Source organism: Micromonospora sp. WMMA2032 (genome assembly GCF_002688545.1).
Taxonomy (GTDB): Bacteria; Actinomycetota; Actinomycetes; order Mycobacteriales; family Micromonosporaceae; genus Micromonospora; species Micromonospora sediminicola.
In genome coordinates, this window is sequence record NZ_CP024052.1 from 6,113,444 (window position 1) to 6,170,688 (window position 57,245).

At 74.8% G+C, this 57,245-nt stretch carries 53 protein-coding genes and 2 pseudogenes (2 of these 55 running past the window's edge); 40 read left to right on the forward strand and 15 right to left on the reverse strand.

The window, feature by feature from the left end; translation table 11 throughout:
- From CO540_RS28430 to CO540_RS28460, 7 genes are all read left to right on the forward strand, one after another.
- Nucleotides 1-594 carry the 3' portion of a potassium/proton antiporter gene (locus tag CO540_RS28430; protein ID WP_099164295.1) on the forward strand. 912 nt of this gene lie to the left of the window's left edge, so only the last 594 of its 1,506 coding nucleotides appear in the window; the start codon falls outside the window, past its left edge; its stop codon occupies nt 592-594.
- A gap of 223 nt (nt 595-817) precedes the next feature.
- Nucleotides 818-1,237 (forward strand): TraR/DksA C4-type zinc finger protein, encoded by a 420-nt coding sequence (locus tag CO540_RS28435; protein WP_098748056.1) that lies wholly within the window; start codon nt 818-820, stop codon nt 1,235-1,237.
- A gap of 67 nt (nt 1,238-1,304) precedes the next feature.
- Nucleotides 1,305-1,910, forward strand: a complete 606-nt coding sequence (lspA, locus tag CO540_RS28440) for a signal peptidase II (RefSeq protein ID WP_099165003.1) — start codon at nt 1,305-1,307, stop codon at nt 1,908-1,910.
- Entirely contained in the window at nt 1,907-2,851 is a 945-nt protein-coding gene (locus CO540_RS28445; RefSeq protein WP_099164296.1) for an RluA family pseudouridine synthase, read from the forward strand. The genes lspA and CO540_RS28445 overlap by 4 nt, the downstream gene beginning before the upstream one ends.
- A 2-nt stretch (nt 2,852-2,853) precedes the next feature.
- Nucleotides 2,854-3,708, forward strand: a complete 855-nt coding sequence (locus tag CO540_RS28450; RefSeq protein WP_099164297.1) for a hypothetical protein — start codon at nt 2,854-2,856, stop codon at nt 3,706-3,708.
- Nucleotides 3,709-3,848: 140 nt separating this feature from the next.
- A complete protein-coding gene (locus CO540_RS28455; protein WP_099164298.1) occupies nt 3,849-5,375 on the forward strand; it encodes an ATPase in 1,527 nt (508 codons plus the stop codon).
- Nucleotides 5,376-5,423: 48 nt separating this feature from the next.
- Nucleotides 5,424-6,383 (forward strand): DUF2567 domain-containing protein, encoded by a 960-nt coding sequence (locus CO540_RS28460; protein WP_371682251.1) that lies wholly within the window; start codon nt 5,424-5,426, stop codon nt 6,381-6,383.
- Here CO540_RS28460 and CO540_RS28465 read toward each other — a convergent pair.
- Complete coding sequence (locus CO540_RS28465) at nt 6,349-7,053, reverse strand: LON peptidase substrate-binding domain-containing protein (RefSeq protein ID WP_099164299.1); 705 nt, start codon at nt 7,051-7,053, stop codon at nt 6,349-6,351. The two genes, CO540_RS28460 and CO540_RS28465, sit on opposite strands and share 35 nt — an antisense overlap.
- Nucleotides 7,054-7,161: 108 nt before the next feature.
- Here CO540_RS28465 and hisD point away from each other — a divergent pair, with 108 nt between their 5' ends.
- The 12 genes from hisD (at nt 7,162) to hisF (ending at nt 15,546) form a co-directional block, all read left to right on the forward strand.
- Entirely contained in the window at nt 7,162-8,487 is a 1,326-nt protein-coding gene (gene hisD / locus CO540_RS28470) for a histidinol dehydrogenase (RefSeq protein ID WP_099164300.1), read from the forward strand.
- Nucleotides 8,484-9,557 carry a histidinol-phosphate transaminase gene (locus tag CO540_RS28475; protein ID WP_099164301.1) on the forward strand — a complete coding sequence of 358 codons (1,074 nt, stop codon included), beginning with the start codon at nt 8,484-8,486 and terminating at the stop codon, nt 9,555-9,557. Before hisD ends, CO540_RS28475 begins: the two co-directional genes overlap by 4 nt.
- On the forward strand, nt 9,554-10,165 hold the full coding sequence (gene hisB / locus CO540_RS28480; RefSeq protein WP_091573299.1) for an imidazoleglycerol-phosphate dehydratase HisB: 612 nt from the start codon (nt 9,554-9,556) through the stop codon (nt 10,163-10,165). Before CO540_RS28475 ends, hisB begins: the two co-directional genes overlap by 4 nt.
- A complete protein-coding gene (locus CO540_RS30500; protein ID WP_172967956.1) occupies nt 10,165-10,332 on the forward strand; it encodes a hypothetical protein in 168 nt (55 codons plus the stop codon). Before hisB ends, CO540_RS30500 begins: the two co-directional genes overlap by 1 nt.
- Nucleotides 10,332-10,955, forward strand: coding sequence for an imidazole glycerol phosphate synthase subunit HisH (hisH, locus tag CO540_RS28485; protein ID WP_099164302.1), 624 nt, complete (start codon nt 10,332-10,334; stop codon nt 10,953-10,955). The genes CO540_RS30500 and hisH overlap by 1 nt, the downstream gene beginning before the upstream one ends.
- Entirely contained in the window at nt 10,948-11,268 is a 321-nt protein-coding gene (locus CO540_RS28490) for a hypothetical protein (RefSeq protein ID WP_099164303.1), read from the forward strand. Before hisH ends, CO540_RS28490 begins: the two co-directional genes overlap by 8 nt.
- A 19-nt stretch (nt 11,269-11,287) precedes the next feature.
- On the forward strand, nt 11,288-12,016 hold the full coding sequence (gene priA / locus CO540_RS28495) for a bifunctional 1-(5-phosphoribosyl)-5-((5-phosphoribosylamino)methylideneamino)imidazole-4-carboxamide isomerase/phosphoribosylanthranilate isomerase PriA (protein WP_099164304.1): 729 nt from the start codon (nt 11,288-11,290) through the stop codon (nt 12,014-12,016).
- Nucleotides 12,013-12,438: a RidA family protein gene (locus CO540_RS28500; RefSeq protein ID WP_099164305.1), complete on the forward strand. Its 426-nt coding sequence runs from the start codon at nt 12,013-12,015 to the stop codon at nt 12,436-12,438. Before priA ends, CO540_RS28500 begins: the two co-directional genes overlap by 4 nt.
- A gap of 394 nt (nt 12,439-12,832) precedes the next feature.
- Nucleotides 12,833-13,279, forward strand: a complete 447-nt coding sequence (locus CO540_RS28505; RefSeq protein ID WP_098748064.1) for a MarR family winged helix-turn-helix transcriptional regulator — start codon at nt 12,833-12,835, stop codon at nt 13,277-13,279.
- A gap of 1 nt (nt 13,280) precedes the next feature.
- Nucleotides 13,281-13,706 carry an organic hydroperoxide resistance protein gene (locus tag CO540_RS28510; RefSeq protein WP_091573305.1) on the forward strand — a complete coding sequence of 142 codons (426 nt, stop codon included), beginning with the start codon at nt 13,281-13,283 and terminating at the stop codon, nt 13,704-13,706.
- Nucleotides 13,703-14,701, forward strand: coding sequence for an NADP-dependent oxidoreductase (locus CO540_RS28515; RefSeq protein ID WP_099164306.1), 999 nt, complete (start codon nt 13,703-13,705; stop codon nt 14,699-14,701). Before CO540_RS28510 ends, CO540_RS28515 begins: the two co-directional genes overlap by 4 nt.
- 77 nt (nt 14,702-14,778) lie before the next feature.
- Nucleotides 14,779-15,546: an imidazole glycerol phosphate synthase subunit HisF gene (gene hisF, locus CO540_RS28520; RefSeq protein WP_099164307.1), complete on the forward strand. Its 768-nt coding sequence runs from the start codon at nt 14,779-14,781 to the stop codon at nt 15,544-15,546.
- Between the two features lie 8 nt (nt 15,547-15,554).
- On the opposite strand, the gene CO540_RS28525 is transcribed toward hisF, so the two are convergent.
- Both CO540_RS28525 and CO540_RS28530 read right to left on the reverse strand, forming a co-directional pair.
- Nucleotides 15,555-16,016 carry a hypothetical protein gene (locus CO540_RS28525; RefSeq protein ID WP_091573308.1) on the reverse strand — a complete coding sequence of 154 codons (462 nt, stop codon included), beginning with the start codon at nt 16,014-16,016 and terminating at the stop codon, nt 15,555-15,557.
- A 116-nt stretch (nt 16,017-16,132) separates the two neighbouring features.
- Nucleotides 16,133-16,765 carry a YitT family protein gene (locus CO540_RS28530; RefSeq protein WP_099164308.1) on the reverse strand — a complete coding sequence of 211 codons (633 nt, stop codon included), beginning with the start codon at nt 16,763-16,765 and terminating at the stop codon, nt 16,133-16,135.
- Between the two features lie 59 nt (nt 16,766-16,824).
- On the opposite strand from CO540_RS28530, the gene CO540_RS28535 reads away from it, so the two are divergent.
- Together CO540_RS28535 and CO540_RS28540 are read left to right on the forward strand one after the other, a co-directional pair.
- On the forward strand, nt 16,825-18,276 hold the full coding sequence (locus CO540_RS28535; RefSeq protein WP_099164309.1) for a PLP-dependent aminotransferase family protein: 1,452 nt from the start codon (nt 16,825-16,827) through the stop codon (nt 18,274-18,276).
- A gap of 111 nt (nt 18,277-18,387) precedes the next feature.
- Nucleotides 18,388-19,659: a low temperature requirement protein A gene (locus tag CO540_RS28540; protein WP_099165005.1), complete on the forward strand. Its 1,272-nt coding sequence runs from the start codon at nt 18,388-18,390 to the stop codon at nt 19,657-19,659.
- Nucleotides 19,660-19,742: 83 nt separating this feature from the next.
- Here the strand turns inward: CO540_RS28540 and CO540_RS28545 are convergent, their stop codons facing one another.
- The 3 genes from CO540_RS28545 to CO540_RS28555 form a co-directional block, all read right to left on the reverse strand.
- Nucleotides 19,743-21,569, reverse strand: coding sequence for a long-chain fatty acid--CoA ligase (locus CO540_RS28545; protein WP_099164310.1), 1,827 nt, complete (start codon nt 21,567-21,569; stop codon nt 19,743-19,745).
- A 139-nt stretch (nt 21,570-21,708) separates the two neighbouring features.
- Nucleotides 21,709-22,659: a terpene synthase gene (locus tag CO540_RS28550; protein WP_099164311.1), complete on the reverse strand. Its 951-nt coding sequence runs from the start codon at nt 22,657-22,659 to the stop codon at nt 21,709-21,711.
- Nucleotides 22,660-22,787: 128 nt separating this feature from the next.
- Nucleotides 22,788-23,417 (reverse strand): TIGR03085 family metal-binding protein, encoded by a 630-nt coding sequence (locus CO540_RS28555; RefSeq protein ID WP_099165006.1) that lies wholly within the window; start codon nt 23,415-23,417, stop codon nt 22,788-22,790.
- A 194-nt stretch (nt 23,418-23,611) separates the two neighbouring features.
- Here CO540_RS28555 and CO540_RS28560 point away from each other — a divergent pair, with 194 nt between their 5' ends.
- Together CO540_RS28560 and CO540_RS28565 are read left to right on the forward strand one after the other, a co-directional pair.
- On the forward strand, nt 23,612-25,486 hold the full coding sequence (locus tag CO540_RS28560) for an ABC transporter ATP-binding protein (protein ID WP_172967957.1): 1,875 nt from the start codon (nt 23,612-23,614) through the stop codon (nt 25,484-25,486).
- Nucleotides 25,483-27,258: an ABC transporter ATP-binding protein gene (locus CO540_RS28565; protein WP_099164313.1), complete on the forward strand. Its 1,776-nt coding sequence runs from the start codon at nt 25,483-25,485 to the stop codon at nt 27,256-27,258. Before CO540_RS28560 ends, CO540_RS28565 begins: the two co-directional genes overlap by 4 nt.
- A 105-nt stretch (nt 27,259-27,363) precedes the next feature.
- Here CO540_RS28565 and CO540_RS28570 read toward each other — a convergent pair whose 3' ends face one another.
- The 3 genes from CO540_RS28570 to CO540_RS28580 are packed head-to-tail and all read right to left on the reverse strand — an operon-like array spanning nt 27,364 to nt 29,437.
- On the reverse strand, nt 27,364-27,966 hold the full coding sequence (locus CO540_RS28570) for a TetR family transcriptional regulator (protein ID WP_099164314.1): 603 nt from the start codon (nt 27,964-27,966) through the stop codon (nt 27,364-27,366).
- Entirely contained in the window at nt 27,963-28,718 is a 756-nt protein-coding gene (locus CO540_RS28575) for an ABC transporter permease (RefSeq protein ID WP_099164315.1), read from the reverse strand. The genes CO540_RS28570 and CO540_RS28575 overlap by 4 nt, the downstream gene beginning before the upstream one ends.
- Nucleotides 28,715-29,437 (reverse strand): ABC transporter ATP-binding protein, encoded by a 723-nt coding sequence (locus CO540_RS28580; protein ID WP_099164316.1) that lies wholly within the window; start codon nt 29,435-29,437, stop codon nt 28,715-28,717. Before CO540_RS28580 ends, CO540_RS28575 begins: the two co-directional genes overlap by 4 nt.
- A 105-nt stretch (nt 29,438-29,542) precedes the next feature.
- Here CO540_RS28580 and CO540_RS28585 point away from each other — a divergent pair, with 105 nt between their 5' ends.
- The 5 genes and pseudogenes from CO540_RS28585 (at nt 29,543) to CO540_RS28600 (ending at nt 33,486) form a co-directional block, all read left to right on the forward strand.
- Entirely contained in the window at nt 29,543-29,932 is a 390-nt protein-coding gene (locus CO540_RS28585; protein ID WP_099164317.1) for a MerR family transcriptional regulator, read from the forward strand.
- A 164-nt stretch (nt 29,933-30,096) separates the two neighbouring features.
- Nucleotides 30,097-30,699 (forward strand): annotated as a pseudogene (locus CO540_RS30505) (phosphoribosyl-AMP cyclohydrolase); the annotation flags it as partial.
- Nucleotides 30,700-30,927: 228 nt separating this feature from the next.
- Nucleotides 30,928-31,361: pseudogene (gene hisI, locus CO540_RS28590) on the forward strand (phosphoribosyl-AMP cyclohydrolase).
- On the forward strand, nt 31,358-32,911 hold the full coding sequence (locus CO540_RS28595; RefSeq protein ID WP_099164318.1) for an anthranilate synthase component I: 1,554 nt from the start codon (nt 31,358-31,360) through the stop codon (nt 32,909-32,911). Before hisI ends, CO540_RS28595 begins: the two are co-directional and overlap by 4 nt.
- Complete coding sequence (locus CO540_RS28600) at nt 32,908-33,486, forward strand: Trp biosynthesis-associated membrane protein (protein WP_099164319.1); 579 nt, start codon at nt 32,908-32,910, stop codon at nt 33,484-33,486. The genes CO540_RS28595 and CO540_RS28600 overlap by 4 nt, the downstream gene beginning before the upstream one ends.
- On the opposite strand, the gene CO540_RS28605 is transcribed toward CO540_RS28600, so the two are convergent.
- Nucleotides 33,479-33,727 (reverse strand): hypothetical protein, encoded by a 249-nt coding sequence (locus CO540_RS28605; protein WP_172968087.1) that lies wholly within the window; start codon nt 33,725-33,727, stop codon nt 33,479-33,481. The genes CO540_RS28600 and CO540_RS28605 overlap by 8 nt on opposite strands.
- A 473-nt stretch (nt 33,728-34,200) precedes the next feature.
- Here CO540_RS28605 and trpC point away from each other — a divergent pair, with 473 nt between their 5' ends.
- Genes trpC through trpA form a run of 3 tightly spaced genes read left to right on the forward strand, consistent with a single transcriptional unit; the run spans nt 34,201 to nt 37,077 of the window.
- Nucleotides 34,201-35,004, forward strand: coding sequence for an indole-3-glycerol phosphate synthase TrpC (trpC, locus tag CO540_RS28610; RefSeq protein WP_172968088.1), 804 nt, complete (start codon nt 34,201-34,203; stop codon nt 35,002-35,004).
- Between the two features lie 38 nt (nt 35,005-35,042).
- A complete protein-coding gene (gene trpB / locus CO540_RS28615) occupies nt 35,043-36,269 on the forward strand; it encodes a tryptophan synthase subunit beta (RefSeq protein WP_099164320.1) in 1,227 nt (408 codons plus the stop codon).
- A gap of 4 nt (nt 36,270-36,273) precedes the next feature.
- Complete coding sequence (gene trpA / locus CO540_RS28620; RefSeq protein WP_099164321.1) at nt 36,274-37,077, forward strand: tryptophan synthase subunit alpha; 804 nt, start codon at nt 36,274-36,276, stop codon at nt 37,075-37,077.
- A 689-nt stretch (nt 37,078-37,766) separates the two neighbouring features.
- Here trpA and CO540_RS28625 read toward each other — a convergent pair.
- Complete coding sequence (locus CO540_RS28625) at nt 37,767-38,312, reverse strand: NUDIX hydrolase (protein WP_099164322.1); 546 nt, start codon at nt 38,310-38,312, stop codon at nt 37,767-37,769.
- Between the two features lie 102 nt (nt 38,313-38,414).
- Here CO540_RS28625 and lgt point away from each other — a divergent pair, with 102 nt between their 5' ends.
- Nucleotides 38,415-39,701, forward strand: a complete 1,287-nt coding sequence (lgt, locus tag CO540_RS28630; RefSeq protein ID WP_099164323.1) for a prolipoprotein diacylglyceryl transferase — start codon at nt 38,415-38,417, stop codon at nt 39,699-39,701.
- Between the two features lie 11 nt (nt 39,702-39,712).
- Nucleotides 39,713-40,900, forward strand: a complete 1,188-nt coding sequence (locus tag CO540_RS28635) for an NAD(P)/FAD-dependent oxidoreductase (RefSeq protein ID WP_098748087.1) — start codon at nt 39,713-39,715, stop codon at nt 40,898-40,900.
- 36 nt (nt 40,901-40,936) lie between these two features.
- Here the strand turns inward: CO540_RS28635 and CO540_RS28640 are convergent, their stop codons facing one another.
- The gene (locus tag CO540_RS28640; protein ID WP_099164324.1) at nt 40,937-41,779 is read right to left on the reverse strand and encodes a GNAT family N-acetyltransferase; all 843 of its coding nucleotides are present in this window, start codon (nt 41,777-41,779) and stop codon (nt 40,937-40,939) included.
- Between the two features lie 145 nt (nt 41,780-41,924).
- Here CO540_RS28640 and gltB point away from each other — a divergent pair, with 145 nt between their 5' ends.
- The 4 genes from gltB (at nt 41,925) to CO540_RS28660 (ending at nt 50,414) form a co-directional block, all read left to right on the forward strand.
- The gene (gene gltB / locus CO540_RS28645; RefSeq protein ID WP_099164325.1) at nt 41,925-46,583 is read left to right on the forward strand and encodes a glutamate synthase large subunit; all 4,659 of its coding nucleotides are present in this window, start codon (nt 41,925-41,927) and stop codon (nt 46,581-46,583) included.
- Nucleotides 46,576-48,090, forward strand: coding sequence for a glutamate synthase subunit beta (locus CO540_RS28650; RefSeq protein WP_099164326.1), 1,515 nt, complete (start codon nt 46,576-46,578; stop codon nt 48,088-48,090). The genes gltB and CO540_RS28650 overlap by 8 nt, the downstream gene beginning before the upstream one ends.
- A gap of 231 nt (nt 48,091-48,321) precedes the next feature.
- Nucleotides 48,322-49,824 (forward strand): MFS transporter, encoded by a 1,503-nt coding sequence (locus CO540_RS28655; RefSeq protein ID WP_216642310.1) that lies wholly within the window; start codon nt 48,322-48,324, stop codon nt 49,822-49,824.
- 62 nt (nt 49,825-49,886) lie between these two features.
- Entirely contained in the window at nt 49,887-50,414 is a 528-nt protein-coding gene (locus tag CO540_RS28660; protein WP_099164327.1) for a hypothetical protein, read from the forward strand.
- Between the two features lie 96 nt (nt 50,415-50,510).
- Here the strand turns inward: CO540_RS28660 and CO540_RS28665 are convergent, their stop codons facing one another.
- A complete protein-coding gene (locus CO540_RS28665; protein WP_099164328.1) occupies nt 50,511-52,046 on the reverse strand; it encodes a M1 family metallopeptidase in 1,536 nt (511 codons plus the stop codon).
- A gap of 188 nt (nt 52,047-52,234) precedes the next feature.
- On the opposite strand from CO540_RS28665, the gene CO540_RS28670 reads away from it, so the two are divergent.
- Nucleotides 52,235-53,020: an SGNH/GDSL hydrolase family protein gene (locus CO540_RS28670; protein ID WP_099164329.1), complete on the forward strand. Its 786-nt coding sequence runs from the start codon at nt 52,235-52,237 to the stop codon at nt 53,018-53,020.
- Between the two features lie 69 nt (nt 53,021-53,089).
- Here CO540_RS28670 and CO540_RS28675 read toward each other — a convergent pair whose 3' ends face one another.
- The gene (locus CO540_RS28675) at nt 53,090-54,571 is read right to left on the reverse strand and encodes an MFS transporter (RefSeq protein WP_099164330.1); all 1,482 of its coding nucleotides are present in this window, start codon (nt 54,569-54,571) and stop codon (nt 53,090-53,092) included.
- A gap of 240 nt (nt 54,572-54,811) precedes the next feature.
- Here CO540_RS28675 and CO540_RS28680 point away from each other — a divergent pair, with 240 nt between their 5' ends.
- A complete protein-coding gene (locus tag CO540_RS28680) occupies nt 54,812-55,405 on the forward strand; it encodes a TetR/AcrR family transcriptional regulator (protein WP_099164331.1) in 594 nt (197 codons plus the stop codon).
- Nucleotides 55,406-55,565: 160 nt separating this feature from the next.
- On the opposite strand, the gene CO540_RS28685 is transcribed toward CO540_RS28680, so the two are convergent.
- Nucleotides 55,566-56,978, reverse strand: a complete 1,413-nt coding sequence (locus CO540_RS28685; RefSeq protein WP_091573337.1) for an alkaline phosphatase PhoX — start codon at nt 56,976-56,978, stop codon at nt 55,566-55,568.
- Between the two features lie 184 nt (nt 56,979-57,162).
- On the opposite strand from CO540_RS28685, the gene CO540_RS28690 reads away from it, so the two are divergent.
- A protein-coding gene (locus CO540_RS28690) for an FtsK/SpoIIIE domain-containing protein (RefSeq protein WP_099164332.1) crosses the window boundary here: on the forward strand, nt 57,163-57,245 show its beginning. It continues 2,434 nt past the right edge of the window; only the first 83 of its 2,517 coding nucleotides appear in the window; the start codon lies at nt 57,163-57,165; its stop codon lies beyond the right edge, outside the window.

The window sequence follows — 57,245 nt, forward strand, 5'->3', positions numbered from 1 at the left end:
CTGGCCCTGCTGCTGCTCGCCCGGCCGCTGTCGGTGGCGGTGTCCGCGCTGCCGTTCCGGGTGAACCTGCGCGAGCAGCTCTTCCTGTCCTGGGCCGGCCTGCGCGGGGCGGTGCCGATCGTGCTGGCCACCATCCCGCTCTCGCTGCGGGTGCCGGGCGCGGACCGGCTCTTCGACGCGGTGTTCGTGCTGGTGGTGATCTTCACGCTGCTCCAGGCCGGGACGCTGGCCCGGGCGGCCCGCCGGTTGGGCGTGACCGCGCCCGCGGAGGCGAGCGAGATCCTGCTGGAGACCGCGCCGCTGGAGCGGATGCGGGCCGACCTGCTCCAGCTGGAGGTGCCGGCCGGCTCCCGGCTGGCCGGGGTGCACGTGGACGAGCTGCGGCTGCCGGTGGGCGCCGCGGTCACGCTGGTGCTGCGGGACGGGGTCGGCTTCGTGCCCGGTCCGGACACCCGGCTGAAGGTGGGGGACAGCCTGCTCATCGTCGCCACCGCCGGGGTGCGGGACGCCACCGAGCGGCGGTTGCGGGCGGTCAGTCGCCGGGGCCGGTTGGCCCGCTGGTTTGGGGAGTACGGGGAGGACCGGACCGGCTGATCTGCTAGCGTTCCTTTTGCCCCGGTTAGTGGCATTCCGGGGCGGAAACGCGGAGCGACGGTGCGGCACGTTGTCGGACGCCTGTACGTTCCGTATTCTTGCCAACCTCCGGAGTGCGCGGCGCGGTCGCCGTGCGCCCGTCTGTTCGTGGGGGACGCCGGCGCCGGTGACCCCTGCCCACGTACCGCTGAGCGCCGCGCCCACGCGGCTGAGGGAGCTGACGATGGCGAAGCCAGCCGAGACCAGGACCGCCGGCCGCAAGCCGGTGGCGAAGGCCACCCGCAGCGCGGCGGAGACCGAGAAGATCCGGGCCGCCCTGGCGGCACGGCGGGACGAGCTCAACGCCGAGTACGATCAGACGCTGAGCGAGATCACCGAGCTGCAGCGCGACCGGCTGACCGACTCGGCCGGGGACGACCAGGCCGACACCGGCACCAAGACGTTCGAGCGCGAGCAGGAGATCTCTCTCGCCAACAGCATCAAGGAGCGGATCACGCAGGTCGAGCGCGCGCTGGAGCGCCTCGACGAGGGTGGCTACGGCTGGTGCGAGCGGTGCGGCAACCCGATCCCGGTGGAGCGGCTCGCCGCGTTCCCGTCGGCCACCCTCTGCGTGAGCTGCAAGCAGCTGGAGGAGCGGCGCTGACGTCCGCTCCCCGGCGGCCGTACGGCAGACGGTGACCGCCACCGTCGCGAGCGTCGATGGGGAGCAGATGACCGCAGCACCGCCCGCCGGGTCCGGCACCACCGAGACGGGCGCCGGCGCGCCCCGCCGAAAGGCGGTCGGCCTGCTGCTCGGCGTGTCCCTGGTCTCGCTCCTGGCGGACCTCGGCACGAAGCAGCTCGCGCTCAGCGAGCTGCCCGGCCGGGAGGAGCCGGTGTCGGTGCTCGGCGGCGCCGTCTACTTCACCCTCACCCGCAACAGCGGCGCGGCCTGGAGCATCGGCTCCGACCACACCTGGGTCTTCCCGCTGATCACGTTCGGCGTGATCGCCTGGATCGCCTGGATGGCGCTGCGGCTGCGCTCGCTGCCCTGGGCGGTGTCGCTGGGTCTGGTGCTGGGCGGCGCGCTGGGCAACCTGGCCGACCGGATCTTCCGCGCGCCGGGGCACTTCGTCGGCCACGTGGTCGACATGATCAGCGTGTTCGGCCCGTACGGCGAGTTCTTCCCGGTGTTCAACCTGGCCGACAGCTCGCTGTTCTGCGGCGTGGTGCTGGCGGTCTTCCTGGAGCTGACCGGCCGGCAGCGCGACGGCTCCCGGGCCGCCGCGAAACCCGCCACCGAGGACGCCCCGGCCGACCAGAAGGAGCGCGCGTGACCGCCGCGTTCGCCACCGGCGGCGACCACCGGTCCCTGCCCGTCCCGGACGGGCTCGACGGCATGCGGCTGGACCAGGCCGTGTCCCGGCTGTTCGGGCTGTCCCGCACCGCCGCGGCGGCGCTGGTGGACGCCGGGGACGCGCTGGTCGACGGCGCGGTCCGGGCCAACTCGCACAAGGTCCGGGCCGGCTCCTGGCTGGAGGTCACGCTGCCCGCGCCGGCCGCGCCGCCGACCGTGGTGCCGCAGGCCGTGCCCGGGCTGACCGTCGTCTACGCCGACGACGACATCGTGGTGGTGGACAAGCCGGTCGGGGTGGCCGCCCACCCGAGCCCCGGCTGGACCGGCCCGACCGTGATCGGCGGGCTCGCCGGCATCGGTCACCGGATCTCCACCAGCGGCGCCGCCGAGCGGCAGGGCGTGGTGCACCGGCTCGACGTGGGCACCACCGGAATCATGACGGTGGCCAAGAGCGAGCTGGCCTACACCGCGTTGAAGCGGGCGTTCAAGGAACGCGAGGTGGAGAAGCGCTACCACGCCGTGGTGCAGGGTCACCCGGACCCGCTGCGCGGCACCATCGACGCGCCGATCGACCGGCACCCCCACCACGACTACCGCTGGGCGGTCGTCTCCGGCGGCAAGCCGAGCATCACCCACTACGACACGCTGGAGGCGTTCCCCTCCGCCAGCCTGCTCGACGTGCGGCTGGAGACCGGGCGTACGCACCAGATCCGGGTGCACTTCTCCAGCATGCGGCACCCCTGCGTCGGTGACCTGACCTACGGCGCCGACCCGACGCTGTCCGCCCGGCTCGGCCTGTCCCGGCAGTGGCTGCACGCCCGCTCGTTGAGCTTCGCGCACCCGCGCACCGGCGACGAGGTCACCTTCGTCAGCGACTACCCGGACGACCTGGCCCGGGCGCTGGAGATCCTGCGCGACTGACCGTGACCGACCGTCCCGCGCCGCCGCGCCGGTCGCGCACCGCCGCGCTGACCTGGCTCGCCCTCGCCTGTGCGCTGATCGTGCTGGTCGTGGCCGTGGCGCAGCGACGGGACCGGCCGGTGGGCGACCGTACGGTGGGCGAGGTGACCCGGGTCGGCGTGGCCGACGGCGACGCGGTGCCGGCGTACCTGCGCGCCGCCGGGGACGAGCTGGCCCGGCTCCAGGCGCCCGACGGCTACGCCCTGGTCTCGTTCACCGCCTACCTGACGCCGGCCCGGGTGGCGTCCACGCTGGGCGGCACACCGGCCTCGGCCGTGGTCGCGCGGGTGCCGCTGCCGGGCCGGCAGACCGAGATCGTGCGCATCGCCGCGCTGCGCCTGCCCGACGACGTGGTCGGTGGGATGGCCGAGGTCGCCGCGCGCAAGGACCGCGAGGCGGCGGACTACCGGTCCCGCGCCGCCGCGCCGGCGGCCACCGCCGACCCCGAGGCGCGCCGGGTGTACGCCACCGGGGCCGACGTGGCGGCCCGGGAGGCGGACGCCTACCGGGCCGGGTGCGCCTGCGTCTACGCCGCCGTGGTGCGGGGCGGGCCGGACGTGCTGCGCACCCTCGCCGGCCGTCCCGGCGTACGCGGGGTCGACCCGGCGCCGGAGGTGACCCGCCTGGACCGCACGGTGTTCACCCCGCCGCTGCCGGAGCAGCGCGACGTGGCCCGGCCGCCGGCCGACACCGGGTTGGCGTCCGGCGACGGTATGGGTGATTCGTCGGAAGCCGCACCGACGGTGAGCGGACCCTCACCCGTCGCCCGCCCGGCCACCACCGGGTCCGGGTCGCCCAATCCCGCTCCCACCTCCTGAGACACCCCGGTGCGCGACGGCGCGACGGGTGACACGGTGAGGAGGGCCACCGGGCGATGTGCGGAGCGGGGAGTGGTCCGAATAGGGTTTCGTTCGTAGCCTGTCAGGCGGAGATCGATGGGCTGGGGGAGGGCGAATCCTTGGACGGCAGCGAGACCGGCTGGGGTCGGCAGGGTGAGCCGGCACCGCGGTGGCGGGCGCTGCTCGACCGGGCCCGGCTGGGCGGTCGCGGCGCGGAGCACACCGACGCCGACCGGCGCGCCGAGGAGAACGCGGCACCACCGCCCGAGCCGTTGCCGCGTCGCGGCGCGGGCAACGGGTGGACCGGCCGCGCCGCCGCCGTCGGCCGCGCCGCCGACGGGTCGTACGGCGCCGAGCCCGGCTACCGCGCCGAGGCCACGTTCCGGGTCGACCCCGCCTTCCGCGCCGACCCGCGCCTCGACGGCGAGCCGGCCTACCGCGCGGAACCCGCGTACCGCGCCGACCCGGAGCCGCCGGCCGCGCCGAGCTGGCGGGCCGAGCCGTCGTACGCCCCCGAGCCGTCCTGGCGCGCCGAGGCGCCCCTCGCCCCGGAACCACGCGCGGAACCGTCGTGGGGCGGCGAGCCGGTCCCCGAGCCGCGCGGGCGGGCCGAGGCGCCGGTCGAGTCCCGCTACGCGCTGCTCGACGGCGGCTACCGGCCCGCGCCGCCCCCGGCGGAGTCCCGCTACGCGCTGTTGGACCGGGGCCGCTACCGCCCGGAGACCCCGCCCGGCCCGGAGCCGGTGCTGCCCGCCCCGCGACGGCCGGTGGAAGCCCGGCCCGGCCCGGTCGAGCCGGCGCCGGCGCGGTGGCGGGCCCGGGCCCCGCAGCAGGACCCCGAGCTGGAGCGGGCGACCGGGGTGCTCCGCCGCGAGCTGGGCACGCCCCGGGTGCTCGCGTTCGCCAACCCCAAGGGCGGCGTGCACAAGACCACCGCGACCGTGCTCGCCGCGGCCACCGTGGGCAGCGTGCGCGGGCGCGGCGTGCTCGCCTGGGACGACAACGAGCTGCGCGGCACGCTCGGTCTGCGGGCCGGCAGCGCCCGACACGCCCGCACCATCCGCCACCTGGTCCACGACCTGGCGCAGATCGAGATCCTGGAGGGCGACACGCTGCTGTCGCACCTCGACGACTACCTGCGGCACGCCTCCGACGGCTCCTACGACGTGCTGGCCGGCGAGGAGAGCCCGCGTTTCGCCCAGCGCCTCGACCAGTTCACCGTCAAGCGGGTGCTGGAGCTGCTGCGCCGGACCCACGAGGTCGTCTGCGTGGACACCGGCAACAACGTGGAGAGCCCGAACTGGCGCACCGTCATGCAGGCCGCCGACCAGCTCGTGGTGACCACCGTGCCGCGCGAGGACGCCGCCTTCAGCGCCGACTGGATGCTCGACCTGCTGCACGAGGTCGGCATGGGTGAGCTGGCCGACAACGCGGTCACGCTGATCTCCTGCCCGACCCCGGGTCGCACCTCCCTGCAGGACGACCTGGAGCGGCACTTCGCCACCCGCACCCGGGCGGTCGCCGTGGTGCCCTACGACCCGGCGCTCGAGACCGGCTCCTCGATCGAATACCACCAGCTCCAGGCGGAGACCCGGGACGCCTGGCTCAAGGCGGCCGCGGTGATGGTGGAGCCGTTCGCGCGCTGACCGCCCACCACCGCCCCGCGCCGGGCCCCGGCCTGAGAGGATCACCGGGTGAGTCCGGACACCCCTGATCCCGAGCGTCCCGGCGGCGGACCGACCGACCGGCAGGCGCCCGAGGCGGCGCAGTCCGCCGGCGCCCGCGCGACCGACGGGCGGTCGCCCGAGGGCGCCCGCGCGACCGACGCGCAGCCGTCCGAGGGCGCCCGCCCGGCCGACGCGCAGCCGCCCGCCTGGCCGGGTGGGCTGCCGGTGCCCGCCGGCACCCCGGTCACCGCGCCCGGCGCGGACCCGCTCGCCGGCCATCCGGGCGTCGTCGGCCAGCTGCCCGGAGCGTCCCCGGCCGCCCGGCGTGCCGTCGGCCGCCCGGTCGCGACCGTCCTCGGCCTGGCGGCGCTCCTGACCGCGCTCGGCGCGCCGCTGGGGTTGCTCTGGGCGTGGCTGGCGCCGGACACACCGGTGCGGCAGACCCCGGACGGGGCGGTCTACACCACGGCGCAGCCGGAGCAGCCGATCGCGGCCGACGGCTGGTTCAGCCTCCTGGCGCTCGGCTTCGGCGTGCTCGCCGCGGTCGCGCTCTGGGTGCTGCTGCGTCGTCGACGTGGCCCGGCCGGCCTGCTCGCGGTGACGCTGGGCGGGCTCGGCGCGGCCGTGGTGGCCTGGCAGGTGGGCCGCCGGATCGGGCTGGCCACGTTCCAACGGCTGCTGGACACCGCGCCGCCGGGCACCGACTTCACCAAGCCCGCCGACCTGCGCGCCGGCGGCGTCGACTGGTACGGGCCGCTGCCCGTGCCGCACGGCAGCCTGCTGCTCGCCGCGTTCGGCGCGGCCGTGACATACACGCTGCTGGCCGGGTGGTCCCGCTGGCCGTCGCTGCGCCCGGAACCGGAGCCCGGCGGCCACTGGCCGCCCCCCACGGGTCAGGCGGGCGACTGGCCGCCCCCGACGGGTCAGGTGGGCGACCGGCCGCCGCCCGGGATCAGTTCGGCGCCGGAAGACCCGCCAGCTCGCTGAGCGGCACCGGCACGGCCCGCACCTGGCGCAGCAGCGCCGTCTCCCGGTGCAGCAGGCGTAGCTCGGCGCGCAGCCGGCCGGGGGTGTCGTCGATGGCGAGCAGCCGCTGCCGGTCCGCGACGGTCAGCGCGGCGGTCGCGGCGACCAGGTGCGACAGCACGGTCGGGTCCTCGGGCAGCTGCTCGGAGATGTCCTCCGGGTCCGGCCGGATCAGGCCCAGATAGTGCCGGAACACCGAGATCACCCGGGCGGCCAGCAGATCGGCCGTCTCGTCCGGGCCGGTCGGCTCGGGCAGCCACTCCACCTCGGCGGTGAGGTAGGGCTCGGCGGCGTCGTCGACCTCGGCGATGCGGAACCTCCGCCGCCCCACGGTGACGATGTCGAAACCGCCGTCGGCCAGCTCGGTGACCTGCCGCAGCTCGGCGGTGCAGCCCACCTCGTGCAGGGTGACCGGGCCGCCGGCCAGCCCGGACCGCCCCGGCGGCCCGGCGGGCGCGACCTCCCACCCGGCCTGGATCGCCACCACCCCGAACTCGCGGGGCGCGCCCTCGGGCAGCCCGACCAGGTGGCGGACCAACGCCCGGTAGCGCTCCTCGAAGATGTGCAGCGGAAGGACCAGCCCGGGGAAGAGGACGGTCCCGAGGGGGAACACCGGCAGCCGTGCGCTCACGTGATCGAGCGTATCCCCCGGACGCCCCGTCCGGCGTGTCCCGGCTCACCGTCCCGGCGTGCGGGCGGCCCCGACCGGTCCGCGCGGCGGCGGCCTAGACTCGCAGACGTGCTGAATCGGATCGACCTGCGCGGCGGGGTACGCGACCCGCGCCGCCTGCTGCCCCGTGCCCAGCTCGACGTCTCCGTGGCGGTCGAGCGGATCCGCCCGCTCGTCGAGGCGGTCCGCGAGCATGGATACCCGGCGATCCGGGAGGCCAGCGAGCGGTTCGACGGTGTCTCGCCGGAGCGTCTGCGGGTGCCGGTGGAGGTGATCCGCGCCGCCGAGGACGAGCTGGACCCGCAGGTCCGGGCCGCGCTGCTGGAGTCGATCACCCGGGCCCGCAAGGTCCACGACGACCAGCGTCGCACCGACCACACCACCCAGGTCGTGCCGGGCGGCACGGTGACCGAGCGGTGGGTGCCGGTCGACCGGGTCGGCCTCTACGTCCCCGGCGGCCTGGCCATGTACCCGTCGACCGTGGTGATGAACGTCGTTCCGGCCCAGGCGGCCGGGGTCCGCTCGCTGGTGGTGGCCAGCCCGCCGCAGAAGGACAACGACGGCCTGCCCGACCGGCGCGTCCTCGCCGCCTGCGCGCTGCTCGGCGTCGACGAGGTCTACGCCGTCGGCGGTGCCCAGGCGGTGGCGATGCTGGCGTACGGCGCCACCGTCGACCCGGCCGGCGCACAGCGCTGCGAGCCGGTCGACATGATCACCGGGCCGGGCAACATCTGGGTCACCGCGGCCAAGCGGCTGCTGCGCGGCGTGGTCGGCATCGACGCCGAGGCCGGCCCGACCGAGATCGCCATCCTGGCCGACCACACCGCCGACCCGGCGCACGTCGCCGCCGACCTGATCAGCCAGGCCGAGCACGACCCCCTCGCGGCCAGCGTGCTGGTCACCCCGTCCACCGAGCTGGCCGACGCGGTCGACGCCGAGCTGGCCCGGCAGGCGCCGGCCGCCAAGCACGCCGAGCGGATCGGCACCGCGCTGCGCGGCGAGCAGAGCGGCGTGGTCCTCGTCGACGACCTGGAGGCGGGGCTGCGGGTGGTCGACGCGTACGCGGCCGAGCACCTGGAGATCCAGACCGAGAACGCCCGCGAGTGGGCGCTGCGGGTGCGCAACGCCGGCGCGGTCTTCGTCGGCGCGTGGTCGCCGGTCTCGCTGGGCGACTACTGCGCCGGCTCCAACCACGTGCTGCCCACCGGCGGCTGCGCGCGGCACTCGTCCGGCCTGTCCGTGCAGTCCTTCCTGCGCGGCATCCACCTGGTCGAATACACGCAGGACGCGCTGCGCGAGGTGGCGCCGCACGTGGTCACGCTGGCCGGCGTCGAGGACCTGCCGGCGCACGGCCAGGCGGTCAGCGTCCGCTTCCCCGCGGGCGGCACCTCGTGACCACGCTCGACGACCTGCCGATCCGGGACGACCTGCGCGGGCGGACGCCGTACGGCGCGCCGCAGCTCGACGTGCCGGTGCGGCTGAACACCAACGAGAACTCCTACCCGGTGCCCGAGCCGGTGGTCGAGGCGATCGGCAAGGCCGTCGCGGCCGAGCTGCGCGACCTCAACCGCTACCCGGACCGGGACGCCGTGGCGCTGCGCGCCGACCTGGCCGCCTACCTGGGTCACGGGCTCACCGCCGACCACGTCTGGGCGGCCAACGGCTCCAACGAGATCCAGCAGCAGCTGTTGCAGGCGTTCGGCGGACCCGGGCGCACCGCGCTCGGGTTCACCCCGGCCTACTCGATGCACCCGCTGCTGGCGCTCGGCACCGGCACCCGGTGGGTCCCGGGGGCCCGGGGCGCCGACTTCGGCCTCACCGCCGCCGACGCGGTGGCCCAGGTGCGCCGGCACCGGCCCGACGTGGTGTTCCTCTGCTCGCCGAACAACCCGACCGGCACCGCGCTCGACCCGGCCGTGGTCGCCGCCGTGCTGGACGAGGCGCCCGGGATGGTGGTCGTGGACGAGGCGTACGCCGAGTTCGCCCGCCCCGGCACGGTCAGCGCGCTCGCGGTGCTGCCCGGCCACCCGCGGCTGGTGGTCACCCGCACCATGAGCAAGGCGTTCGGCTTCGCCGGCGGCCGGCTCGGCTACCTGGCGGCCGACCCGGCGGTGGTGGAGGCGGTGCAGTTGGTCCGGTTGCCCTACCACCTCTCCGCGCTCACCCAGGCCGCCGCGCGGGCGGCGCTGGCCCACCGGGACGCGCTGCTCGGCACCGTCACCGCGATCAAGGAGCAGCGCGACCGGATCGTCGCCGTGCTGCGCGCCCGGGGCCACCGCGTCGCCGACAGCGACGCCAACTTCGTGCTCTTCGCCGTCGACGGCGACCAGGGCGCCGCCTGGCGTACCCTGCTCGACGCCGGCGTGCTGGTCCGCGACGTCGGCCTGCCCGGCTGGCTGCGGGTCACCGCCGGGACGCCGGCCGAGACCGACGCCTTCCTCACCGCAACGGAGAAGCTGTCATGAGCCGCACCGCCCGGATCGAGCGGGTCACCAACGAGACCAAGGTGCTGATCGAGATCGACCTCGACGGCACCGGCGAGGCCGACATCTCCACCGGCGTCGGCTTCTACGACCACATGCTGAACCAGATCGCCCGGCACGGCGGCTTCGACCTGACCGTGCACACCGTGGGCGACCTGGAGATCGACGCGCACCACACGATGGAGGACACCGCGCTCGCGCTGGGCGCGGCGTTCGACCGGGCGCTGGGCGACAAGGCGGGCATCCGCCGGTACGGCTCGGCCACCGTGCCGATGGACGAGGTGCTGGTCCGGGCCGCGGTCGACCTGTCCGGCCGCCCGTACGTGGTGCACGACGAGCCGGCGCTGGCCCCGTACATCGGGCCGGTCTACCCGACCAGCATGACCCGGCACATCTGGGAGTCGTTCGGTCAGGCGGCCCGGATCACGCTGCACGTGGACGTGCTGCGGGCGGCCCGTCCCGGTGGCCACCCGGACGCGCACCACGTGGTCGAGGCCCAGTTCAAGGCGGTCTCCCGCGCGCTGCGCGAGGCCACCGCGCTCGACCCGCGCAACGCGGGCGTGGTGCCGAGCACGAAGGGCGCGCTCTGATGCGGGTGTGGCCGACGCTGCTGCTGATCCTGGCCGGGGTGCTGGTCGGCGGGACCTGGTCGCTCTACAAGCAGGGCGCCAACCGGGCCGCCGTCGTGGTCACCGGCCTGCTGGCCGCGCTGGCCACCGCCGGCGGGCTGCTCTGGCTGCTGCCTGGGGAGGGCTGATGGCGCGGGTGGTGGTGCTCGACTACGGCTCGGGCAACCTGCGCTCGGCCGAGCGCGCGCTGGAGCGGGCCGGCGCCGACGTGACGGTCACCGCCGACCTGGCCGCCGCCGCCTCCGCCGACGGCCTGGTGGTGCCGGGCGTGGGCGCGTTCGCCGCGTGCATGGCCGGGATCGAGGAGCTGGGCGCCGGTCCGGTCATCGCCGACCGGGTCGCCGCCGGCCGGCCGGTGCTCGGCATCTGCGTCGGCATGCAGGTGCTCTTCGGGCACGGCGAGGAACACGGCGTGGTCACCAAGGGGCTCGGGCTGCTGCCGGGCGGCGTGACCCGGCTGCCCGCGCCCCGGCTGCCGCACATGGGCTGGAACACGGTGGCGGCCCCGGACGGCTCGGTGCTCTTCGCCGGGCTGCCGGCCGACGCCCGGTTCTACTTCGTCCACTCCTACGGCGTCACCGACCCGACCGCGTTGGCCGCCGCCGGCGCCACCGTGACCACCGCCCACCACGGTGCGGACTTCGTCGCGGCGGTGGAGCGGGGCCCGCTGTCGGCCGCCCAGTTCCACCCGGAAAAGTCCGCCGACACGGGGGCCGCGTTGCTGCGCAACTGGCTCGGCACGCTTGAGTAAGGAACGGGCCCGGCGCCGGGCGGCCCGCGAGGCCGAGCAGGAGCGCGAGCGCGCCGCCCGCGCCCGCCGCACGGCCCGTCGCCAGTGGCGGCAGGCCCTCGTACGCCGACTGACACCGCGCCTGCGCCGGGGGCGTACCGGTCGACTGCGCCGGCACAGCCGCGGCGAGCGGGCGGCGATCGTGCTGTTCACCGCCGTCGCGGTGGTCGGCATCTGGAGTTTCGTCGACGACCTCGCCCTGCGTCTGGCGTTGGTCGTGTTGTTGCTGCTGGTCCTGCCGGCGATCGTGGTGATCGCGCTGGACCGTCGTTGAGGATGCGAGGAGAGAAGCGTTGAGCCTTGACCTGTTGCCCGCCGTGGACGTCGCCGACGGCCAGGCCGTCCGGCTCGTGCAGGGCGCCGCCGGCAGCGAGACCGCGTACGGCGACCCGCTGGAGGCGGCCCTCGCCTGGCAGTCCGACGGCGCCGAGTGGATCCACCTGGTGGACCTGGACGCGGCGTTCGGCCGTGGCTCGAACGCCGCGCTGCTCGCCGAGGTGGTCGGCAAGCTCGACGTCAAGGTGGAGCTCTCCGGCGGCATCCGCGACGACGAGTCCTTGCGGGCGGCGCTGGGCACCGGGGCGGCCCGGGTCAACATCGGCACCGCCGCGCTGGAGGACCCGCAGTGGTGCGACCGGATCTGCGGCGAGTACGGCGACCGGGTGGCGATCGGGTTGGACGTGCGTGGCCGTACCCTGTCGGCGCGTGGCTGGACCCGCGACGGCGGTGACCTGTGGGAGGTGCTGGCCCGGCTGGACGCCGCCGGCGCGGCGCGGTACGTGGTCACCGACATCACCAAGGACGGCACCATGCGGGGGCCGAACCTGGACCTGCTGCGCGAGGTGTGCGCCCGCACCGACGCGCCGGTGATCGCCTCCGGTGGCGTGTCCACGCTGGACGACCTGCGGGCGCTGGCCACCTTGGAGCCGGTCGGGGTCGAGGGTGTGATCGCCGGCAAGGCGCTCTACGCCGGCGCGTTCACCGTCGCCGAGGCGATCGCCACGCTGCGGGCCGGCGCGTGACGGCAGGCCCGGGCGAGCTGCCGGTCGACGGCACGGCGGTGACCCGGCTCGGCTCGGGCGGCCCCTGGGAGGCGCTCTACGGCTACTCGCGGGTGGTCCGGGCCGGGTCCCTGGCGATCACGGCCGGCTGCACCTCCACGGTGGACGGCCGGGTGGCGCACGTGGGGGACGCGGCGGCGCAGACCGCGCAGGCGATCCGGATCGGCCTGGACGCGCTGGCCGAGGTGGGCGCCACCCCGGCCGACGTGGTACGGACCCGGATGTACGTGACCGACCGGCTCTACGTCGACGAGGTCGGCCGGGCGCACAACGCGGTGTTCGGCCCGGTGCGTCCGGTGGCGACCATGGTGGTGGTGGCCGGGCTGATCGATCCCGAGCACCTGGTCGAGGTCGAGCTGGAGGCGTATCTCCCCGTCGGCTGAGCCGGCCCCCTCCCGGTTCCGCGGCCGGGCGGGGGAGGGTCGCCTTTCCGGTGCCTTTCGAGCTGATATCGGAAACGACTCACCCACACGGCCACGTCCGGCGGCGGGGCCCGACCCGCGGCGGGGGCGAGGGCTGACCCGCGGCGGGGCGAGGGCTGACCCGAGGCGGCGGCGGGGGCTGCGGCGGCAGGCCGGGAAGAGCCGGGTCGCTCCGGATGTCCGGAGCTGCCGGCGGCGGCGGGGCGCGGCCCGTCCGGACGCCCGGCGCGGTGCCTGAGTCGTTTCCGATATCAGCTCGAAAGGCGGTGGCCGGCGATGGCCCGCTCCGCCCGCGTCCGACACCGTCGGCGCAATCAAGTTGTGCACAACTTGATTGCGCGCTACTGTTCAACGCGTGACCGATGATCTGGTGCTGCGCCGGCAGGTGTGCTTCGCCCTCTATGCGGCGTCGCGCGCCCTGACCGACGTCTACCGGCCCATCCTCGACGCGCACGGACTGACCTACCCGCAGTACCTCGTGCTGCTGGTTCTCTGGGAGCGCGACGACGACGCCCCCACGGTCTCCGAGCTCGGCGCGCGGCTCCGGCTCGACTCCGGCACACTCTCCCCGCTGCTCAAGCGGTTGGAGGCGGCCGGCCTGGTGGTGCGTACCCGCTCGGCGGCCGACGAGCGCCGGGTCGAGGTGGGCCTCACCGACCGGGGCCGGGCCCTGCGGGAGCGGATGGCGGAGGTGCCGATGCGGGTGGCGATGGCCACCGGGCTCACCGAGGCCGAGCTGATCGGCCTGCGCGACACCCTCACCCGGGTCACCGAGACGATCCACTCACAGAAGGAGCAGTGACATGCAGGTGCTCTACACCGCGTCCGCCCGGGCCACCGGCGACGGCCGCGACGGCCACGTCCGCACCTCCGACGGCACCGTCGAGTTGGACCTCGCCGTGCCGAAGGAGATGGGCGGCGCCGGCGGCGCGGCCAACCCGGAGCAGCTCTTCGCGGCCGGCTACGCCGCCTGCTTCCACTCCGCGCTGCGCATCGTCGCGCGCCAGGCCAAGGCGGACGTCACCGGCTCCGTCGTCGAGGCCGAGGTGGGCATCGGCCCGAACGGCAGCGGCGGCTACGGCCTGACCGTCACGCTGGTGGTGGACCTGCCCGCCGTCGAGCGCTCGGCCGCCGAGCGGTTGGTCGACGCGGCGCACCAGGTCTGCCCCTACTCCAACGCGACCCGCGGCAACATCGAGGTCGCCCTGACCGTCCGGGAGGCACTGTGACTGTGAACCGGGAGATCCACCTGGCGTCCCGCCCGCAGGGGTGGCCGACCGCCGACAACTTCCGGCTGGTCACCACCGAGGTGCCGACGCCGGGTCCGGGCCAGGTCGTGGTCCGCAACCAGTTCATGTCGGTCGACCCGTACATGCGCGGCCGGATGAACGACGTCAAGTCGTACGTGCCACCGTTCGCGCTGGACGCCCCGCTCGACGGCGGCGCGATCGGTGAGGTGGTGGCCGGCGAGGCCGAGGGCGTCAAGCCCGGCGACGTCGTCCTGCACGGCTTCGGCTGGCGCGAGTACGCGCTCGTCGACGCCCGTGCCGTGCGCCGGGTCGACCCCGGCCTCGCCCCGGTCAGCGCCTACCTGAGCGTTCTCGGCATGACCGGGCTGACCGCGTACGCCGGGCTGCTCGACGTGGCCGCGATGAAGCCGGGCGAGACCGTCTTCGTCTCCGGCGCGGCCGGCGCGGTGGGCAGCATGGTCGGCCAGATCGCGAAGCTGCGCGGCGCCGGCCGGGTGATCGGCAGCGCCGGTTCCCGGGCGAAGGTCGAGCGGCTCACCGCGCTCGGCTTCGACGCCGCCTTCGACTACCACGACGGACCGGTGTACGAGCAGCTCAAGGCCGCCGCCCCGGACGGCGTCGACGTCTACTTCGACAACGTCGGCGGAGACCACCTGGAGGCCGCGATCGGGGCGATGAACCTGCATGGCCGGGCCGCCATCTGCGGCATGATCGCCCAGTACAACGCGACCGAGCCGCCGGCCGCCCCGCGCAACCTGGCGCTGGTGATCGGCAAGCGGCTGACGCTGCGCGGCTTCCTGGTCGGCGACCACGGGCACCTGCGCGAGCAGTTCGTCCAGGAGATGGCCGGCTGGCTGCGCGAGGGCCGGCTGTCCTACGACGAGACCGTGGTCGACGGCATCGAGCAGGCGCCCGAGGCGTTCCTCGGCCTGCTGCGCGGCGAGAACCTCGGCAAGATGCTCGTCCGGCTCTGACCGGCGGGCGACCCGGCGGCGGTGGCCGGCCTCACAGGCCGGTCGCCGCCGCCCGCGCGTTGGCTAGGCTTCGGGGCATGACGGTGGCGGTACGCGTGATCCCGTGTCTGGACGTGGACGCCGGTCGGGTGGTCAAGGGGGTCAACTTCCTCGACCTGCGCGACGCCGGCGACCCGGTGGAGCTGGCGGCGGCCTACGACCGGGCCGGCGCGGACGAGTTGACGTTCCTCGACGTGACCGCCTCCTCCAGCGATCGGGGCACCATGCTCGACGTGGTGCGGCGCACCGCGGAGTCGGTCTTCATCCCGCTCACCGTGGGCGGCGGCGTCCGGCAGGTCGCCGACGTCGACACGCTGCTGCGGGCCGGGGCGGACAAGGTCGGGGTGAACACCGCGGCGATCGCCCGGCCGGAGCTGATCGCCGAGATCGCCGACCGGTTCGGCCGGCAGGTGCTGGTGCTCTCGCTGGACGTGCGGCGCGCGCCGGCGGGCGCGACGCCGAGCGGCTTCGAGGTGACCACGCACGGTGGTCGTCGGGGCACCGGCCTGGACGCGGTCGAGTGGGCCGCGCGTGGCGCCGAGCTGGGCGCGGGCGAGATCCTGCTCAACTCGATGGACGCCGACGGCACCAAGACGGGCTTCGACCTGCCGTTGATCGAGGCGGTTCGCGCGGTGGTCGAGGTGCCGGTGATCGCCAGCGGTGGCGCGGGCGCGGTGGCGCACTTCCCCCCGGCGGTCGGCGCGGGCGCCGATGCGGTGCTCGCGGCCAGCGTCTTCCACTTCGGCGAGCTGACCGTCGGCGAGGTCAAGGACGCGCTGCGCGGCGCCGGGCACCCGGTGCGCTGACCGCGGGATCAGGGCCGGCCGGAGTGTCCCTCGGGGGAGCGGCGCGGCATCGGGATCGACCGGACGACATATTCCTGCACGGCGGCGGCGTGGTCGTCCTCGTCGAGGTGCCACTCGGACTCGCCCGGCGGGTGCCGGCGGCTCAGCACGCCCTGCACCGTGTCGACGGTGGTGCCCAGCCCGGCGCTGGGCCGGGTGCGCCAGAGCCGCTCACCGTCCGGGGTGACCCGGAACCAGCCGTCGGCGACGCTGACCAGCCCCGCGCCGACGAGCCGGCGGACCGCCCCCTCGACCTCGTGCCGCTCGGGAATGGCCTGGTTGAGGTGGTCGGCGGTGGAGAGGACGTCGGCGAGGCGCACCCCCTCGGGGCGGCGTGTGGCGGCGGCCCGGCGGTGCCGGCCGGCACCGCTCGCGATGACCAACGCGACGAAGATCCAGGCGTCGCTCCAACGCCATCCGTTCTCCCCCATGCACGAATGATGCCCGGCGACGGCGGCGGAGAAAACACCTGGTTTCGGTGCCGTACGTCGTCGCAGCTCAGGGCCGTCCGGCTCGTCCCATCCCGTGGCGGTCGGCCCGGCGGCCGTCACGTAGCGTAAGCGTCCGCCGGTCGGGTGGGGATGGCGAAGATCGGGATGAACATCTGCGCGAGCGGTCCGATGGCCAGCGCGTAGGCCACGGTGCCGAGCCCGACCGTCCCGCCGAGCAGCCACCCCAGCGCCAGCACGGTGACCTCGATGACGGTCCGGACCAGCCGCACCGACCAGCGCGGGTGGCGGGCGACGAACCCGGTCATCAGGCCGTCGCGGGGGCCGGGGCCGAGCCCGGCGCCCAGGTAGAGGCCGGTGGCGGCGCCGTTGGCGACGATGCCGACGACCAGCAACGCGGTGCGCACCGGCAGGCCCTCGCCCGGCGGCAGAGCGGCCAGGGTGGCGTCGACGACCAGCCCGATCACCACGACGTTGCTCACCGTGCCCAGGCCGGGGCGTTGCCGCAGCGGGATCCAGAGCAGCAGCACGAGCGCGCCGACGGCGATGGTGACGGTGCCGAAGGAGAGGCCGGTCTGCCGGGCGAGCCCCTGGTGGAACACGTCCCAGGGGTCCAGGCCGAGCCCGGAGCGGATCATCAGCGCCATGCTCACGCCGTAGAGGGCGAGACCGGCGTAGAGCTGGGTGAGCCGTCGCGCCGGCCGGTGCCGGAGATTGCCAAGCTGAGCCATGCATGCCACCCTAGGGGCCAATTGCGGAGTGCAAAGGGGCCAATTCCGGAGGTGTGGCCATGACGACCCAGGTGCGCGGTGTCCAATTGGCGCGTCTTCTCGGCCAGTGGCACGCGTTGCCCGGCCGCCGGCGCAGCCCCGACTACGCCGCGCTCGCCGGCGCCGTGCGGGGCCTGCTCGCCGACGGCCGGCTGCCCCTGGGGGTACGCCTGCCGGCCGAGCGCGAGCTGGCCGAGGCGTTGCGGATCAGCCGGACCACCGTCACCGCCGCCTACCGGGAGCTGCGGGAGACCGGCCACCTGGCCAGCCGCCGAGGCGCCGGGAGCTGGACCATGCTGCCGGGCACCCACCGGGTCGCCAGCACCGGCCTGTGGACCCCGCTCGACGACCGGGACATGATCGACCTCGGGGTGGCCGCGCTCTCCGCGCCGGCCCAGCTCGTCCCGGCCGCCCGGGCGGCCGCCGAGGACCTGCCCCGCTACCTCGGCGGCGCCGGCTACCACCCCACCGGCATCATCGAGCTGCGCGAGGCGGTCGCCCGCGGCTACACCGAGCGCGGGCTGCCCACCAGCCCGGAGCAGATCATGGTCACCAGCGGCACCCAGCACGCGCTGGACCTGGTGCTGCGGCTGGCCCTGTCACCCGGCGGCGGGGTGCTGGTCGAGTCACCGACCTACCCCAACGCGCTCGCCGCGCTCGCCGCCCGCCGGGCCCGGATCACCACCCACGGGCTCTCCGACGACGGCTGGGACGCCGACCTGCTGCTCGGCAGCATCCGGCAGACCCGGCCGAAGCTCGCGTACCTGATCCCGGAGTTCCACAACCCGACCGGTCACCTGATGGCCGCCGACCTGCGCGAGCGGCTCGTGGGCGCGGCGCACGCGGCCGGCACCGACCTGGTGGTGGACGAGTCCTTCGTCGACCTGCCGCTGGACGGCACCCCGCTGCCGCCCCCGGTGGCGGTCTTCGACCGGCACTCCCGGGTGATCAGCATCGGCGGGATGAGCAAGCCCTACTGGGGCGGCCTGCGGATCGGCTGGGTGCGCGCCTCCGCGCCCCAGGTGCAGCGCCTGGCCGCGGCCCGGGTCGGCGTGGACATGGCCAGCCCGGTGCTCGACCAGCTCGTCGCCGTGCACCTGCTCGACCAGGCGCCGGCCATCGTGACCGCCCGCCGGGCGCAGCTCGCCGCCCAGCGGGACGCGCTGGTCGCGACGCTCGCCGAGCGGCTCCCGGACTGGCGGGTCACCGTGCCGTGCGGCGGCGTCACGCTCTGGGCCGAGCTGGACGGCCCGATCTCCAGCGCCCTGGCCCGGGCCGCCGAGGAGGTCGGCGTACGGCTGGCGCCCGGTCCCCGGTTCGGCCTGGACGGGACGCTGGAGCGGTTCCTCCGGCTGCCCTTCACGCTGCCGGCCGCCGAGCTGGTGGAGGCGGTCGGGCGGCTCGCCGCGGTCCGCTACGACCTGGACCGGGCCGGCCGGCCGCAGTGGCGGGAGCCGAGCGTCATCGCCTGACCCGCCCGCCGCCCGATCCGGTGGGTGTCCCGCGAACCGGATCACCGGCCCGGCGCGGCCCCGCAGACTGCGCGGGTGGGCAACGGGGGTGGTGCGCGGTGGTCGCGGTCGGTGCGGCCCGGCGCGCCGGGCTCCCGGACCACGCGGCTGGAGCTCTTCTACGACCTGGTCTTCGTCTTCGCGTTCCTCAGCGTCACCACGCTCACCGCCAGCGAACTCACCCCGGCCAACCTCTACCGCTTCGTGCTGGTGCTGGCCCTGCTGTGGTGGTCGTGGACCGGGTTCGCCCGGATGGGCAACGCGCTGCGCGCCGACCAGGGCGTGCTGCCGCTGGTCGGGTTCGTCACCGTGGCCGCCACGTTCCTGCTGGTGCTCAGCGTGCCCGGCGCGTTCGTGGACCGCCCGGGCGGGCTGCCCGGGCCGCTGGTCTTCGCCGGGTCCTACTTCGTGATCCGGATGGCTCAGCTCGCCGTCCTCGGCTGGACGGACCGCGCCGACCCGGTCCGCCGCCGCCGTCTCCTGATACGCGCCCTGGTCCCGGTCGTGGCCACCGTGCTGCTGGTGGTCGCCGGAACCGTGCCGTCCCGGCTGCCGGAGGGACGGTTCGCGGTCGGGCTGCAACTGACGCTCTGGACGTTGGCGCTGCTGGTCGAGTACGGCGTCGGGGTGACGCTGGCGCGGCGCTGGTGGGTGGTGGTCTCGGCCGGGCACTGGGCGGAGCGGCACGCGCTGATGGTGCTGGTCGCGCTCGGTGAGTCGATCATCGCACTCGGGCTCGGCCCGAAGCGGGGACTGCCGCTGACCGGCCCGGTGGCGGTGGCCGCGCTGCTCGGCATCCTGATCGTGGCGGCGCTCTGGTGGGCGTACTTCGACACCCTGGCGTTCGCGATGGAGCAGGCGTTGCACCACGCCCGGGACCGCGTCGCCCGGCTGCGGCTGGCCCGCGACGTCTACACGTTCCTGCACCTGCCGATGATCACCGGCACCATCCTCTACGCGCTCGGCCTCAAGGACCTGCTGGCCGAGGTCGCCGCGCGGGAGACGCCCACGTGGGGGTGGCCGCTGGGCGACTTCTGGGGCGGCGTGCTGTTCGGCGGCGTCGCGCTCTACCTGCTCAGCCTGGCCGGCTGCTGGTGGTTGGCGCTGCGCGAGACGCACTGGCCGCTGCTGGTCACGGCGGCGGCGCTCGCCGCCGCCGGTCCGTTCGCGTTCCGCATCCCGGAGGTGGGCGCGCTGGGCGTGCTGGCGGCGCTCACCGCCGCCGGCATCGCCTGGGAGACGCGCAGCGAGGACGGGCGGCGGCGCCGGGTGCGCCGGCTGGCCCTGGAGGAGCAGCTCGCCGCGGAGGCCGAGCAGAGCCGGTGGCGGCAGCGGCACCTGTGATCGACGTCCCGGCCCCGCGACGGGGCCGACCGGCCGTGCCCCGGGACGGTGGGGCACGGCCGGCACGGCCTCGCGGGCGTCGCCTACAGCTCGGCGAGCGTGCCCTCGTACATCTTGTCGATCTCGCCGGCGAAGTTGGTCTCCACGCTGCGGCGCTTGATCTTCAGCGACGGGGTGACCTCGCCGTCCTCGATGGTGAGGTCGCGGGGGAGGATCGTCACCTTCTTGATCGTCTCCCAGCGGTTGAGCTTGGTGTTCAGCTCGGCCACGTAGCCCTCGACCATCTCCCGCGCCTCGGGGGAGGTGACGATCTCGGTGTAGTCGCGCCCCTCCAGCGGGGTGCCGGCGGCCCAGCCCTTGATCGCGTCCGGGTCCAACGTGACCAGCATGGTGCAGTAGTTGCGGGCCTGGCCGATCACCACCGCCTGGGAGGTGTACGGGCAGACCGCCTTGAACATGCCCTCGATGTGCGACGGCGCCACGTACTTGCCGCCGGACGTCTTGACCAGGTCCTTCTTCCGGTCGGTGATGCGCAGGTAGCCGTCGTCGTCGAGGGTGCCGATGTCGCCGGTGCGGAAGAAGCCGTCGGCGGTGAACGCCTCGGCGGTCTCCTGGGGCAGGTTGTGGTAGCCGCGCATGACCGGACGACCGCGCATCAGGATCTCGCCGTCGGTGTCGATCCGGCACTCCAGGTCGCCCATGGCCCGGCCCACGCTGCCGATCTTCAGGCCGCCGGGCGGGTTGACGAAGGCGCCGGCGCTGGTCTCGGTGAGACCGTAGCCCTCGGAGATGGGCAGGTTGGCGGCGGCGAAGAACGTGGCGATCTCCTTGCTGAGCGGCGCCGCGCCGGAGACCAGCACCCGCATCCGGCCGCCGAGCCGGGCCTGGAGCTTGCTGAAGACGAGCTTCTCGGCCAGCGCGTACTTCAGCCGCAGGCCGGCCGGGACCGGCTTGCCGGCCTGCTCCAGCGCGACCTTCTCCTTGCCGACGGAGACGCCCCAGGCGAAGATCTTCGCCTTCGCGCCGCCGGCGCCCTGCGCGGTGGTGACCGCCTTGTTGTAGACCTTCTCGAAGACCCGGGGCGCGCCGCACATGAGCGTCGGGCGGACCACGCCGAGCAGCTCGACCAGCTTGTCCACCCGGCCGTCGACGTAGGTGGGCAGGCCGACGTGGGTGGCGCCGCAGAGCAGCGTCTTGCCGAACGAGTGGGACAGCGGCAGCCACAGGTACTGCAGGTCGTCGACCCGCAGCAGCCCCAGCTCGGCCTGCGCCACGCCCTCCCAGCACCAGCCGCCGTGCAGCAGCTCCACGCCCTTCGGGCGACCGGTGGTGCCGGAGGTGTAGATCAGGGTGGCCAGATGGTCCGGCCCGATCCCCGCGACCAGCATGTCGATCAGGTCGGGCTCGGCGGCCAGCGCGGCGGCCCCGCGCTCCTCCAGCTCGGCCAGGGTGAGCTGGGGTACGCCGGCGGCCGGGTCGGGCGTGCCGTCGAAGAGCACCACGTGGGTCAGGGCCGGCAGCTCCGCGCCGGCGATCTTCGCCGCCTGGGCGCCGTTCTCCGCGAACAGCACCCGCGACCCGGAGTCGGCGACGATGTAGACGGCGTCGTCGGGTTCGGTGGTCGGGTAGACGGTGGTGGTGGCCCCGCCGGCGCACATGATGCCGAAGTCGGCGAGCACCCACTCCAGCCGGGTGTTGGCCAGGATCGCCACCGGGTCCTCCAGGCCGACACCGAGCCCGTGCAGCCCGGCCGCGATCGCCTTGGCGCGCTGCCCGACCTGCTCCCACGTCAGCCAGACCGGGCCCGAGTCGTCGGGTGCGGGGTGGGCGAACGCCTGCCGGTCGGGGGAATCCGCCACGCGCTTGAGGAACATGTCGGGTACGGAACGGTACGGTACATCGAGAGCCATCGCTGTAGCCGCCTTCAGGGTGGAGGGACGTGACGGGGGTCACGCCGATCTGCGGTTACCGAAGGGTATTGCCTGCACCGGGGCAGCGGCTAGCCCCGGCGGGCGCGTACCATGCCGGTCCCGCGTCGTGGAACCCGGATCAGGTGTAGCGGGCGGCCGCGCGGGACCAGTCGTACGTGGCCCGGATCCAGTCCCGCCGGGTGTCCAGGAACGCCCGCACCCCGTCGTCGGCCGCGCCCGCCAGCGCCGCGTCCCGCTCCGCGTAGGTGGCGAGGGCGGTGTTGAACCGGGCCGCCGCCGCGCGCAGCGCCGCCGGCTCGTCGTGGCCGTTCTCGCCCGCGATGGTGGTGACCAGGTTGTGCGCCTCCGGGGCGACGCCGCGCTCCTTGCCGTAGGAGAAGAGGTCGTTGCACCAGCACACCAGGTCGGTGGCGAGGGCGTCCAGCGCGGCCAGCGCCGGCTCGGACCGCTGCGCCGGGCCGGTCCGGGGCGTGCGCGCCAGGTCGGTCATGGTGAAGCTGGGGCGTACGCCGCCGGTGTGCCGGCGCATCTGCGTGTACTCGGCCACCCCGGGCACCCGCCGGTGCTCCCGGTTGGCCGCCTCCCACAGCAGCGCCAGCAGGTACTCCCGCAACTGGCTGACCAAACGCAGTAGCAACGCCGGTTGCCGCTTCCCACGGGCCCGGCGGCACAGGTCGTCGAGCGCGACCGCGAGCGGCCCGACGTGGGTCGGCCTGGGCGCGTCCGGGTCGCCGTGCCGGTCGAGCACGGCCAGCAGCGCCGCCACGGTCGGGGCGAGCCGGGTCGGGTCCGCGCCCAGACCGTCGTCGTCGCAGGCGTCGTCCATCACGAACAGCCAGTTGATCAGATCGGTCAGCAGGCGCAGGCCGTCCGGGGACGCCTGCGGGGACGCCCGTCCGGCCAGCTCGGCGGCGTGCGCGCCGGCCAGTCGGCGTCGCCCGGCCGGGTCGTCGACCAGGCCCAGTTCGCCCGCCCAGCCGGCGCTCTCCCCGGCGATCCGGTCGACGTCAGGGTGCCGCCGGGCCGGGAAGGGCGGCTCGTGCAGCGCCGAGAGCGCGAAGGCACGCATCCGTCGTGTCCCCTGTCCGCCGCCCGTCTGCTCGAGCGGCGGCGAGGAGCGTACGACAGGCCGGATCGGTCACCGTCGTTGGGTTGCGCAATTTCCACGAGGCGCGGTGACCGGTCCCGCACAGTGGGTCAGAAGCCCAGTTCGGCGGTGCGCAGCCGTTCGGCGCCCTCGGCCGGGCCGTCCACCTGGACCCGGGCCACCCGCTGCCGACCGGTGAGGAACAGGACCAGTTCCCCCGGCGCGCCCACCACCCGCAGCCGCTCGCCGCCGCGCCCGGCCCGCAGCTCGCCGTGACCCGGCGCCTGCACCAGCACCTCGGCCGGGAAGCGTCGCAACGCCATCCGGGCCAGCAGGCCGACCCGCTTCCAGAGCACCCGCTGCTGCCCGGCCGGCAGGTCGCGCGGGCGCCAGCCGGGCCGGGCCCGGCGGACGTCCTCGTGGTGGATGAAGAACTCCAGCCCGTTGGCCAGCTCGTCGGTGAGCGGATTGCTCACCGGGCTCCACAGCGGCGGGCGGCGCACCCGGGCCACCAGCTCCGGGTAGGACCCGGCGGCGATCCGCCGGCGGACCGACTCGCCGTGCTCGCGCAGCGGCGGCAGCAGGATGCCGCCGGCCGCGTCCGGCCGGCGCTCGCGCACCAGCAGGTGCGCCGCCAGGTCGCGGGTGGTCCACCCCTCGTTGACCGTCGGCGCGTCCGGTCCCAGTTCCAGCATCAGATCGGCGAGCGCCTCGCGCTCCGCCCGGGCGTACCGCGGCATGGCCCGATCGTAGGCCCGGGCGGGCCGATCGGCGCGCCGTGCCCGGCGCGGCCGCGGCGACCGGCCGACCACGCACCGTCGTCCGCCCAGCTCCGGGGCGAACGTGACGGCGGACATATCCCGGCCGGGTCGGCGGACCTGGCGGGGTGCGGTAAGGATGGGGGAGAAACGGGCGGCTTACGGCGGGGGAGAGCGTGGCGAGCGGGACAAGTCGGGACGTGCTCGGCAGAGGGCTACGGGTGCTCGGCCGGGCGATCCGGGAGCAACCGCGCATCTTCACGGTGGCGGTGACCGGCAGTGTGCTCTTCGGCCTCCTCGTGATCGCCAGCGCGTACGTGGTCGGCGGCGTGGTCGGCGAGGTGGTGGTGCCGGCGGTCGAGCGCGGCGAGGTGGGCGGCGGGGTCCTCGCGCTCGCCGCCGCGGCGCTGTTCGGCATCAGCGTGCTGCGGGTGGTCGGCATCTTCGGCCGGCGACTCGGCGCCGGCTACATGCAGTACCGGCTCCAGGCCGCCTACCGCCGCCGGGTCACCCGCCGCTACCTGGACCTGCCGCTGGCCTGGCACCACCGCAACTCCACCGGCACGTTGCTGTCCAACGCCAACTCCGACGTCGAGGCCGCCTGGTATCCGATCGCGCCGCTGCCGTTCGCGGTCGGCACGCTGGTGATGCTGGTCGGCGCGGTGGCCTCGCTCTTCGTCACCGACTGGGCACTCGCGCTGGTCGGCCTCGCCGTCTTTCCCGCGCTGTTCGCGCTCAACGTGGTCTACTCCCGCCGAATGGCGCCCCGCCAGGCCCGGGCCCAGCGCCTGCGCGCCGAGGTCAGCGGCATCGCGCACGAGAGCTTCGACGGCGCGCTGGTGGTCAAGACCATGGGCCGGGAGGCGCAGGAGACCGCCCGTTTCGCCGCCCGCGCCGGCGACCTGCGCGACGCGCTCATCTCGGTCGGCCGGCTGCGCGGCGTCTTCGACCCGATGCTGGAGACGCTGCCCAGCCTCGGCACCCTCGCCGTGCTGGTGGTCGGCGCGATCCGGCTGCGGCAGGGCGCGATCACGGTGACCGAGCTGGTCAGCGTGGCGTTCCTGTTCACCGTGCTGGCCTTCCCGGTGCGGGCCATCGGCTGGGTGCTGGCCGAACTGCCGCGCAGCGTCGCCGGCTGGGACCGGGTCCGCCGGGTCCTCGACACCACCGGCGAGATGCCCTACGGCGAGGTCGCGTTCGACCCGGCCACCCGCACACCGGCCACGCTGGGCTTCGACGACGTGCACTTCGGGTACGAGCCGGCCGAGGCGCACCTGCCCGGCGCCGAGGTGCTCGGTGCGGTGACGTTCACCGTGCCGGCCGGGAAGACCGTCGCGCTGGTCGGGCCGACCGGGGCCGGCAAGTCCACCATCGCGTCGCTGGCCGTGCGGCTGGTCGACCCGGACTCCGGCCGGGTCACGCTCGACGGCGTCGACGTGCGGGAGCTGACCGCCGCGTCGCTCGCCGCGACCGTGGCGCTGGTGGCCCAGGTGCCCTTCGTCTTCGACGACACGGTCCGGGCCAACATCACGCTCGACCGCGACGGCATCGGCGACGACGAGGTGTGGGCGGCGCTGCGGCTCGCCGAGGCGGACGGGTTCGTCGCCGCCCTGCCGGACGGACTGGACACCATGGTCGGCGAGCGCGGCACCTCGCTCTCCGGCGGCCAGCGGCAGCGGCTGACGCTGGCGCGGGCGCTGGCCGGGCGGCCCCGGCTGCTGGTGCTCGACGACGCGACCAGCGCCGTCGACCCACGGGTCGAGGCGGCCATCCTGGCCGGCCTGCGGACTCCCGGTGACGGCGGCGCGCCGGCGTCGATCCTGGTCGTGGCGTACCGGCGGGCCACCATCGCGCTCGCCGACGAGGTGATCTACGTGGAGCAGGGCCGGGTGGTGGCCCGGGGTACGCACACCGAGCTGCTGGCCACCGTGCCCGGCTACGTCGACCTGGTCACCGCGTACGAGCAGGCCGAGCAGGAGCGCGAGCAGAAGCACACGTACGAGGAGGTCGCGCCGGTGCCCTCCGGCCTGGAGATGGAGGTGGACCGGTGAGCAGTGTCGCCGCCGAGGGACGGACCGAGTCGACCTGGGGGACGCTGCGGCGCGGGTTGGCGCTCTCCCCGGAGCTGAAGACCGGGCTCGCCGGCACGCTGGCGCTGGCCCTGGTCTACATGATCGGTCGGGTGGCCGTGCCGGTGGCGGTGCAGCGCGGCATCGACCACGGCATCGTCGGCGGGCTCGACCTTGACGTCATCTCGCTCACCGTGACGATCACGGCCGCCGTGCTGGTGGTGACGACCGCCTGCGGCTATCTGATGATGCGCCGGCTGTTCACGGTCAGCGAGACCGCGCTGGCCGGGGTGCGCACCCGGGCGTTCCGGCACGTGCACGACCTGTCCATGCTGCACCAGCAGTCGGAGCGGCGAGGCTCGCTGGTCTCCCGGGTCACCAGCGACGTCGACCAGATCACCCAGTTCCTCCAGTGGGGCGGCGTGATCCTGATCGTGAACCTGGGTCAGCTGCTGGTCACCACCGCCGTGATGCTCGCGTACTCCTGGCAGTTGACGCTGGTGGTGCTCATCGCGTTCACGCCCGCGGTGCTGATCATCCGATCGTTGCAGCGCCGGCTGGCCGGCGCGTACGGGCTGGTCCGGCAGCGCACCGGCACGCTGCTCGGCGCGATCGGCGAGAGCGTGGTGGGCGCCCCGGTGATCCGGGCGTACGGGATCGCCGGGCGCACCGCCCGGCGGCTGGACGCGGCGATCGACGGGCAACGGCTGGCCCAGCAACGGGCGATCCGGATCAGCATCCTGGGCAGCTCGGTCGGCGAGCTGGCCGCCGGCCTGGCGCTGGCCGGGGTGGTGGTGGTCGGGGTCAACCTCGGCGTCGACCGGACGCTGTCGGTCGGCCAGCTCACCGCGTTCCTGTTCCTGGTCACGCTCTTCATCCAGCCGGTGCAGATCGCCACCGAGGTGCTCAACGAGGCGCAGAACGCGATCGCCGGCTGGCGTCGGGTGCTCGACGTGCTCGACGTCGCCCCGGACGTGGCCGACCCGGGCACGCAGGGACGGGACCTGCCGGCCGGTCCGCTGGACGTCCGCTTCGCCGGGGTGACGTTCGCCTACCCGGGCGGTCCGCCGGTGCTGCACGACGTGACGCTGGACATCCCGGCGAAGAGCCGGGTGGCGGTGGTGGGCGAGACCGGCAGCGGCAAGACCACCTTCGCCAAGCTGCTCACCCGTTTGATGGACCCGACCGGGGGCGAGGTGCTGCTCTCCGGCGTCGACCTGCGCCGGGTGCGTTTCGACTCGCTGCGCGCCCGGGTGGTGATGGTGCCGCAGGACGGCTTCCTGTTCGACGCCACGGTCGGGGAGAACGTCCGCTTCGCCCGCCCCGACCTGACCGACGAGCGGCTCACCGCCGCCTTCACCGAGCTGGGCCTGGCCGACTGGCTGGACGGCCTGCCGGCCGGGCTGGACACCCCGGTGGGGGAGCGCGGCGAGGCGCTCAGCGTGGGTGAACGGCAGCTCGTGGCGCTGGCCCGCGCGTACGTCGCCGACCCGGACCTGCTGGTCCTCGACGAGGCGACCAGCGCCGTCGATCCGGCCACCGAGGTACGCCTGCAACGCACCCTGGACGCGGTCACCCGGGGCCGGACCACGCTGGCCATCGCGCACCGGCTCTCCACCGCGCAGGCCGCGGACGAGGTGATCGTGGTGGACCGGGGCCGGATCGTGCAGCGCGGCCCGCACGACGAGCTGGTCCGCGACACCGACTCGGTGTACGCCCTGCTCTACGCCTCCTGGCTGGAACAGACCCGCTGACCCCGGCACCCCGAACGCCCGCGATCTTGCATTTTCGGCCCCCGGTAGGGGTGGATCGTCCCCTTTCGTCCGGGCAGCAAGTGCAAGATCGGCGCGGGGGGCGGGTCAGCCCGCGTCCAGCGGGCCGGTGAGGTAGCGCTGGACGGTCGGGCCGATCGTGGCGGCCAGGGTGTCCGGCGTCGCGGACGCGACCGGTTCCAGGCGGATCACGTAGCGCATCATGGCCAGGCCGGCGATCTGGGTGGCGACCAGCGCGCCCCGCAGCGGCACCTCGGCCGGGTCGAGGTCGAGCCGGTCGACGACCCGGCGCAGGATCTGCGTGGTCAGGAACTCGCGCAGCAGGCGGGCGGTCCACTGGTTGCTCACGGCGGAGCGGAGCAGGGCCACCGCGGCGGTCCCCGCCGGGGAGTCCCAGACGCCCAGGAACGTGCGGACCAGGCGTTCGCCGACCTCGTCCCGGCCACCCGCCAGCACCCGGGGCACCAGCTCGGCCGGGTCGATCGGGATCGCCATGGCGGCCCGGAACAGGTCCTCCTTGGTGCCGAAGTAGTGGTGCACCAGCGCCGGGTCCACAGCGGCGGCGGCGGCGACCGCCCGGATCGGGGTGGCGTCGAAGCCCCGCTCGGCGAAGGCGGCCCGGGCGGCGGCCAGGATCGACTCCCGGGTGTCCGGGTTGCCGGGCCGCCGGCCGGTGCGTCGTGGGCTCACCCGCTGCGCCGGCGCAGCGTCGCGGCGGCCAGCACCAGCGCCGCCACCGCCGCGCCGGCCACGATCGCCACGTCGCGCCACATGGTGCCGGTCGGCTCGGCGTGCGCGCCGACCTCCTGCAAGGCCTCGACCGCGTACGACAGCGGCAGCGCGTCGCTGACCGCCTGGAGCCAGCCGGCCATCTGCTCGCGCGGCACGAACAGCCCGCAGAGCAGCAGTTGCGGGGCGACCACCACCGGCATGAACTGGACGGCCTGGAACTCGGTGCGGGCGAACGCCGAGCAGAACAGACCGAGCGCCACGGCCAGCACCGCGTTGACCCCGGCGATCAGGACCACCAGCCACGGGCTGCCGGCGGTGTCCAACCCGAACACCTGGTAGGCCACCAGCGAGGCGACGGTGGACTGCACCACCCCGGCCAGGCCGAACGCGATGCCGTAGCCGAAGAGCAGGTCGAGCTTGCCCAGCGGGGTGGTGAGCAGCCGTTCCAGCGTGCCGGTGGTGCGTTCGCGGAGCATGGCGATGCTGGTCACCAGGAACATGATGATGAAGGGGAAGAAGCCCAGCATGATCAGCGCCACCCGGTCGAAGGTGCTCGGCGCGCCGGGCGGGGTGGGCTGGTCGACGTACATGAAGTAGACCAGGGTGAGCAGCACGACCGGCACCACGACGAGCAGCGCCACGGTGCGCCGGTCGTGCCGCAGCTGGCGCAGGATCCGCGCGACGGTGGCGGTCAGGATCTTCGGGTTCACGCGCCGGCCTCCTCGGTGCCGCGGATCAGGCGCAGGAACGCCTCCTCCAGGTCGTCCACGCCGGTGGCGGCGCGCACCGCGGCCGGCGTGTCGTCGGCGACCAGCCGCCCCTCGCGGATCAGCAGCAGCCGGTCGCAGCGGGCCGCCTCGTCCATCACGTGGCTGGAGACCAGCAGCGTGGTGCCGGCGGCGGCCATGGCGTGGAACCGCGCCCAGAGGTCGGCCCGCAGCACCGGGTCCTGACCGACGGTGGGTTCGTCCAGCACCACCAGCTCCGGGTCGCCGACCAGGGCGCAGGCCAGTGAGGCGCGGCTGCGCTGACCGCCGGAGAGCGTGCCGACCAGTTGCCCGGCCGCCGCGGCCAGGCCGACGTCGGCCACCGCGCGGTCGGCCTCGGCGTGCCCCCGGCCGTGCAGCACGGCGAAGTAGCGGGCGTTCTCGCGCACGGTCAGGTCGGCGTAGACGCTGGGCGCCTGCGTCAGGTAGCCGACCCGGTGGCGCAGGTCCGCCGCGCCCGCCGGCCGGCCGAGCACGTCGACCGTGCCGGAGCGCACGCTCTGCACCCCGACGACGGCGCGCATCAGCGTGGTCTTGCCGCTGCCGCTGGGCCCCAGCAGCCCGGTGACCGTGCCCCGGGGCACGGCGCAGCTGATGCCGTGCAGCACCCGCCGTCCACCGCGCTCGATCACCAGGTCACGGACCGACACCGCGTCGTCCATGTCGCCTCCGATAACTCATCAACTGTTGAAATCAACGCTAGATGAATTTCTCCGGTCGGTCAACGGGCTTGACTTCGAGCGGACTCGAACTGGAAGCCTGGACCGGTGGACATCGGTATCCGGGAGAAGAGCCTCAGCGTGGGCGAGGCGGCGGAGCGGGTCGGCCTGACCACCTACACGCTGCGCTGGTACGAGCAGGAGGGGCTGGTCGCCCCCGTCGGGCGGGACTCGGCGGGTCGGCGGCGCTACACCGAGGGCGACGTCAGCTGGCTGTTCCTGCTCACCCGGCTGCGCCGCACCGGGATGCCGGTGCGGGACATGCGCCGCTACGCCGAGCTGGCCCGGCAGGGTGATCGCACGCTCGGCGCGCGGCGGGCGCTGTTCGAGGCGCACCGGGCCCGCGTGCTGGCCCGGATGGCCGAACTGACCGAGGACCTGACGGTCCTCGACCACAAGATCGACGCGTACCGGAGGGCCGAGGAGGAACTGGGCTGAAGTCGCCCAGTAGCGGACACCCGGTCCGCCATCGGGCATTGCGCCGAAGATCGGACTTCCGGCACCATGTCGCGGTGGGTCCCGCTTCGTTGCCCGAGTCCGGATTCCTCGACGAGTGGGCCGCCCGCCTGCGGCAGGCCGCGGACCGGCCGGTCGTCGGGATCATGCTGCGTGGCAGCCACGCCCGGCGGGCCGCCACCGAGCACAGCGACGTCGACGTGGACGTGCTCGTCGCGGCGGACGACGACCGCGCGGTCCGCACCCCCGGAACCACCGCCCCGGCCCGCCCCGCCGGCCCGTACGCGGCCCGCCGCGCCTACCTGACCGAGTTCGACGGCCGGCTGGTGCACGTCTCGGTGGCCGCCCGGGACGTCCGCTCCTGGGTGCACCGGCTCGGTCAGCCCGCCGACTGGGCCTTCGGGCTGCCGGTCACCGCGCCCGCCCGCCTGCTCTGGGCGGTGCCCGAGTGGCGCCGCCGGATCGACCTGCCGGTGCTCTGCCAGCCCGCCGACGAGCCGCGCCTCGAAGAGCTGATCGCCACGCTGGGCAAGGTGGCCGGCGCCCACTGGGCCGACGACCCGATCGGCGTCCGGCTGGCCGCGGCCGACCTGGCCCGGCTCTGCCCCTCGGTGCTGCGGCTGGCCAACCCGACGGTGCGGGTGGTGTCCCGCCGGGCCGCCCTGACCGCCGCGCTGGACCTGCCGGTCGCGCCCCCCGGCTACCGCGCGGACATGCTGCTCTGCCTCGGTCTGCGCCCCGCCGACCCGGCCGAGGTCGGCGCCGCCGCCGGTCGCCTGGTCCGCGGGATCCTCCCGCTGGTCCGCCCGTACGCCGGGGAGATCGCCGAGGTGGCCGGCACGGACCTGGCCGAGGCCTTGGTCGACGGCCGGGTGGAGCGCTACCTGCGCCAGTTGGGCCGGGCGCTGGACCCGGTCGGGCCCGTCCCCCGGGACACGTCGGCGGTGCCGACGCCGCGTGCGGGAGAATGGTCAACCGTGCCCGCCTCTGACGCGCCGGTGACCGGCGCCCCCGCCCGCTCCGGCGGCGCCGCGGCCCCCGGCCCGGCCCGCTCCTCCCGGCTCGACCCGGCCATCGCGGCCAAGCTGCGCCGCACCCCGGACGGCCTGGTCGCCGCCGTGGTCCGCGCGCACGACTCGGGTGAGGTGCTGATGGTCGCCTGGATGGACGACGAGGCGCTGCACCGCACGCTCACCACCGGCCGGGCCACCTACTGGTCGCGCAGCCGGGGGAGTACTGGGTCAAGGGCGCCACCTCCGGCCACCACCAGTACGTCCGCTCGGTGGCGCTGGACTGCGACGGCGACGCGCTGCTGGTCAGCGTGGAGCAGGTCGGCGCGGCCTGTCACACCGGGCACCGCACCTGCTTCTTCACCGAGCTGCCGGTCAGCTCGCCGGAGGCGACCCCGTGACCGACGGCGCGGTCGCCCCGGACCGGACCACCTTCGCCGAGCTGGCGGCCCGCTGGCGGGTCGTGCCGGTGACCCGACGGCTGCTCGCCGACGCCGAGACCCCGGTGGGGGTCTACCGCAAGCTCGCCGGCGGGCCGGGCACGTTCCTGCTGGAGTCCGCCGAGCAGGGCGTCGGGGCGGCCGGGACCGCCTGGTCGCGCTACTCGTTCATCGGCGTACGCAGCGCCGCCACGCTCACCGAGCGCGACGGCGCGGCCCACTGGACCGGTACGCCGCCGGCCGGCGTGCCCACCACCGGCGACCCGGTCGCCGTGCTCCGGGAGACCGTCGCCGCGCTCGCCGGCCCGGCCTGGGACCCGGCCGGCGACATGCCGCCGCTCACCGGCGGCCTGGTCGGCTACCTCGGCTACGACCTGGTCCGCCGGTTCGAGCGGCTGCCCGAGCTGACCCGCGACGAGCTGGACGTGCCCGAGCTGGGCATGATGCTCGCCACCGACCTGGTGGTGCTCGACCACTACGAGGGCTCGGCGATCCTGGTCGCCAACGCGGTCCTTCCGCCGCCGGACACGCCCGACCGGGACGAGCGGGTCGCCGCCGCGTACCACCACGCGGTGGGCCGCCTCGACGCCATGACCACCGCGCTGTCCCGTCCGATTCCGCCCATGGTCGCCACGGTCGGCCGGCCCGGCGTGGGCGAGGTGGTGAGCCGGACGCCGGAGGGCGGATACCCCAAGGCGGTGGAGGCGGCCAAGGAGGCGATCCGGGCCGGTGAGTGCTTCCAGATCGTGCTCAGCCAGCGTTTCGAGCGCCCCACCGACGCGGACCCGCTCGACGTCTACCGGGTGCTGCGCACCACCAACCCCAGCCCGTACATGTACCTGCTGCGCTTCGACGGCTTCGACATCGTCGGCTCGTCCCCGGAGGCGCATCTCAAGGTCAGCGGCGGTCCGGGTGGGCGGCGCCGGGCCCTGCTGCACCCGATCGCGGGCACCCGCCCGCGCGGCGGCTCGCCGGAGGGCGACGCCAAGTTCGCCACCGAGCTGCTCGCCGACCCGAAGGAGCGCGCCGAGCACGTCATGCTCGTCGACCTGGGCCGCAACGACCTGGGCCGGGTCTGCCGGCCGGGCACGGTGGAGGTGCCGGAGTTCGCCACCATCGAGCGCTACAGCCACGTCATGCACATCGTCTCCACCGTGGTCGGCGAGCTGCGGGAGGACCGCACCGCGTTCGACGCGCTGGCCGCCACGTTCCCCGCCGGCACGCTCTCCGGCGCGCCCAAGGTCCGCGCCATGGAGATCATCGAGGAGCTGGAACCGGTCCGCCGTGGCGTCTACGGCGGCACCGTCGGCTACTTCGCCTTCGGTGGCGACCTGGACATGGCGATCGCCATCCGGACCGCACTGATCCGCGACGGCCGCGCCTACGTGCAGGCCGGCGCCGGGGTGGTGGCCGATTCCGATCCCGCCGCCGAGGAGCAGGAGACCCGGAGCAAGGCCGCCGCGGTACTCGCCGCGATCGCCGCCGCCGAGACGTTGCGGCCGGCCCGATGAGCGCGTCCGGCACGGCCGCGACCGGCGCGCCCGCCGCGCGGGGCCGGCGCGAGCTGGCGTACGCGGTGCTGCTCTGCCTGGCCGGCGCGGGCCTGGCCTGCTGGGCGGTGACCCGGACCTGGTCGGCCGAGGTGACCACCCGCGGGTCGCTGCCGCCCGGGCGGCCGGGCCGCACCGGCGCGGAGCTGCTGCCGTGGGTGTCGGCGCTGGCCTGGGTCGGGCTGGCCGGCGGCGGCGCGCTGTTGGCGACCGGGGGGCGGCTGCGCCGGGTGCTGGGCGCGCTGTTGGCCGGCATCGGCCTGGCCGTGGCGCTGGGCGGTGGGATCGGGCTCGCCGAGTCGGGGGTGAGCCGGCACTGGCCGGCGCTGGTCCTGGCGGGTGGCCTGGCCCTGGCCGCCGGTGGCGCGTTCGCGGCGCTGCGGGGCGGCGGGTGGCCGGCGATGGGCGCCCGCTACGAGCGGCGGGCGGCGTCGTCGTCGGCCGCGCCGGGCGGCGCCGAGCGGCCGGCGGTCGAGCGGGGCGCCCGGGACGCGTGGGACGCGCTGGACCGGGGCGAGGACCCGACGGTCAGCTGACCGGCTGGGCCTCGCGCGCGTCCCGGCGCTCGCGGGCCGCGGCCCGGGCGGCGGCCAGCTCGGCCACCAGCCGCTCCAGCTCCCGACGCTGTGCGGCCCGGGCGCGGTCGGCGCAGACCGCCTCCCAGGCGTTGCCCCGGGCGGTACGGGTGCGGCCGTCGCCCGCCACCGCGCGTTCCAGCGTGTGCACCACGCCGACGGCGAGGGAGGCGACGGTCCGGGAGATGGTGGTCAGGCCCATGGTCTGGTTCGGCCCGTTGACGCTCACTGGTTCACCCCGCACGAGATCGTTGGTGACGGTCGGCAGCCGCCTCGTCGAGTCTGCCCGAGGACCATGCTGCCGGGCTCACGTTTCGGCGCCGTGAAGCCCAGGTCAACGGTCCGACAGAGGGAGCGACCAGGGCAGGGCCGGAGGTCCTTGAGCTTGGTCACAGTCGCGCGGGACCCGCCCCGCTGCGGCGCGGAAGCGGCCGTGGTGAGATAGGGCATGGGCGGCGATCGATACGCACGGTGGCGCTGCGTGACACCGCGTTCACCAGAAGTCGGCCATCATGCCACAGCCCGTTTCGTGAGGTGCGCCATACCCCCCGGCACGTGTCGCCAGGTGGCGCCCCCTAGCATCGGCCCATGACACCCGGAGAGGGGAGTCCGTTGGTGACTGCTGAGCATGCGCACGCGGAGGGGGACGACGCCGCAGGGGCGCCGTCCGCAGGCGTGCTCGACGAGATCCTGGCCGGCGTCCGCGAGGACGTGGCCCGGCGCCAGGAGCAGGTTCCGCTGGAGCGGATCCGCGAGCTGGCCGCGGCCGCGCCGCCGCCGCTGGACGCGTACGCGGCGCTGCGCCGGCCCGGCGTGGCCGTGATCGCCGAGGTGAAGCGCTCGTCGCCGTCCAAGGGGCGGTTGGCCGAGATCGCCGACCCGGCCGACCTGGCCGGTGACTACGCGGCCGGTGGGGCGCGGGCGATCAGCGTGCTGACCGAGGGCCGCTGGTTCGGCGGGTCGCTGGACGACCTGGCCGCGGTCCGGGCCGCGGTGAACGTGCCGGTGCTGCGCAAGGACTTCGTGGTCTCCAGCTACCAGGTGCACGAGGCGCGGGCGCACGGCGCCGACCTGGTACTGCTGATCGTCGCCGCGCTGGAGCAGAACGCGCTGGTGGGGCTGCTGGAGCGGATCGAGTCGCTGGGCATGACCGCGCTGGTCGAGGTGCACACCGAGGAGGAGGCGGACCGGGCCCTGGAGGCCGGCGCCCAGGTGATCGGTGTCAACGCCCGTGACCTGCGTACCCTGGAGGTCGACCGCTCGGTGTTCGAGCGGATCGCGCCCGGCCTGCCCAGCAACGTCGTCAAGATCGCCGAGTCCGGCGTGCGCGGCCCGCACGACCTGATCCGCTACGCCTCGGCCGGCGCCGACGCCGTCCTGGTGGGCGAGGGACTGGTCACCCAGAAGAGCCCCCGTGAGGCGGTCGCCGAGCTGGTCAACGCCGGTAACCACCCGGCCACGCCCCGCCCGGTGCGCTGACCCGCGCCGGGCCACCCGACCCGAGAGGACGCCCCGCGATGAGCGCCGCACCCGCAGCCGGCCAGGTCCCCGACGCCGCCGGCCACTTCGGCCGGTTCGGCGGCCGGTTCGTCCCCGAGGCGCTCGTCGCCGCGCTGGACGAGCTGGACGCGGCGTACCGCAAGGCGATGGGCGACGAGGAGTTCCTCGCCGAGTTCGACGCGCTGCTGCGCGACTACGCCGGCACCCCCTCGAAGTTGTACGAGGCCCGGCGGCTGTCCGCCCAGCTCGGCGCCCGGATCCTGCTCAAGCGGGAGGACCTCAACCACACCGGCGCGCACAAGGTCCGCAACGTCCTCGGCCAGGCGCTGCTCACCCGGCGGATGGGCAAGCGACGGGTGATCGCCGAGACCGGCGCGGGCCAGCACGGCGTCGCCACCGCGACCGCCGCCGCCCTGTTCGACCTCGAGTGCGTCGTCTACATGGGCGCGGTGGACACCGAGCGGCAGGCGCTCAACGTGGCCCGGATGCGCATGCTCGGCGCCACCGTCGTCCCGGTCACCACCGGCTCGCGCACGCTCAAGGACGCGATGAACGAGGCGATGCGGGACTGGGTCGCCAACGTCGACACGACCCACTACCTGATCGGCACCGCCGCCGGGCCGCACCCGTTCCCGGAGATGGTTCGGGACTTCGTGCGCGGCATCGGTGTCGAGGCCCGCCAGCAGTGCCTGGACCTGACCGGCGCGCTGCCGGACGCGGTCGCGGCCTGCGTCGGTGGCGGCTCCAACGCGCTGGGCATCTTCCACGCCTTCGTGCCCGACACCGGGGTCCGGCTCTACGGTTTCGAGGCCGGCGGCGAGGGCGTCGCGACCGGCCGGCACGCGGCCAGCATCACCGGCGGCTCGTCGGGCGTGCTGCACGGCACCCGCACGTACGTCCTGCAGAACGCCGACGGCCAGACCATCGAGTCGCACTCGATCTCGGCCGGGCTGGACTACCCGGGCGTCGGGCCGGAGCACGCCTGGCTGCACGACACCGGCCGGGCCACCTACCTGCCGGTCGACGACGCCGAGGCGATGGCCGCGTTCGAGCTGCTCTGCCGCACCGAGGGCGTGATCCCGGCGATCGAGAGCGCGCACGCGCTGGCCGGTGCCAAGCGCATCGCCCCGGAACTCGCCGCCGAGCTGGGCCGCGAGCCGGTGATCGTGGTCAACCTCTCCGGTCGGGGCGACAAGGACGTCCACACCGCCGGGGCGTACTTCGGCATCCTCGACAAGGAGTGACTGCGTGAGCCGCATCGGGGTCGCGTTCGACAAGGCCCGGGCCGACGGGCGGGCCGTGCTGATCGGCTGCATGCCGGCCGGCTTCCCGACCGTCGAGGGCAGCATCGCCGCCATGACCGCCATGGTCGAGGCGGGTGTGGACGTCATCGAGGTGGAGATCCCCTACTCCGACCCGGTGATGGACGGCCCGGTCATCCAGAAGGCCAGCGACATCGCCCTGGCCGGCGGCGTACGCACCGCCGACGCGTTGCGCGTGGTCGAGGCGGTCGCCGCGACCGGGGCGTCCGTGGTGACGATGACCTACTGGAACCCCATCGAGCAGTACGGCCCGGACGCGTTCGCCCGCGACATGGCCGCCGCCGGCGGCACCGGCCTCATCACGCCCGACCTGATCCCCGACGAGGCGGCCGAGTGGCTGGCCGCCTCCGACGCGCACGGCCTGGACCGGACGTTCCTGGTGTCGCCGTCCTCCACCGACGCGCGGCTGCGGATGACCGTCGAGCACTGCCGTGGCTTCGTCTACGCCACCGCGATCATGGGAGTCACCGGCGCCCGGTCGCAGACCTCCGAGGCCGCCCCGGTCCTGGTCTCCCGGCTGCGCGAGGTCACCGACCTGCCGGTCGGGGTCGGGCTGGGCGTGGGCACCGGCGCGCAGGCCGCGACCGTCGCCGGCTACGCCGACGCGGTGATCGTGGGCAGCGCGCTGGTCCGGTGCGTGCTCGACGCCCCGGACCAGGACGCCGGCCTCACCGCCCTGCGCACGCTCAGCGCCGAACTGGCCGAAGGCGTCCGCAACCCGGTCCGCTGACCGTCTCCGCCAGCCGTCCGGCACTTGTCGGGCTCGCATCGGCCGCCGTCGGGCCGGTGTCGGGCGCCCGTCGGGTCTCCGCGCTCGCACGGGCACCGCTCAGACTCGCACTGGGCACTGGGCACTGGGCAGGGCTCGGACCGGGCGCCGGGCTGGCTCGCGCCGGGTGCCGGGCAGGCTCGCGCCGAATCCGTCGGTTCCCGCCGCCCGAGATCGGGCCACCCCCGCCGCACGCCTTTCGAGCTGAGTCGTTCGTGATATCGCGCTGCCCCGAGGGCGCAGCGGGCCGTCTTCGCGCGCACGGTTGACGCCACGCTGCCGAGAAGGCGCTGCTTGGCTCACCCCGCTACCGCCGGTCCGGCCGAGTGGCGTCCGGTCCTGCGCAGTCCCGGCGATGCCCGCCGTCCTGGTGAGATCCCCTCCCGTGCGCTGAGTCGTTACTGATATCAGCTCGACAGGCGTCGGAAAGAGACCCAGCCCGGTCTCAGCGCGACAGGCGTCGGGAAGAGACCCAGCCGGTCGAGCGAGTCGAGGCGGCCCTCTCCGGCCGACAGGCCGCCCGGGGCCGACCCCGACACAGTGGCGGCTCGCCACGCGTCGGCCGTGACCTCGCGTCGGCTGCGACCTCGCGTCGGCCCTCGATCGGCGTCGGCCCTCGATCGCGCCGGACTGCTCAGTGCCGATGCCGCTCAGCGCCGGCCGGTGTCGAGGCCACCTGGCGACCGCTGGCCGGGCGCCCTGCCGACGCCGTCGGACGGATGCGCGTCCGCCCGCGGCGGGTCGGCGGCGGGCGTGTTCCGGAGCACGCCGGAACGGCCGGCGAGCGCGTCCGCGACGGCGGCCCGGGTGGCGGGGGTGAGCGCGCGGGGCAGTGCGTCAGAGGGATGCCACTCGGGATGGCAGCCGGGTGCCGTTTCGGCGGCCGGAGCCCCATTCGCAAGCTGGGCGCGGAACACGTGCACCAGGACGTCCGGCGCACGGCCGCAACGGCCGGCCGGGGGCACGGGAGCGCTCGGGTCGGCGACCCGGTAGAGGCCGACCAGGTCGACCAGCTCGACGAGCCGGCCGGTCTCCGCGCGGATCGCCCGGACGGCGGCGTCGGGCGGGCTCTCGTCGTGGCGCAGCCGCCCGCCCGGCAGGCCCCAGCGGGGCACGCCGCCGGAGCGCCGGCAGAGCAGCACCCGGCCGGACCCGTCGCTGACGACCGCGGCGACCGCCCAGGTGAGCGCGCTCATGGACAAAGAGCGTACGGCCGCGCAAACCAGAAGTCATGCGGCTCCACGACGCGGCGGACCGGGGTGCCGCACACACGGTCCGCACCGGTACCGTGTGCACCCGTGACCCTCGCCCCGATGACCCCACTGGCGGCCATGCCCAGCCCCAGCACCGCCGTCTGGCAGCTCGGTCCCTTTCCGATCCGGGCGTACGCGCTCTGCATCATCGCCGGCATCGCGGTGGCCTGCGTGGTCACCGAGTACCGGCTGCGCCGCCGTGGCGTAGCCCCGGGCGCGGTGCTCGACATCGCGGTCTGGGCGGTGCCGGCGGGCATCGTCGGCGCCCGGATCTACCACGTGATCACCTCGCCGGAGAAATACTTCGGCGCCGGCGGTGAGCCGATCAAGGCGCTCTACATCTGGGAGGGTGGCCTCGGCATCTGGGGCGCGGTGGCCGGCGGCGCGGTGGGCGCGTGGCTCGCCGCCCGGCAGCTGGGCATCCCGCTCACCGTGGTGGCCGACGCGCTGGCGCCGGGGATGCCGCTGGCCCAGGCGATCGGCCGGCTGGGCAACTGGTTCAACAACGAGCTGTACGGCGGGCGGACGACCCTGCCCTGGGGTCTCGAGGTGCACGTGATGGACCCGGACAACCCGGGTCACGCGTTGCGCGACGACGCCGGCAACCCGGTCCTGCAACCCGGGCTCTACCACCCGACGTTCCTCTACGAACTGCTCTGGAACGTCGGCGTCGCCGCGCTGGTGCTGATTCTGGACCGCCGGCTGCGGCTGGGCCGGGGCCGCGCCTTCGCGCTCTACGTGATGGGTTACACGGCGGGCCGGTTCTGGATCGAGCTGATGCGCACCGACGAGGCCAACCACATCCTCGGCGTGCGGCTCAACGTCTGGACCGCCGCGCTGGTCTTCCTCGGCGCGCTCGTCTACTTCGTGCGGGTCCGCGGTCCCCGGGAATACCTCGTCCCGGTGGGTGAGCCGGCCGCCCCGGTGGCGCCGGCCGGCGACGTGTCCCAGGTCGACCTCTCGGCCGGCGAGGCCGGCGCGCGGCCGGTCGCGCCGGAGGGGTACCGGGTGGTGACCGAGGACCAGTTCCGCGCGTACCGGGAGACCGGCGCGCTGCCCCCGACAGAGCCGGCGGCGACCGACGACGCGGACCGTGCGGCCTCCGGCGACGATGCGGACCGTGCGGTGACCGACGACGATGCGGACCGTGCGGTGACCGACGACGACACGGACCGGCCGGACCGCGCGGCGACCGACGGCCCGGACGACGCGTCGGCCGACCGGGCCGGGGCCGGCGACGACCCGGCCGGGGCGGACCACACGGACGGGACCGACCGCGCGGACGCCGGTCGGGCGGACGCCGGCGGGCGCCCGACGGACCGGGACAGCTGAGCGGGGGAGTCATGCGCAGCGCGGTGGTGGTCGGCGCCGGCCTCGGCGGGATGGCGGTGGCCGGCGCGCTGGCCCGCTCCGGATGGCGGGTCACGCTGCTGGAACGCTCCGACCGGGTCCGGCCGGAGCCGACCGCCGTGGTGCTGTGGCCCAACGGGGTACGCGCGCTGCGCGCCCTCGGGCTCGGCGCCGGGCTGGACGCGATCGCCACGCCGTTGCCCGACGGCGGCATCCGTCGCCCGGACGGGCAGTGGCTGGTGCAGCCCCGGCCCACGCCGGCCGACCGGATGCCGGTGGTGGTGCACCGGGAGGACCTGCACGACGCGCTCATCGCCGGGCTGGGCGACCAGGTGGAGCTGCGCACCGGGGTGAGTGTGCGCAGCGTACGCGCGGTGCCCGGCGAACGTCCCGCGGTGGGCGACGGCCGGCACACGGTCGAGGCCGACCTGGTGGTGGCCGCCGACGGCACCGACAGCGAGATCCGCCGGCAGCTCTGCCCGGAGACGACGGTGGTGAGTTCCGGCTGCGCGGCCTGGCGGGCGGTCATCCCCTGGTACCGCGCGCCGCAGCTCCCTGCCGACCAGCCGGTGCACGGCGAGACGCTGGGCGCCGGCTACCGGTTCGTGGCCGCCTCACTCGGTGAGCGGGGCACCGCCGGAGCCTCCCGCCGGGGCGGCATCTACTGGGTGGCCACCGCCGCCGGCGCGCCCCGCCCCGAGCCGCCGGAGATCCAGCTGGCCCTGCTCAAGCGCTGGTACGCGGGCTGGCCCGCGCCGATCGCCACGCTGCTCGAGGCGACCGACCCGGCGGACGTGGTGCAGCAGGAGATCCGCGAGTTGCGGCCGCTGCCCCGGGCGTACGGCTTCCCGGTCGGCCCGGGCGGTGTGGTGCTGCTCGGCGACGCCGCGCACGCGATGCCGCCGCACCTGGGGCAGGGCGCCTGTTTGGCGTTCGAGGACGCGGCCACGCTCGCCGGGCTGCTGCGCGAATCGCGGCTGCCCGACGCGGTGACCGGCTACGACCGGTTGCGCCGGCCGCGCGCGGCCACCATGGTGCGGCAGACCCGCCGGATGTCGGCGGTGCTGCAGACCCGGGGCCGGCTGGCGCTGCGCGCCCGGGACGCGGCGCTCGGCACGATCAGCCCGCGGATGCGCAACACGGCCGCCGCGGCGGCCGCCGCCTGGCAGCCGCCGTCCTGACCGCCTCGCACGTCCCCCGTCCGGTCGGCGTGCTGGTCAGATGACGGCGGCCGGCTCGGCGATGCAGGCGGTGCCGACCCGGCGGAAGCCGACCCGCAGGTAGACCCGGGCGATGTCCTCGCTGCCGGCGCTCAGGAAGACCAGGTCGGTGCCGGCGGCGCGCAGCTCCCGGGCCAGCGTGGCGGTGACCGCGGCGCCCAGGCCGCGTCGGCGGGCGGAGGGCAGCGTGGCCACGCCGGCGATCTCCGCCACATCGTCCACCCGCATCGCCATGCCGCTGGCCAGCGCGCCCTCCTGCGGGGTGCCGGCGAGCGCCGATACGCGCCGGCCGTCGGTCACCCGGGCGGCCTCCTCCTCCAGCGCCTCCACGTCGAGGCGGGCCACCGCGGCGTCCCGCTCGGCCGGCCCGGCCTCGCCGCGCGCGGTGCCGCCGTTCGCGAAACCGACAGCGGCGACGGCCCGGCGCAGCGCGATGTCCGCGGCGAAGCCCGGGTCGCCCGGGTCCAGCACCCGCACCGGTACGTCGCTGAGCGTCCCCGGTTCGGGCAGCAGCTCGGGTTCGAGCAGCATGAGTGGCGCCTCCAGCACGGTGAGCCCCGCCGAGCGGGCCACCGCGAGCAGCTCCGGCTGGTGCTCGTGCACCCACTCGAACGCCTCCGGCAGGCCCAGCTCCCGCTGCCGGGCGCGGACGGCGGTCACCTCGGCCAGGGTGGGCTTCTCGGTGGCGTCGAGCCGGGGGCGGGCGTAGAACGGCCAACCGGCACCGTCGCGGACGAAGAGCACCAGGGAGTCGAACTCCTCGGTCCGGGCCCCGTCACGGGGCACCGCGTCGTAGAAACGCTCCAACCGGTCGAGTGCGTCAGCTCGTACGACATCCACCGCGCGAGACTACACGTCCCAGATTCTGGAAGTGTGATCAATCTGAACTGGCCTTGCGCCGGACGCCCTAACGTAGACTCAATAAACCCCAGAGGGCCGACGTCGTCCCCACCATGATCCAACCTGAGTGACGACAGGAGGCCCGGTGGCCTTTCCGTACCCTCTCAGCCCGCAGCCGGCCCCACGGACGACGGGGCTCTACGACCCCGCGTACGAGCACGACGCCTGCGGCGTGGCCTTCGTGGCCGACCTGCACGGGCGGCGCTCGCACCAGGTCGTCGCGAACGGCCTCGGGGCGCTCTGCCGGCTGGACCACCGGGGCGCCCGGGGCGCGGAGCACAACACCGGTGACGGCGCCGGCATCATGATCCAGGTGCCGGACGCGTTCCTGCGCGCCGTGGTCGACTTCCCGCTGCCCCCCGCCGGCCAGTACGCGACCGGTCTGGTGTTCCTGCCCGACGACGACGCGGCCGAGGCGCGCGCCCGCCAGGTGGTGGACAAGTACGCGCTGGTCGAGGGCGCCGACGTGCTCGGCTGGCGCGAGGTGCCGACCGACGCGTCCGGGTTGGGCGAGACCGCGCTCGCGGCCATGCCCCGGGTCCGGCAGCTCTTCGTGGCCGCGCACCGGCTGACCGACTCGCCGGCCGGCCCGGCCGGCTCCCCGCTGGCCGGGCTCGACCTGGACCGGGTGGCGTTCTGCCTGCGCAAGCAGGTCGAGCGGGAGACCGCCGAGCGGGGCGTGCCGGCGTACTTCCCGTCGTTGTCCGGCCGCACCATGGTGTTCAAGGGCATGCTCACCCCGGACCAACTCCCGGCGTTCTACCCGGAGCTGACCGACGAGCGGGTGGTCAGCGCCATCGCGCTGGTGCACTCACGCTTCTCCACCAACACGTTCCCGTCCTGGCCGCTGGCGCACCCGTACCGCTTCATCGCGCACAACGGTGAGATCAACACGATCCGCGGCAACCGCAACTGGATGCAGGCCCGCGAGGCGCTGCTGCGCAGCCCGAGCATCCCCGGCAACATCCGCCGCGTCTTCCCGGTGTGCACGCCGGCCGCGTCGGACTCGGCGAACTTCGACGAGGTGCTCGAACTGCTGCACCTGGCCGGGCGGAGCCTGCCGCACGCGGTGCTCATGATGATCCCCGAGGCGTGGGAGAACGACCCGGACATGCGCGCCGACAAGCGCGCGTTCTACCGCTTCCACGCCAGCCTGATGGAGCCGTGGGACGGCCCCGCCTCGGTCGCCTTCACCGACGGCGAGATCGTCGGCGCGGTGCTGGACCGCAACGGTCTGCGCCCGGGCCGCTGGTGGCACACCTCCGACGGCCTGGTGGTGCTGGGCAGCGAGGCGGGCGTGCTCGACCTCGACCCGACCACCGTGGTGGCCAAGGGCCGGCTCCAGCCCGGCCGGATGTTCCTGGTCGACACCGTCAACGGTCGGATCGTCTCCGACGACGAGATCAAGACCGAACTGGCCGCCGCGCAGCCCTACCAGGAGTGGCTGCACGCCGGTCTGATCGAGCTGGACGACCTGCCTCCGCGCGAGCACACCGTCTACACCCACGACTCGGTGCGCCGCCGGCAGCAGACGTTCGGCTACACCGAGGAGGAGCTGAAGATCCTGCTCGGCCCGATGGCCCGCAGCGGAGCGGAGCCGATCGGCTCGATGGGCACGGACACGCCGATCGCCCCGCTGTCCACCCGGCCGCGGCTGCTCTACGACTACTTCCACCAGCTCTTCGCCCAGGTCACCAACCCGCCGTTGGACGCCATCCGGGAGGAGTTGGTGACCAGCCTGGCGTCCACCATCGGGCCGGAGGGCAACCTGCTCGACCCGGGCCCGGCGAGCTGCCGGCAGATCGTGCTGCCCTACCCGGTGATCGACAACGACGAGCTGGCCAAGATCCTCTCCATCGACGAGGACGGCGACCTGCCCGGCTTCAAGGCGGTCCGGGTCTCCGGTCTCTACCGGATCCGGGACGGCGGCGCCGGCATCAAGGCCCGGCTGACCGAGATCTGCCGGCACGTGTCCGAGGCGATCGAGGACGGCGTACGGATCCTGGTGCTCTCCGACCGGGACTCCAACGCCGACCTGGCGCCGATCCCGTCGCTGCTGCTCACCGCCGCGGTGCACCAGCACCTGGTGCGCGAGCAGACCCGGACCCAGGTGGCGCTGGTCGTCGAGTCCGGCGACTGCCGCGAGGTGCACCACGCGGCCGTGCTGATCGGTTACGGCGCGGCGGCGGTCAACCCGTACCTCGCGTTCGAGTCGGTCGAGGACATGATCTCCACCGGCGCGCTGGCCGGCGTGGAGCCGGTGAAGGCGGTGCGCAACTACGTCAAGGCGCTCGGCAAGGGCGTCCTGAAGATCATGTCCAAGATGGGCATCTCCACCGTGTCGTCGTACTGCGGGGCGCAGGTGTTCGAGGCGGTCGGCCTGGACACCCGCCTGGTCGACCGCTACTTCCGCGGCACGCCGAGCACGATCGGCGGCATCGGGCTGGCCGAGATCCACACCGAGGTGGCCGCCCGGCACGCGCGGGCCTGGCCGGCGCCGGGCGCACAGGCCAGCGACCGGCTGGAGGTCGGCGGCGAGTACCAGTGGCGCCGCGAGGGCGAGCTGCACCTGTTCAACCCGGAGACGGTCTTCCTGCTTCAGCACGCCACCCGCAGCCGCCAGTACGACGTGTTCCGGCGGTACACCGCCAAGGTCGACGAGTTGGCCGCGCAGGCGGGCTCGCTGCGCGGGCTGTTCACGCTGCGCACCGGCGTCCGCCCGGCGGTGCCGCTGGACGAGGTCGAGCCGGCCACCGAGATCGTCAAGCGCTTCGCCACCGGCGCCATGTCGTACGGGTCGATCTCCGCCGAGGCGCACGAGACGCTCGCGATCGCGATGAACCGGCTCGGCGGCAAGTCCAACACCGGCGAGGGCGGCGAGGACGTCGAGCGGCTGCACGACCCGGCGCGCCGCTCGGCGGTCAAGCAGATCGCCAGCGGCCGGTTCGGCGTGACCAGCGAATACCTGGTCAACGCGGACGACCTCCAGATCAAGATGGCGCAGGGCGCGAAGCCCGGCGAGGGCGGGCAGTTGCCCGGCAACAAGGTCTGGCCGTGGATCGCGCGGACCCGGCACGCCACCCCGGGTGTCGGCCTGATCTCCCCGCCGCCGCACCACGACATCTACTCCATCGAGGACCTGGCCCAGCTCGTGCACGACCTGAAGTGCGTCAACCCGGCCGCCCGGGTGCACGTCAAGCTGGTCAGCGAGGTGGGTGTGGGCACGGTGGCGGCCGGCGTGGCCAAGCTGAAGGCCGACGTCATCCTCATCTCCGGGCACGACGGCGGCACCGGCGCGTCCCCGCTCAACTCGCTCAAGCACGCCGGCACCCCGTGGGAGCTGGGCCTGGCCGAGGCGCAGCAGACGCTGCTGCTCAACAAGCTGCGCGACCGGGTCACCGTGCAGGTCGACGGCCAGCTCAAGACCGGCCGGGACGTGCTGGTCGCGGCGCTGCTCGGCGCCGAGGAGTTCGGCTTCGCCACCGCCCCGCTGATCGTCGAGGGCTGCGTGATGATGCGGGTCTGCCACCTGGACACCTGTCCGGTCGGCATCGCCACCCAGAACCCGGTGCTGCGCGAGCGGTTCACCGGCCGCCCCGAGTTCGTGGAGAACTTCTTCCTCTTCCTCGCCGAGGAGGTCCGGGGCTACCTGGCCGAGCTGGGCTTCCGCAGCATCGACGAGGCGATCGGGCACACCGAGCTGCTCGACGTGGTCGGCGCGATCGACCACTGGAAGGGCCACGGGCTCGACCTGAGCCGCGTGCTGCACCTGCCGGAGCTGCCCGAGGGCGCGGCCCGCCGGGGCGTCCGTGCCCAGGACCACGGCCTCGACGCGGCGCTGGACAACCGGCTCATCGAGCTGGCCGGCCCGGCGCTGCGCGACGGCACCCCGGTCCGGGTCGAGGTCGAGGTGCGCAACGAGCACCGCAGCGTGGGCGCGATGCTGGGCGGCGAGGTGACCCGCCGGTTCGGCGGCGCCGGGCTGCCCGACGACACCGTCGAGTTCCTGCTGCGCGGCACCGCCGGGCAGTCGTTCGGCGCGTTCCTGCCGCGCGGGGTCACGCTGCGCCTGCACGGCGACGCCAACGACTACGTCGGCAAGGGACTGTCCGGCGGGCGGATCGTGGTCCGCCCGGACGCCGACGCGCCGTTCGTCGGCGCCGACGCCGAGCCCGGCCGCCGCGCCGAGGACCAGATCATCGCCGGCAACACGATCCTCTACGGCGCCACCGGCGGCGAGGTGTTCCTGCGCGGTCGGGTCGGCGAGCGGTTCGCGGTGCGCAACTCCGGCGCGGCCGCGGTGGTCGAGGGTCTCGGCGACCACGGCTGCGAGTACATGACCGGCGGCACGGTGGTGGTGCTCGGTCCGACCGGGCGCAACTTCGCCGCCGGCATGTCCGGCGGCACCGCGTTCGTGCACCGGCTCGACCGCCGGCTGGTCAACGCCGAGCTGGTCGACCTGTCGCCGCTGCGCGACGAGGAGCGCGACCGGCTGCACGAGCTGGTCCAGCGGCACTTCGCCGAGACGGACTCGGCGGTCGCCGAGGACCTGCTCAAGCGCTGGCCGCAGGCGGTGGAGGAGTTCACCGCCGTGGTGCCCCGGGACTACCGCCGGGTCATGGAGATCATGCGGGCCGCCGAAGCCGCCGGCCGGAACGTCGACGACGCGGTGATGAGTGCCCTCTCTCCCGCCCCGGTACCACCCGCGCCCCGGGTGGTCGCCCAGGAGGTGGCTCGTGCCTGACCCCAACGGTTTCCTGCGCTACGACCGGCGGCTGCCCGCCCGCCGCCCGGTGCCGGTGCGGATCACCGACTGGCGGGAGGTCTACCCGCCGGCCGGTGAGGAACTGGTCCGCGAGCAGGCCACCCGGTGCATGGACTGCGGCATCCCGTTCTGCCACAGCGACACTGCCGGCTGCCCTCTCGGGAATCGAATTCCGGACTGGAACGACCTGGTCCGCACCGGCAACTGGGACGCGGCGGTGGAGTCGCTGCACGCCACCAACAACTTCCCCGAGTTCACCGGGCGGCTCTGCCCGGCACCGTGCGAGGCGGCCTGCGTGCTCGGCCTGGGCGGCCAGCAGCCGGTCACCATCAAGCAGGTCGAGGTGGAGATCGCCGACGCGGCGGTGGCCCGCGACGGCCTGCGTCCCCGGCCCGCCTCCGCCCCGACCGGCCGGTCGGTCGCGGTGGTCGGCTCCGGCCCGGCCGGGTTGGCCGCCGCGCAGCAGCTCGCCCGCGCCGGTCACACGGTCACCGTGTACGAGCGCGACGACGCGATCGGCGGCCTGCTCCGCTACGGCATTCCCGACTTCAAGTTGGAGAAGCAGCACGTCGACCGCCGGGTCGCCCAGCTCACCGCCGAGGGGGTGCGGTTCCGCACCGGTGTCGAGGTCGGCGTCGACGTGACCGCCGACCAGCTGCGCGCCGAGCACGACGCGGTGCTGCTCGCCTGCGGCGCGCTCCAGGGCCGGGACACCCCGGGCACCCCGGGCCGGGCGCTGCGCGGCGTGCACCAGGCGATGGCGCACCTGGTGGCCGCGAACCGGGTGGTGGCGGCCGCGGGCGACGGGCGGCCCGCCCTGGCCGTGCTGCCGGACGGCACGCCGATCGACGCGGCCGGCAAGCACGTGGTGATCATCGGTGGTGGCGACACCGCGGCGGACTGCCTCGGCGTGGCCCACCGGCAGGGCGCGGCCGGCGTACACCAGCTCGACCTCTACCCGCAGCCCCCGACGGAGCGGGACGGCGCGCGGGACCCGTGGCCGACCTGGCCGTGGGTGCTGCGGTCCTATCCGGCCCACGAGGAGGGCGGGGAGCGGGTCTTCGCGGTGGCGGTGCAGGAGTTCGTGGACGACGGCACCGGGCAGGTCCGCGCCGTGCGCATCGCCGAGGTGACCGTGGAGAAGGTCGACGGCCGGCGCATCGTCACCCCGCTGCCCGGATCCGAGCGGGAGATCCCGGCCGACCTGGTGCTGCTCGCGATCGGCTTCGAGGGCACCGAGGAACAGCCGCTGCTGGCCCAGTTCGGGGTGACCCGCAACGGCCGCGGCGCGGTCGACGCCCGCCCCGACTGGCAGACCGACGCCGACGGGGTCTTCGTCGCCGGGGACATGCACCGGGGCGCCTCGCTGATCGTCTGGGCGATCGCCGAGGGGCGGGCCGCGGCCGCGGCCATCCACGCGTACCTGGGCGGGGTGGGCGAGCTGCCCGCCCCGGTCGACCCGGCCCGGCAGCCACTCGCCGTGTAAGGAGGGGCCCCCTGTTAACGCCTCCGGTAGAGCAGGGGGCCCCTCTTAACACCTGCGTCAGGGTGGGACGCCCGGTATCGCACCGACCCGGACCGGGTGTCCGGGTCGCCCGGTGACACCTGCCACCAACTGTCGCCACGACGTTTCCTCCGCCGCCAGACTTGGCGACCGGCCGGACCTCACGAGGGTCCGGCCTTCGTCATGTCGCTGTCGTCAACGGGGGAGATCGTCGTGGCTCTCGGCGCCACGTTCGCCGCGCTGCGCCACCGGAACTACCGGATCTGGGCGGGTGCCGGCTTCGTGTCGGTCACCGGCACCTGGATGCAGGTGCTCGGCGTCAACTGGTTCGTGCTCGCGGAGACCGGCTCCGCCACCTCGATGGGCCTCACCGTCCTGCTCCAGGCGCTGCCCACGCTGCTGCTCAGCGTGTGGGGCGGCGCGCTGGCCGACCGCCTGCCCGCCAAGCCGCTGCTGGTCACCGCACAGGCGGCGCACGCGGTGCTGGCCGCCGGCCTGGCCGTGGTGGCGCTCACCGGCGTCGGAGGTCTGCCGGCCGTCTACGCGATCTCGCTGGCCACCGGCGCGGTGTCGGCGATCGAGGGGCCGGTGCTGGGCCGCTGGGCGTCCACCCTGGTGGACCGGGAGAGCCTCGGCAACGCGCTCGCGCTCGGCTCGCTGACCAACTCCGCCGGGCGGATCCTCGGCATGAGCGTGGGCGCCGTGGTGGTCGCCGCCGTCGGCCCGGCGCTGCTGTTCGCGGTCAACGCGGCCAGCTTCGTGGCGGTCGTGGTCGCGCTGCTGGCCGTACGCGAGGGGGAGCGGCACACCGGCGGGCCGGTGGCGGCCGACGTGGATCCCGCGGACGGCGGCATCCGGGCCGGGTTCCGCTACCTGCGGGGTCAGCCGGTGGTGCTGGTCGCGCTGGCGCTGTCGTTCGTGCTGGGCAGCCTGGGCCGCAACTACCAGGTGACCATGGCGGCGATGAGCGACGGGCCGCTGGGCGGCGGCGCGTCCGGCTACGGCTTCCTGTCCACCGTCTTCGCCGTCGGAGCGGTGCTCGGCGCGCTGGTCGCGGCCCGCCGCGCCGAGCTGGGCTACGCGGTGCTGGTCGGCGCGGGGCTGCTCGCCAGCGCGCTGCAGATCGTGGCCGGGCTGGCCCCGGGCACGGCGAGCTTCGCCGCGGTGATCCTGCCGGTGGCGGCGGCGGCCGTGGTCATCGACACCACGGTCGGCGCCCGCGCGCAGCTGGACACCGACTACGCGATGCGCGGGCGGGTGCTGGCGGCGCTCGCGGTCACCGGATCGGTCGCCGCCGCGGTGGGCGCGCCGTTGCTGGGGTGGCTGGCCGAGCACGCCGGCCCCCGCCAGACGCTGGTGCTGGCCGGCGCGGTCAGCGCCGTGGCGACGCTCGCGGCCGGGGTGGCGCTGGACCGGCTGCGCGAGCGCCGGCTCGTCCGGACGCTGCCCGCGGTGCGTCGTCCGGTTGGTCGGCTCACGCTCGCGCTGCCCGCGGTGCGTCGTCCGGTCCGTCGGGTGGCGGCGAGCGCCGTGCGGGTGGTGCGGCCGGTCCGACGTGCCGCGCCGGTCCCGTCCGGGCCGACCCCGACCGTCGCGGCGGGTGTCGCGCCGACCGTCATGGCCGGTCGGCCGGTCCCGGCGGCACGGCCCGGGGTCCGCCCCGGCACGGCCCGACCGGCCTCGGCCGCCGCCCGGGTGGACGCGGGCCGCCGCTGAGGTGGGCCACGTCATGCCCGCCGGGGCCCCGCCGGCACGATGATCATCGTTACGCTGCGGGCATGGACGTCGAGGTACGCCTGCGGCGCATCCGCCGCTGGCTCTGGGTCGTGGTGGTGGGGCTCTTCCTCAGCGGGGTGACCGCGTTCCCGCTGGAGATCGAGGTCCGGTGGCTGCTCGCGGCGCTCGACCCGCTCGCCGGGCGGCTCCCGGCGCTGGTCGGCTGGATCGAGCGGGTCCACGACGGGCTGGTGGCCGCGGACCGGGACTACCCGTTCCTGCTCTACGGCACCGACTGGCTGGCGTTCGCCCACCTGGTGCTGGCGGTGGCGTTCTGGGGGCCGCTGCGCGACCCGGTGCGTAACGTCTGGGTGGTCCAGGTCGGAATGATCGCCTGCGCCGGCATCGTGCCGCTGGCCCTGATCTGCGGCCCGATCCGGGACATCCCGTGGTTCTGGACGCTCGTCGACCTCTCGTTCGCGGTCGGCGCGTTCCCGCCGCTCTGGTTCGCGTACCGGCACATCCGCGCGGTCGAGGCGGCCCGGACGCCGGCGACGCCGGTCGGGACGCCCGCGCCGGCGGCCGGCTGACCGGGGCCGTACCCGGCCGCAGCGGGGACCACGGACCCGGGGCCGGTCCGGCCGGGCCCGCCCCGCCGGTGGGGGAGCGGGCCCGGCCGGCGCCGGTCAGCGGCCGAGCAGGTCGTGCGCGGCCCGGATCTTCGCCCAGGAGGCGGGTCGGGTCGGGGCCGAGGTCGCCCGCGCGGTGGCGCCCACCTCGGGGCGACCGGCGGTGAACAGCCAGGTGGTGAACACCGCGTCCAGGTCGCGACCGGAGACGCGCTCCGCGAGCGCCTGGAACTGTTCGATGGTGCCGTTGCCGTACTGGCGCTGCGCGGTCCAGGCGCGCAGGATCCGGAAGAACGCCGGATCGCCGACGGCCAGCCGGATCTGGTGCAGCGCCATCGCGCCCCGGTCGTAGACGGCGTCGTCGAAGATCCGGTCGGCGCCCGGGTCACCGGGGAGCACCTGCCAGAACTCCGAGTCGGCCGGGTAGCTGGAGTAGGTGAAGTCGAACAGCTCCTGGGCGGTGCCCTCGTCCTGCTCCTCCGACCAGAGCCACTCGGCGTACGAGGCGAAGCCCTCGTTCAGCCAGATGTTGCGCCAGGCCGCCACCGAGACCGAGTCGCCGAACCACTGGTGCGCGTTCTCGTGCACCACCACGTACGGGTTCGCGCCGCGTCGCCAGAAGCCGGGGCCGTACACCGGTCGGGTCTGCGTCTCCAGCGCGAAGCCGATGCCGTCGATCGGCCCGGCCACGCCGCCCTGCGCCTCGAACGGGTACGGGCCGAACAGCCCGCTCTCCCAGTCGACGATCTCGGCGGTGCGTTCGATGCTGGCCCGGGCCGCCGGACCGCGCTCGCCCAGCGTGGTGCTGTACGCGTTCACCACCGGCTGCCCGTTCGGCGCGGTGTCGGTGACGATGTCGTACTGCCCGATGGCCAGGAACGCCTGGTAGGTGGCGCCGGGCTTCACGCTGCGCCAGCTCCACCGGGTGCGGTTGCCGGCCTCCGGCAGCGGGTCGCGCGGCTGCACGCCGTTGCTGACCACCTCGACACCGGTCGGCACCGAGACCGAGATGTCCCAGGTGGCCTTGTCCTTCGGGTGGTCGTTGCTCGGATACCACCACCAGGCCGACTCGGGCTCGTTCACGGCGAGCGCCCCGTCGGCGGTGCGGGTCCAGCCGGTGTAGCCGTAGACCTTCGTCTGCGAGGGGACGCCGGCGTACTTCACCACGACGGTGAGCTGCTGGCCCCTGGCCAGGGGCCGGGCCGGGGTGATCACCAGCTCGTGGTCGCCGGCCCGGGCGAACCTGGCGGCCCAGCCGTTGACCCGGACCGACTCGACGTCGAGCGCGAAGTCGAGGTTGAAGCGGGACAGGTCCTTCCTGGCGGTGGCCAGGATCGTGGTGGTGCCGCTGAGCCGGTCGGTGGACGGCTCGTAGCGCAGCCGGATGTCGTAGTGGTCGACGTCGTAGCCGCCGTTGCCGTAGTCGGGGAAGTAGCTGTCGCCCAGCCCGGGGCTGCCCGGCGTCGGGGTCGCCGCCGCGGGGTGCGGGCCGCCCCGTCCGGTCGGGGCGGCCAGGCCAGGGGCGCCGGTCACGGTGGTGCCGGCGGTGGTGAGGGTCAGGGCGGCGATCGCCGCCGTGAGTGCGCGTCGCACGGGTGGGACTCCCTCCGTCGGGTGTACGCACCGGCCAACCTAATCGACGCATGTAAACGGATCTGGGTCGGCAGCTATTCAATTCTTGCGAATGTTTCGATAGCATTACCGACTAGTAACAAGCACGACCCCTCGGCCACGCGCGCGGTCAACGGGCTCCACCACCCCTGTCCCGTGGAGGTCCTGTCATGTCCCGTCGCGTCCGTACCGCCCTCGCCGCGGTGTTGGCGGCCGTCCTCGGCGCCGTGCTCCTGCCCGGCGCGGCCCGCGCCGCCACCGTCAACTACGTCGCCCTGGGCGACTCCTACTCCTCCGGCGTCGGCGCCGGGCCGTACGACCTCTCCACCTGCCTGCGCAGCCAGAAGTCGTACGCCCCGCTCTGGGCCGCGGCGCACGCGGTCACCAGCTTCCGGTTCCCGGCCTGCGGCGGCGCGGTCACCGCCGACGTCCGCAACAACCAGGTCGGGCAGCTCAGCGCGAGCACCACGCTGGTCACCATCACCATCGGCGGCAACGACGCCGGCTTCGCCGACGTGATGACCAGCTGCCGCTTCGGCAGCACGTCGAGCTGTGAGAGCGCGGTGGCCGGGGCCAAGGCGTTCGCCACCGCCACGCTGCCCGGCCGGCTCGACGCCACCTACGCCGCGATCCGCGAGCGGGCCCCGAACGCCCGGCTGGTGGTGCTGGGCTACCCGCGGCTGTTCGAGACCGGATACTGCGGCCTGCTCGCCATGAGCAGCTACAAGCGCACCATCCTCAACCAGGCCGCGGACGTGCTGAACGGGGTCACCGCCGACCGGGCCGGCGCGGCCGGGGCCACCTTCGTCGACGCCCGGCCGTACTTCACCGGGCACGGTGTCTGCGCGGCCGAGCCGTGGATCCGCGACGCCAGCGGCGTGATCGAGGCGTACCACCCGAACGCGAGCGGCTACCGCTACGGCTACCTGGCCGCGCTGACCGCCGCCATCGGCTGAGGTGTAAGGAGGGGGCCCCTCTTAACGCATCCTGCAGAGGAGGGGCCCCCTTTTAACAACTCACGCGGGTCAGCGGCCCGCCGGCGCCAGACTGCCGACCGTCTCCGACGCCACGACCGGCGCGCCGGTCACGCCCGGCACCGGTCCCAGCCGCCGCCGTCGAGGTCGCGCCTGGCGCCCGGAGGGGACCGCGAGGGCGGCCAGCGCGGCGGCCAGCGAGATGCCGGTGAGCAGCAGGAAGCCCGCGGTGAAGCCGGCCTCCCGGGGCAACCCGCTCGCCTGCGGGTGAGCGGTGATCACGGCGCTGGCCAGGGCCGCGCCGATCGCGCCGCCGATGGTGCGGATGTTGGCGTTCATGCCGGTCGCGGCGCCGGTCTGTGCGGCCGGCACGCTGGCCACGATGAGGTTGGCCATCGAGGCGAACGCCAACCCGATGCCGAGGCCCACGAGGCCGCCGGCCACGCCGACCTCCCACCGGGTGTCGTGCGCCACGGTGAGCATCGCCGCCGCCGCCACGTTGAACGCCGCGCCGGTGCTCAGCTGCGCCTTGGCGCTGAACCGGGACTCCAGCCGGCCGGCCAGCAGACCGGCGGCGAACATGCCGACCAGCATCGGCAGCATCAACAGCCCGGCCTGGGTGACGCTGGCGCCGAAGCCGTAGCCGGCGCTGGTGGGGATCTGGGCGAACTGCGGCAGGAACGCGTAGACGGAGAACATCGAGGCGCCGTAGAGCAGCGCGACCAGGTTGGTCGTCCAGACCGCCGGCAGGCGCATCATCCGCAGGTCGATCAGCGGGTTCCCGGCCCGGGCCTCGGCGACCAGCCAGGCCGCCGCCAGCACCACGGCCAGCGTCAGCAGCCCGACCACCCGGCCGGAGCCCCAGCCCCACGCGGCGCCCTTGCTGACCGGCAGCAGCAGCGCCACCAGCCAGCCGGACAGCAGCAGCGCGCTGAGCCAGTTGATCCGGCCCGGCGTGCGCACCGGCGACGGCGGCACGAACCGGTACGCGGCCAGCGCGGTCAGGCCGACCACCACCAGCGGGATCCAGAACAGCCAGCGGTAGCCGAGGGTGGCCACGATCGGTCCGGCCAGCACCACGCCCAGCCCGCCGCCGACGGCGACGACCGCCGAGATCGAGGCGACCGCCGAACTCACCCGGGCGGCCGGGAACTCGTCCCGGATGATGCCGAAGGACAGCGGGAAGACGGCGCCGCCGATGCCCTGGACCACCCGGGCGGCGATCAGCACGCCGATGCTCGGCGCGACGGCCGCCAGCAGGCAGCCCAGCGCGAGCGCGGCGAGCGAGACCACCAGGGTCCGCTCCTTGCCGATCATGTCGCCGACCCGGCCGAGGATCGGCGTGAAGATCGACGCGGAGAGCAGGTAGGCGGTCAGCACCCAGGTCACCGTGTTCGGCGAGGTGTGCAGGTCGTGCTGGATCGTGGGCAGCACCGGGGTGATCAGCGACTGGAGCATCGCGAAGAATCCGGTGCCGGCCGCGAGGACGAGGAACGTCATCCGGCGCGAGCCGCGCCGGGGTGTGTCGATCATGTGGGAGAACTCCCGTTCGGTACGAGATCGGTGGCCGCTCGCGCGGGTGGCGGCGGTGGCGGCCGGGTCGTCGCCGGTGGTCAGCGGTCAGCGGGCATGGCGGGACCTCCTGGGGTCCGGGGTCGGTTTCGGTCACCCACGCCGGCCGGACGCGGCCGGGAAGTCCGGAGTACGCTATCCGGAGGGGTGCCTCCACCAACGTAGCGGAGGGGTGCCTCCGGTTGCAAGCGGGAGGGAGAGGTGACGCGCGTCATGGCCAGCGCCGACCAGCGGGACGAGGTCTTCGCGCGCCGCCCGAAACGGGCCGACGCCCGGCGCAACTACGACGCGCTGATCGCCGCCGCCCGCGAGGTGTTCGGCGAGTGCGGCGCGGGGGCGTCGCTGGAGGAGATCGCCCGCCGGGCGGGCGTGGGCATCGGCACCCTCTACCGCAACTTCCCCGGCCGGCGGGACCTGTTCGAGGCGGTCTACGTCGAGGAGGTGCGGGCGCTCAGTGCCTCCGCCGCCGACCTGGCCGACCTCGCCCCGTGGGACGCGCTGGTCGGCTGGCTGCACCGGTTCGTCGCCTACGTGGCCACCAAGCGGGCCCTGGCCGAGGAGTTGGTGCACGACTCCGAGGTGTTCCGCAGCTGCCGCACCGAGATCTACGCGGCCGGCGAGCCGCTGCTGCGCCGGGCCCAGGCCGCCGGGGCCGCCCGGCCGGACGCCGACTTCGACGACGTGGTGCGGCTGATCAGCGGGCTCGCGGCGTACCAGTTCCCGGACCCGGCGCAGCGCGACCGGGTGCTGGCGATCGCGCTGGACGGCCTGCGCCCGCCGGCGACACCCGCCTGAGCCGCAGGGCGGGACCGCAGAGTCCGCCGGCCGAGGTCGGGGAGCAGGCGGCCCCGCCAGCCCCCGCCGATCTTGCACTTTGAGTCGACAGAACGCGGCTCATGCGCCCTTTGCCGGGGCAGCAAGTGCAAGATCGACGAGAGGCGGCGGGAGCGGCGGGTCAGGGGTGGGCGTTGCTCGGGCGGCGCCACGGGCCGGTGATCGCGAAGACGTAGCCGGGGGACTGGATGTTCGCGTAGAGGATCGTGCCGTCCGCGCTGAACGTCGGGCCGGTGAACTCGCTGTCGTTCAGCTCGTTGCGGGCCAGCGGGTACGCCTTGCCCTGCTCGGTGACGCCGACCAGGTGCGACACGCCCTCGCCGTCCTCGGCCAGGATCACCCCGCCGTACGGGGAGACGGTGATGTTGTCCGGCCCGTCGTAGTTGCCGTGGTCGGCCTCCGGGTCGGTGTTCACCCCGAAGATGGTCTTCAGCGTCACGGTCTGCCGCCGCGGGTCGTAGAACCAGACCTGGCCGTCGTGCTCGTTGACGCTGCCGTCGCTGCGCCGGGCGTAGCTGGCCACGAAGTACGCGCCGCCGTCGCCCCACCAGGCGCCCTCCAGCTTGCGGCTGCGGGTCACCTCGGCGTCGGTGAACTGCTTGCGCACCGACACGGTACGGGCGTCCCGGTCCGGCACCTCGACCCACTCCACCCGGTACCGGGTGCCCGGCGTGGTGGCCTCGGACAGGTCCGCCACGTGCCCGTCGCCGCGCAGGCAGCGCATCGCCGCCAGGCTGCCGGCCGTGGCGCCGTCCGGCCGCTGGGCGAGCGCCCGCAGCGCGCCCTTGCCACCCCGGAAACCGGGCGGCGGCGTCCACCGGAAGTAGAGGCCGTTCGGGCCGCTCGCGTCCTCGGTCAGGTAGATCGAGTGGGTGTACGGGTCGACCGCCACCGCCTCGTGCGCGTAGCGGCCGAGGAACCGCAGCGCCACCGGGTCCTGGTTGGCCGACCGGTCGTGCGGGTCGACCTCGAAGACGTACCCGTGGTCCTTGAGGAACTGACCGCCGGCCCGCTGCTCGGTCTCCTCGCAGGTCAGCCACGTGCCCCACGGCGTGATGCCACCGGCGCAGTTGTTGTGCGTGCCGGCCACGCTGACGTACTCACGCAGCCGCCGGCCGTGCCGGTCCACCTCGATGGTGGTGGTGCCGCCGCGCGCGCCGGGGTCGTAGGTGAGGCCGGGCAGCGCCGGCACCGGGTACGGCTCGTCGCCGCCGATCTCGTGGTTGTTCACCAGCACCGACCCGCGCGGGCCGCGGAAGCAGCCGGTGCCGTCGGCGTCGCTCGGGGTCGGCTGCCCCGACTCCAGCAACGTCACCCCCGCCTGCGCGACGACGGTGTAGGAGAAACCGGGCGGCAGGGCCAGCAGGCCGGCCGGGTCCGGCACCAGGTCGCCGTAGCCGACCGCGGGTCGGCACGCGGCCCGGGCCGCCGCCGGGCCGGCGATGGCGTCCAGGCTGCCGGCCACCACGATGCCGAGTCCGCCGGCCGCGCTGCCGCGCAGCAGGGACCGCCGGGAGAGGGGAGAGGAGGTCACGTCGTCGCCTTCCTGTGCACACGGGTTGCACTGGCAGGCAATCCGCGCCGGGGGAACGGCTGGCGGCGCGGCCGTACGACCCGGGGTGAACAGTGGACGAACCTCGGGTGCCGAGCGTCCCGTGCCGCTGCGGCGCGCGTCCGTTAGGGTTCCTTCGATCGCAGACGGCGTCGGAGGGCGGACGGTGGGCAGGCTCGCGGCGGCGTACCGGCAGGCGGTCGACCGGCACCGGCAGGCGCTGCGCCACTGGGAGGCGGCCCGGCGGAT

Bases quoted from the DNA above. Each gene is read 5' to 3' on its own strand.
- CO540_RS28635 (WP_098748087.1), top strand. From the start codon at position 39,713: ATGCGCAGCGCGGTGGTGGTCGGCGCCGGCCTCGGCGGGATGGCGGTG.
- hisB (WP_091573299.1), top strand. From the start codon at position 9,554: ATGAGCCGCACCGCCCGGATCGAGCGGGTCACCAACGAGACCAAGGTG.
- CO540_RS28600 (WP_099164319.1), top strand. From the start codon at position 32,908: ATGAGCGCGTCCGGCACGGCCGCGACCGGCGCGCCCGCCGCGCGGGGC.
- CO540_RS28555 (WP_099165006.1), bottom strand. From the start codon at position 23,417: ATGCCGCGGTACGCCCGGGCGGAGCGCGAGGCGCTCGCCGATCTGATG.
- trpB (WP_099164320.1), top strand. From the start codon at position 35,043: ATGAGCGCCGCACCCGCAGCCGGCCAGGTCCCCGACGCCGCCGGCCAC.
- CO540_RS28675 (WP_099164330.1), bottom strand. From the start codon at position 54,571: ATGATCGACACACCCCGGCGCGGCTCGCGCCGGATGACGTTCCTCGTC.
- CO540_RS28550 (WP_099164311.1), bottom strand. From the start codon at position 22,659: ATGCGTGCCTTCGCGCTCTCGGCGCTGCACGAGCCGCCCTTCCCGGCC.
- CO540_RS28670 (WP_099164329.1), top strand. From the start codon at position 52,235: ATGTCCCGTCGCGTCCGTACCGCCCTCGCCGCGGTGTTGGCGGCCGTC.
- CO540_RS28545 (WP_099164310.1), bottom strand. From the start codon at position 21,569: ATGGCTCTCGATGTACCGTACCGTTCCGTACCCGACATGTTCCTCAAG.
- CO540_RS28530 (WP_099164308.1), bottom strand. From the start codon at position 16,765: ATGGCTCAGCTTGGCAATCTCCGGCACCGGCCGGCGCGACGGCTCACC.
- CO540_RS28525 (WP_091573308.1), bottom strand. From the start codon at position 16,016: ATGGGGGAGAACGGATGGCGTTGGAGCGACGCCTGGATCTTCGTCGCG.
- hisF (WP_099164307.1), top strand. From the start codon at position 14,779: ATGACGGTGGCGGTACGCGTGATCCCGTGTCTGGACGTGGACGCCGGT.
- CO540_RS28625 (WP_099164322.1), bottom strand. From the start codon at position 38,312: ATGAGCGCGCTCACCTGGGCGGTCGCCGCGGTCGTCAGCGACGGGTCC.
- hisH (WP_099164302.1), top strand. From the start codon at position 10,332: ATGGCGCGGGTGGTGGTGCTCGACTACGGCTCGGGCAACCTGCGCTCG.
- lspA (WP_099165003.1), top strand. From the start codon at position 1,305: ATGACCGCAGCACCGCCCGCCGGGTCCGGCACCACCGAGACGGGCGCC.
- CO540_RS30500 (WP_172967956.1), top strand. From the start codon at position 10,165: ATGCGGGTGTGGCCGACGCTGCTGCTGATCCTGGCCGGGGTGCTGGTC.
- CO540_RS28435 (WP_098748056.1), top strand. From the start codon at position 818: ATGGCGAAGCCAGCCGAGACCAGGACCGCCGGCCGCAAGCCGGTGGCG.
- CO540_RS28510 (WP_091573305.1), top strand. From the start codon at position 13,281: ATGCAGGTGCTCTACACCGCGTCCGCCCGGGCCACCGGCGACGGCCGC.
- CO540_RS28535 (WP_099164309.1), top strand. From the start codon at position 16,825: ATGACGACCCAGGTGCGCGGTGTCCAATTGGCGCGTCTTCTCGGCCAG.
- CO540_RS28580 (WP_099164316.1), bottom strand. From the start codon at position 29,437: ATGGACGACGCGGTGTCGGTCCGTGACCTGGTGATCGAGCGCGGTGGA.
- CO540_RS28660 (WP_099164327.1), top strand. From the start codon at position 49,887: ATGGACGTCGAGGTACGCCTGCGGCGCATCCGCCGCTGGCTCTGGGTC.
- CO540_RS28605 (WP_172968087.1), bottom strand. From the start codon at position 33,727: ATGGGCCTGACCACCATCTCCCGGACCGTCGCCTCCCTCGCCGTCGGC.